Source organism: Pseudomonas sp. Pf153, from assembly GCF_001269775.1.
GTDB classification, from domain to species: Bacteria; Pseudomonadota; Gammaproteobacteria; order Pseudomonadales; family Pseudomonadaceae; genus Aquipseudomonas; species Aquipseudomonas uvaldensis.
Genome location: NZ_LHVL01000006.1, coordinates 401427 through 458002, shown reverse-complemented (window position 1 = coordinate 458002; position 56576 = coordinate 401427). Strand labels below are relative to the sequence as shown.

56 protein-coding genes and 1 riboswitch (1 of these 57 only partly in view) are annotated in these 56576 nt (G+C 61.6%); of the genes, 19 read left to right on the top strand and 37 right to left on the bottom strand.

Annotated elements, in window-relative coordinates; genetic code table 11:
- From AD666_RS02950 to cobO, 11 genes are all read right to left on the bottom strand, one after another.
- On the bottom strand, nt 1-236 hold the 5' portion of the coding sequence (locus AD666_RS02950; protein WP_053147375.1) for a MarR family winged helix-turn-helix transcriptional regulator. The gene continues 169 nt to the left of window position 1, outside the view; the window shows 236 of its 405 coding nt (coding positions 1-236); its start codon is at nt 234-236; its stop codon lies beyond the left edge, outside the window.
- A gap of 81 nt (nt 237-317) precedes the next feature.
- Nucleotides 318-1049 carry an adenosylcobinamide-GDP ribazoletransferase gene (locus tag AD666_RS02945; RefSeq protein ID WP_053147374.1) on the bottom strand — a complete coding sequence of 244 codons (732 nt, stop codon included), beginning with the start codon at nt 1047-1049 and terminating at the stop codon, nt 318-320.
- Between the two features lie 2 nt (nt 1050-1051).
- On the bottom strand, nt 1052-1627 hold the full coding sequence (cobC, locus tag AD666_RS02940; RefSeq protein ID WP_053147372.1) for an alpha-ribazole phosphatase family protein: 576 nt from the start codon (nt 1625-1627) through the stop codon (nt 1052-1054).
- A complete protein-coding gene (cobT, locus tag AD666_RS02935) occupies nt 1624-2679 on the bottom strand; it encodes a nicotinate-nucleotide--dimethylbenzimidazole phosphoribosyltransferase (RefSeq protein WP_053147370.1) in 1056 nt (351 codons plus the stop codon). The genes cobC and cobT overlap by 4 nt, the downstream gene beginning before the upstream one ends.
- Nucleotides 2676-3197, bottom strand: a complete 522-nt coding sequence (gene cobU / locus AD666_RS02930) for a bifunctional adenosylcobinamide kinase/adenosylcobinamide-phosphate guanylyltransferase (RefSeq protein ID WP_053147369.1) — start codon at nt 3195-3197, stop codon at nt 2676-2678. Before cobU ends, cobT begins: the two co-directional genes overlap by 4 nt.
- Before the next feature lie 129 nt (nt 3198-3326).
- Nucleotides 3327-4778: a cobyric acid synthase gene (locus AD666_RS02925; protein ID WP_053147367.1), complete on the bottom strand. Its 1452-nt coding sequence runs from the start codon at nt 4776-4778 to the stop codon at nt 3327-3329.
- The gene (cobD, locus tag AD666_RS02920) at nt 4775-5767 is read right to left on the bottom strand and encodes a threonine-phosphate decarboxylase CobD (RefSeq protein ID WP_053147365.1); all 993 of its coding nucleotides are present in this window, start codon (nt 5765-5767) and stop codon (nt 4775-4777) included. The genes AD666_RS02925 and cobD overlap by 4 nt, the downstream gene beginning before the upstream one ends.
- Nucleotides 5760-6668: an adenosylcobinamide-phosphate synthase CbiB gene (cbiB, locus tag AD666_RS02915; protein WP_053147363.1), complete on the bottom strand. Its 909-nt coding sequence runs from the start codon at nt 6666-6668 to the stop codon at nt 5760-5762. Before cbiB ends, cobD begins: the two co-directional genes overlap by 8 nt.
- Complete coding sequence (bluB, locus tag AD666_RS02910; RefSeq protein ID WP_053147361.1) at nt 6665-7315, bottom strand: 5,6-dimethylbenzimidazole synthase; 651 nt, start codon at nt 7313-7315, stop codon at nt 6665-6667. Before bluB ends, cbiB begins: the two co-directional genes overlap by 4 nt.
- Nucleotides 7312-8634: a cobyrinate a,c-diamide synthase gene (locus AD666_RS02905; protein ID WP_053147455.1), complete on the bottom strand. Its 1323-nt coding sequence runs from the start codon at nt 8632-8634 to the stop codon at nt 7312-7314. Before AD666_RS02905 ends, bluB begins: the two co-directional genes overlap by 4 nt.
- Nucleotides 8635-8645: 11 nt before the next feature.
- On the bottom strand, nt 8646-9272 hold the full coding sequence (gene cobO, locus AD666_RS02900; RefSeq protein ID WP_053147359.1) for a cob(I)yrinic acid a,c-diamide adenosyltransferase: 627 nt from the start codon (nt 9270-9272) through the stop codon (nt 8646-8648).
- Between the two features lie 81 nt (nt 9273-9353).
- Nucleotides 9354-9565, bottom strand: a riboswitch (cobalamin riboswitch).
- 157 nt (nt 9566-9722) lie between these two features.
- Here cobO and AD666_RS02895 point away from each other — a divergent pair.
- Nucleotides 9723-10307: a hypothetical protein gene (locus AD666_RS02895; protein WP_053147357.1), complete on the top strand. Its 585-nt coding sequence runs from the start codon at nt 9723-9725 to the stop codon at nt 10305-10307.
- A gap of 90 nt (nt 10308-10397) precedes the next feature.
- Nucleotides 10398-11708 (top strand): sorbosone dehydrogenase family protein, encoded by a 1311-nt coding sequence (locus tag AD666_RS02890; RefSeq protein ID WP_053147355.1) that lies wholly within the window; start codon nt 10398-10400, stop codon nt 11706-11708.
- A 45-nt stretch (nt 11709-11753) separates the two neighbouring features.
- Here the strand turns inward: AD666_RS02890 and AD666_RS02885 are convergent, their stop codons facing one another.
- From AD666_RS02885 to AD666_RS02865, 5 genes are all read right to left on the bottom strand, one after another.
- Complete coding sequence (locus tag AD666_RS02885) at nt 11754-12287, bottom strand: C40 family peptidase (RefSeq protein ID WP_053147352.1); 534 nt, start codon at nt 12285-12287, stop codon at nt 11754-11756.
- A gap of 166 nt (nt 12288-12453) precedes the next feature.
- A complete protein-coding gene (locus AD666_RS02880) occupies nt 12454-13080 on the bottom strand; it encodes a C40 family peptidase (RefSeq protein ID WP_053147350.1) in 627 nt (208 codons plus the stop codon).
- Between the two features lie 212 nt (nt 13081-13292).
- Nucleotides 13293-13997: a DnaA regulatory inactivator Hda gene (gene hda, locus AD666_RS02875; RefSeq protein WP_053147348.1), complete on the bottom strand. Its 705-nt coding sequence runs from the start codon at nt 13995-13997 to the stop codon at nt 13293-13295.
- Nucleotides 13998-14179: 182 nt separating this feature from the next.
- Nucleotides 14180-15253 (bottom strand): AI-2E family transporter, encoded by a 1074-nt coding sequence (locus AD666_RS02870; RefSeq protein WP_053147346.1) that lies wholly within the window; start codon nt 15251-15253, stop codon nt 14180-14182.
- Nucleotides 15254-15285: 32 nt separating this feature from the next.
- Entirely contained in the window at nt 15286-16344 is a 1059-nt protein-coding gene (locus AD666_RS02865) for a DUF2066 domain-containing protein (protein WP_053147343.1), read from the bottom strand.
- A 364-nt stretch (nt 16345-16708) separates the two neighbouring features.
- Between AD666_RS02865 and purM the strand changes: the two genes are divergently transcribed.
- The 4 genes from purM to AD666_RS02845 all read left to right on the top strand — a co-directional run bounded on the left by purM (nt 16709) and on the right by AD666_RS02845 (nt 19728).
- Nucleotides 16709-17767, top strand: a complete 1059-nt coding sequence (gene purM, locus AD666_RS02860) for a phosphoribosylformylglycinamidine cyclo-ligase (protein ID WP_053147341.1) — start codon at nt 16709-16711, stop codon at nt 17765-17767.
- Between the two features lie 11 nt (nt 17768-17778).
- Nucleotides 17779-18429: a phosphoribosylglycinamide formyltransferase gene (gene purN, locus AD666_RS02855; RefSeq protein ID WP_053147453.1), complete on the top strand. Its 651-nt coding sequence runs from the start codon at nt 17779-17781 to the stop codon at nt 18427-18429.
- A gap of 8 nt (nt 18430-18437) precedes the next feature.
- Entirely contained in the window at nt 18438-19151 is a 714-nt protein-coding gene (locus AD666_RS02850) for a DUF3108 domain-containing protein (protein WP_053147339.1), read from the top strand.
- A gap of 382 nt (nt 19152-19533) precedes the next feature.
- The gene (locus tag AD666_RS02845; RefSeq protein ID WP_053147337.1) at nt 19534-19728 is read left to right on the top strand and encodes a hypothetical protein; all 195 of its coding nucleotides are present in this window, start codon (nt 19534-19536) and stop codon (nt 19726-19728) included.
- A gap of 129 nt (nt 19729-19857) precedes the next feature.
- Here the strand turns inward: AD666_RS02845 and AD666_RS02840 are convergent, their stop codons facing one another.
- The 5 genes from AD666_RS02840 to cysM all read right to left on the bottom strand — a co-directional run bounded on the left by AD666_RS02840 (nt 19858) and on the right by cysM (nt 25956).
- The gene (locus AD666_RS02840; protein WP_053147334.1) at nt 19858-20397 is read right to left on the bottom strand and encodes a DUF2058 domain-containing protein; all 540 of its coding nucleotides are present in this window, start codon (nt 20395-20397) and stop codon (nt 19858-19860) included.
- Nucleotides 20398-20423: 26 nt separating this feature from the next.
- On the bottom strand, nt 20424-21257 hold the full coding sequence (gene mazG, locus AD666_RS02835) for a nucleoside triphosphate pyrophosphohydrolase (protein WP_053147332.1): 834 nt from the start codon (nt 21255-21257) through the stop codon (nt 20424-20426).
- Between the two features lie 78 nt (nt 21258-21335).
- On the bottom strand, nt 21336-23582 hold the full coding sequence (gene relA / locus AD666_RS02830; protein ID WP_053147330.1) for a GTP diphosphokinase: 2247 nt from the start codon (nt 23580-23582) through the stop codon (nt 21336-21338).
- A gap of 101 nt (nt 23583-23683) precedes the next feature.
- Nucleotides 23684-25054, bottom strand: a complete 1371-nt coding sequence (gene rlmD / locus AD666_RS02825; RefSeq protein ID WP_053147328.1) for a 23S rRNA (uracil(1939)-C(5))-methyltransferase RlmD — start codon at nt 25052-25054, stop codon at nt 23684-23686.
- On the bottom strand, nt 25054-25956 hold the full coding sequence (gene cysM, locus AD666_RS02820) for a cysteine synthase CysM (protein WP_053147326.1): 903 nt from the start codon (nt 25954-25956) through the stop codon (nt 25054-25056). The genes rlmD and cysM overlap by 1 nt, the downstream gene beginning before the upstream one ends.
- Before the next feature lie 293 nt (nt 25957-26249).
- On the opposite strand from cysM, the gene AD666_RS02815 reads away from it, so the two are divergent.
- The 4 genes from AD666_RS02815 to AD666_RS02800 all read left to right on the top strand — a co-directional run bounded on the left by AD666_RS02815 (nt 26250) and on the right by AD666_RS02800 (nt 31078).
- Nucleotides 26250-29000: a response regulator gene (locus AD666_RS02815; protein ID WP_053147324.1), complete on the top strand. Its 2751-nt coding sequence runs from the start codon at nt 26250-26252 to the stop codon at nt 28998-29000.
- A 66-nt stretch (nt 29001-29066) separates the two neighbouring features.
- A complete protein-coding gene (locus AD666_RS02810; RefSeq protein WP_053147322.1) occupies nt 29067-30056 on the top strand; it encodes a 2-hydroxyacid dehydrogenase in 990 nt (329 codons plus the stop codon).
- A gap of 183 nt (nt 30057-30239) precedes the next feature.
- Complete coding sequence (locus tag AD666_RS02805; RefSeq protein ID WP_053147320.1) at nt 30240-30674, top strand: hypothetical protein; 435 nt, start codon at nt 30240-30242, stop codon at nt 30672-30674.
- Nucleotides 30674-31078, top strand: a complete 405-nt coding sequence (locus tag AD666_RS02800) for an META domain-containing protein (protein ID WP_053147318.1) — start codon at nt 30674-30676, stop codon at nt 31076-31078. Before AD666_RS02805 ends, AD666_RS02800 begins: the two co-directional genes overlap by 1 nt.
- A 76-nt stretch (nt 31079-31154) precedes the next feature.
- Here the strand turns inward: AD666_RS02800 and AD666_RS02795 are convergent, their stop codons facing one another.
- Nucleotides 31155-31622, bottom strand: a complete 468-nt coding sequence (locus AD666_RS02795) for a TlpA disulfide reductase family protein (RefSeq protein ID WP_053147316.1) — start codon at nt 31620-31622, stop codon at nt 31155-31157.
- Between the two features lie 127 nt (nt 31623-31749).
- On the opposite strand from AD666_RS02795, the gene arsC reads away from it, so the two are divergent.
- Genes arsC through AD666_RS02780 form a run of 3 tightly spaced genes read left to right on the top strand, consistent with a single transcriptional unit; the run spans nt 31750 to nt 33123 of the window.
- Nucleotides 31750-32103, top strand: a complete 354-nt coding sequence (gene arsC, locus AD666_RS02790; protein WP_053147314.1) for an arsenate reductase (glutaredoxin) — start codon at nt 31750-31752, stop codon at nt 32101-32103.
- Nucleotides 32100-32705, top strand: coding sequence for an NAD(P)H:quinone oxidoreductase (wrbA, locus tag AD666_RS02785; RefSeq protein WP_053147312.1), 606 nt, complete (start codon nt 32100-32102; stop codon nt 32703-32705). Before arsC ends, wrbA begins: the two co-directional genes overlap by 4 nt.
- On the top strand, nt 32698-33123 hold the full coding sequence (locus AD666_RS02780) for a DUF2069 domain-containing protein (RefSeq protein WP_053147310.1): 426 nt from the start codon (nt 32698-32700) through the stop codon (nt 33121-33123). The genes wrbA and AD666_RS02780 overlap by 8 nt, the downstream gene beginning before the upstream one ends.
- A 98-nt stretch (nt 33124-33221) precedes the next feature.
- Here the strand turns inward: AD666_RS02780 and AD666_RS02775 are convergent, their stop codons facing one another.
- The gene (locus AD666_RS02775) at nt 33222-33896 is read right to left on the bottom strand and encodes a DNA-3-methyladenine glycosylase I (RefSeq protein ID WP_053147308.1); all 675 of its coding nucleotides are present in this window, start codon (nt 33894-33896) and stop codon (nt 33222-33224) included.
- Between the two features lie 68 nt (nt 33897-33964).
- Nucleotides 33965-34789, bottom strand: a complete 825-nt coding sequence (gene ttcA, locus AD666_RS02770; protein WP_053147306.1) for a tRNA 2-thiocytidine(32) synthetase TtcA — start codon at nt 34787-34789, stop codon at nt 33965-33967.
- Nucleotides 34790-35086: 297 nt separating this feature from the next.
- Here ttcA and AD666_RS02765 point away from each other — a divergent pair, with 297 nt between their 5' ends.
- Both AD666_RS02765 and AD666_RS02760 read left to right on the top strand, forming a co-directional pair.
- A complete protein-coding gene (locus tag AD666_RS02765; RefSeq protein ID WP_039591896.1) occupies nt 35087-35689 on the top strand; it encodes a Yip1 family protein in 603 nt (200 codons plus the stop codon).
- 156 nt (nt 35690-35845) lie between these two features.
- Complete coding sequence (locus tag AD666_RS02760) at nt 35846-36340, top strand: SprT family zinc-dependent metalloprotease (RefSeq protein ID WP_053147304.1); 495 nt, start codon at nt 35846-35848, stop codon at nt 36338-36340.
- Nucleotides 36341-36461: 121 nt separating this feature from the next.
- Here AD666_RS02760 and AD666_RS02755 read toward each other — a convergent pair whose 3' ends face one another.
- Together AD666_RS02755 and AD666_RS02750 are read right to left on the bottom strand one after the other, a co-directional pair.
- Nucleotides 36462-37637 carry a CaiB/BaiF CoA-transferase family protein gene (locus AD666_RS02755; RefSeq protein ID WP_053147302.1) on the bottom strand — a complete coding sequence of 392 codons (1176 nt, stop codon included), beginning with the start codon at nt 37635-37637 and terminating at the stop codon, nt 36462-36464.
- A 278-nt stretch (nt 37638-37915) separates the two neighbouring features.
- On the bottom strand, nt 37916-39268 hold the full coding sequence (locus AD666_RS02750) for a dicarboxylate/amino acid:cation symporter (RefSeq protein ID WP_053147300.1): 1353 nt from the start codon (nt 39266-39268) through the stop codon (nt 37916-37918).
- Between the two features lie 334 nt (nt 39269-39602).
- Here AD666_RS02750 and AD666_RS02745 point away from each other — a divergent pair, with 334 nt between their 5' ends.
- The gene (locus AD666_RS02745; protein ID WP_053147298.1) at nt 39603-40601 is read left to right on the top strand and encodes an AraC family transcriptional regulator; all 999 of its coding nucleotides are present in this window, start codon (nt 39603-39605) and stop codon (nt 40599-40601) included.
- A gap of 45 nt (nt 40602-40646) precedes the next feature.
- Here AD666_RS02745 and AD666_RS02740 read toward each other — a convergent pair whose 3' ends face one another.
- The 3 genes from AD666_RS02740 to AD666_RS02730 all read right to left on the bottom strand — a co-directional run bounded on the left by AD666_RS02740 (nt 40647) and on the right by AD666_RS02730 (nt 43359).
- Nucleotides 40647-41993: an ATP-binding protein gene (locus AD666_RS02740; protein ID WP_053147295.1), complete on the bottom strand. Its 1347-nt coding sequence runs from the start codon at nt 41991-41993 to the stop codon at nt 40647-40649.
- Nucleotides 41990-42667, bottom strand: coding sequence for a response regulator (locus tag AD666_RS02735; protein WP_053147293.1), 678 nt, complete (start codon nt 42665-42667; stop codon nt 41990-41992). The genes AD666_RS02740 and AD666_RS02735 overlap by 4 nt, the downstream gene beginning before the upstream one ends.
- 92 nt (nt 42668-42759) lie before the next feature.
- Nucleotides 42760-43359: an outer membrane beta-barrel protein gene (locus tag AD666_RS02730; protein WP_053147292.1), complete on the bottom strand. Its 600-nt coding sequence runs from the start codon at nt 43357-43359 to the stop codon at nt 42760-42762.
- Nucleotides 43360-43515: 156 nt separating this feature from the next.
- On the opposite strand from AD666_RS02730, the gene AD666_RS02725 reads away from it, so the two are divergent.
- Both AD666_RS02725 and AD666_RS02720 read left to right on the top strand, forming a co-directional pair.
- On the top strand, nt 43516-44307 hold the full coding sequence (locus AD666_RS02725) for a dienelactone hydrolase family protein (RefSeq protein ID WP_053147289.1): 792 nt from the start codon (nt 43516-43518) through the stop codon (nt 44305-44307).
- A 106-nt stretch (nt 44308-44413) separates the two neighbouring features.
- Complete coding sequence (locus AD666_RS02720; RefSeq protein ID WP_218186697.1) at nt 44414-45139, top strand: 4'-phosphopantetheinyl transferase; 726 nt, start codon at nt 44414-44416, stop codon at nt 45137-45139.
- Between the two features lie 49 nt (nt 45140-45188).
- On the opposite strand, the gene AD666_RS02715 is transcribed toward AD666_RS02720, so the two are convergent.
- Both AD666_RS02715 and AD666_RS02710 read right to left on the bottom strand, forming a co-directional pair.
- The gene (locus tag AD666_RS02715; protein WP_053147285.1) at nt 45189-46799 is read right to left on the bottom strand and encodes an ATP-binding protein; all 1611 of its coding nucleotides are present in this window, start codon (nt 46797-46799) and stop codon (nt 45189-45191) included.
- Nucleotides 46796-47518 carry a response regulator transcription factor gene (locus tag AD666_RS02710; RefSeq protein ID WP_053147283.1) on the bottom strand — a complete coding sequence of 241 codons (723 nt, stop codon included), beginning with the start codon at nt 47516-47518 and terminating at the stop codon, nt 46796-46798. Before AD666_RS02710 ends, AD666_RS02715 begins: the two co-directional genes overlap by 4 nt.
- Nucleotides 47519-48273: 755 nt before the next feature.
- Here AD666_RS02710 and AD666_RS02705 point away from each other — a divergent pair.
- Nucleotides 48274-51165 (top strand): ribonucleoside-diphosphate reductase subunit alpha, encoded by a 2892-nt coding sequence (locus AD666_RS02705; protein ID WP_053147281.1) that lies wholly within the window; start codon nt 48274-48276, stop codon nt 51163-51165.
- Between the two features lie 295 nt (nt 51166-51460).
- Here the strand turns inward: AD666_RS02705 and flgE are convergent, their stop codons facing one another.
- From flgE to AD666_RS02675, 6 genes are all read right to left on the bottom strand, one after another.
- On the bottom strand, nt 51461-52759 hold the full coding sequence (gene flgE, locus AD666_RS02700; RefSeq protein WP_053147279.1) for a flagellar hook protein FlgE: 1299 nt from the start codon (nt 52757-52759) through the stop codon (nt 51461-51463).
- A 28-nt stretch (nt 52760-52787) separates the two neighbouring features.
- A complete protein-coding gene (gene flgD, locus AD666_RS02695) occupies nt 52788-53510 on the bottom strand; it encodes a flagellar hook assembly protein FlgD (protein ID WP_053147277.1) in 723 nt (240 codons plus the stop codon).
- Between the two features lie 15 nt (nt 53511-53525).
- Nucleotides 53526-53969 (bottom strand): flagellar basal body rod protein FlgC, encoded by a 444-nt coding sequence (gene flgC / locus AD666_RS02690; protein WP_053147275.1) that lies wholly within the window; start codon nt 53967-53969, stop codon nt 53526-53528.
- A 3-nt stretch (nt 53970-53972) separates the two neighbouring features.
- Nucleotides 53973-54380 carry a flagellar basal body rod protein FlgB gene (flgB, locus tag AD666_RS02685; RefSeq protein WP_053147273.1) on the bottom strand — a complete coding sequence of 136 codons (408 nt, stop codon included), beginning with the start codon at nt 54378-54380 and terminating at the stop codon, nt 53973-53975.
- Nucleotides 54381-54738: 358 nt separating this feature from the next.
- Nucleotides 54739-55566 carry a protein-glutamate O-methyltransferase CheR gene (gene cheR / locus AD666_RS02680; RefSeq protein WP_053147271.1) on the bottom strand — a complete coding sequence of 276 codons (828 nt, stop codon included), beginning with the start codon at nt 55564-55566 and terminating at the stop codon, nt 54739-54741.
- Between the two features lie 53 nt (nt 55567-55619).
- Nucleotides 55620-56546, bottom strand: a complete 927-nt coding sequence (locus AD666_RS02675) for a chemotaxis protein CheV (RefSeq protein ID WP_053147268.1) — start codon at nt 56544-56546, stop codon at nt 55620-55622.
- Nucleotides 56547-56576: the final 30 nt, after the last annotated feature.

Here is a 56576-nt window from a genome sequence, read left to right as displayed (position 1 = left end):
AGGCTGACCAACCCCTCGCCTTCCAGCACCCGCAGATTACGCCCCAGAGTGCTGCGGTCCAGGCCCATGGCCTCGGCCAGGGAGGAAATGCTCGGCTGGTCCAGGCGCGCCAGGTTATTCAGCAGCGAATACTGGGCAACGTTGATCCCGAAGCCATCGAGGGCGCCGTCGTAGTACTTGCTGACGCCCCGGGCGGCACGACGCAGGTTGATGCACAAACATTGGGAAGGAAGCATGATGCGTGTATATACCCGTGAATAGATGAATGCAAATTTAAATGGATTATTTTGGCAAAGTATCCGGCCAGGCAACCAGGCTCAGATCAACGCCAAACCCACCAACACCGCCATTTCAAGCAGCTCCAGCAAGGCCCCGGCCGTATCGCCGGTGCATCCGCCCAAACGACGCAACATCATGTGCCGCAGGCCAACGAACACCCCCGACGCAATGATCAGTGCCGCCGCCCCCGTCCAACCCGCCACTAGAACGCAACCCAGGGCACCGACGAATACCACCTGCCACCCCGCAGACCGTGGCAAGTGGTCCGCGAGCGCCTGCCCCAACCCGCCAGCCCGTACGTAAGGTGTGGTCAGAAACAAGCCCAGCAACGCGCCGCGCCCCAACAGAGGCACGATGACCAACACCAGGGCCTGACCTTGCTCGATCAATGCCAACAGCGCCGCGAATTTGAGCAGCAGCACCAACACCAGTGCAATGACGGCGATCGGGCCGCTGCGGGGATCTTTCATGATCAGCAACGTGCGCTCACGATCGCCAAAGCCGCCGAGCCAGGCATCCGCGCTGTCGGCCAGGCCATCGAGGTGCAGACCGCCGCTGAGCAACACCCACGCCGTCAACAACAGCGCCCCGTGAAGCAACGGTGGCGCGCCCGCCAGCAGGATGTTCAGGCCCCACAGTACAACACCGAACAACAGTCCCACCAACGGATAGAACAGCAACGAACGACCAAGCTGCGCGGGCTCGGGCATGCCGGACAGACGAACCGGCAAGCTGCTGAGAAACTGCAAGGCGATCCAGAACGCCAACATCGTCAGGTCATCTCCACCAGAACCGAACCGGGTGACACGCACAGTGAAAACAGCGCACCATGGGCCACTTCGACGTTGAGCAATTGTTCCCGTGGCAGGCCCCGGGCCCGGGCCAACAGCAAGCGCATCACACCACCATGACTGACCAGCAGGACACGCTGCCCTGCATAGGCCGCATACAGACGGTCCACCGCCGCCAGGACGCGTGCCGAAAACGCCAGCACCGGCTCACCGTCGGGCGGCGTGAACCGGTAAGGATCCGCCCAGAACCGGCCCAGAGCCTCAGCGTCGGTGTCCATCAATGTCGCCGCGCTACGGCCCTCCCAAGCACCGAAGTGCAACTCTTGGAGGTCCTTGTCCAAGTGCACCGGCACGTCGAGTCGCTCACCCAGCTGTTGCGCGAAATGCGCACAACGCTGCAATGGCGAACTCACCAGCCGGTCCCAGGGTCCGCCCCCCGCCACCGCCGCATGCATCTGTTCCCAGCCGCGGGATGTCAGAGCGTCATCGAGACTGCCGCGCAGCCCGCCGCCCAGCTCGGTCTCACCGTGGCGCAAAAGGTCCAGGCGCAAAGTCATGCCGGGCGATCCGCCACCGCCGCCTCGGCAAACGTCGCCATTTGCCCGTGCAGGTCACAGGCCAGGCGCAGCAGCGGCACCGCCAGCGCTGCGCCACTGCCCTCTCCCAAGCGCAGGCCCAAGTCCAGCAGCGGTTCGGCATCGAGGGTTTCCAGCACATGGCGATGCCCAGGCTCGGCACCGCGATGGGCAAACAACAGCCATGGCCGGCAGCCCGGGTTTAGCCGCACCGCCACCAATGCCGCGACGCTGCAGATAAAACCGTCCACCAGCAACGCGACACCTTGCTGAGCACAGGCCAGGCAGGCACCGACCAGCGCCGCGATTTCAAAACCGCCCAGATTGAACAGCGTCTGCAGCGGATCGTTGCGCTGGGCACCATGCAACGCCAGGGCACGCTCGATGACTTGCGCCTTGTGATTGACACCCACCGCGTCCAGCCCCGTACCCGGCCCGACCAGGCGCGCCACCGGGCAATCCAGCAAGGCGCAGGCCAGGGCGCTGGCCGCCGTGGTGTTGCCAATCCCCATTTCCCCACCGATGAACAGCTGCGTTCCGGCCTCGACGGCGCGCATCACACTGTCGCGTCCCGCTTGCAAGGCCTGCTCGCCTTGCTCCGGAGTCATCGCCGGCCCCTGGACGAAGTTCGCGGTGCCGGGCCCGACACGCAGGTGCCTGACACCCGGCAGTTCCAACGACGACACCACTGTGCCCAGGTCCACGACTTCCAGCCGGGCATCCAATTGCCGCGCCAGGACACTGATGGCCGCGCCGCCACTGACGAAGTTGAGCAGCATCTGCCCGGTCACTTCCTGGGGATAGGCCGACACACCTTCAGCCACGACCCCATGATCACCCGCGAAAATCGCGATCCAAAGCAGATCCAGGCGCGGTTTGAGCTGCCCTTGCAGGCCCGCCAGTTGCACCGCTACCGATTCGAGCCGTCCCAGGGAACCGGTGGGCTTGGTCAGTTGCTGCTGGCGGGCCGAAGCCTGTTCCAGGGCCTGGGTGTCGACGGGTTTACAAGGTTCCAGCCACCAGCGGTGATTCATAACGCGCTACCTTTGAGTGTCAGGGGCAGGCCGGCAACGGTCAGCACGACACGCTGACAACGCTCGGCCAGGGCTTGATGCAGCCAACCGGCTTCATCGACGTAACGGCGAGTCAACTCGCCCAGCGGCACGACACCCATCCCGGTCTCGTTGCTGACAAAAATGATTTCACCGGGCAGCGAGGCCACGTCGTCCAACAACGCTTCGCGCTCCGTGTCCAGTTGCTGCGGATCATCGAGCATCAGCAGGTTGGTCAACCAGAGGGTCAGGCAATCCACCAGCAGGCATTGCCCGTGGCCGGCGTTCTCGCGCAGCACCCGCGCCAGGGCCAGCGGCTCCTCCACCAGTGACCAGTGCACCGGCCGTCGTTGACGATGGCAGGCGACCCGTTCGTTCATCTCGCCATCCAGGGGTTGGCTGGTGGCGATGTAGGTCACCGGCAAGCCAGTATCCGCCGCGAGTTTTTCCGCCAGGCGACTCTTGCCGGAACGGGCGCCGCCGAGGATGAGTTGGAGCATGGAGTTCTGCCTTTAAATAGGTGGTGTGGCGGCTGGCCTCATCGCGAGCAGGCTCGCTCCCACAGGAAATTGTGAATGCCGATCCATTGTGGGAGCGAGCCTGCTCGCGATGAGGCCAGCCCATCCACCTCAAATCCCACAGAGCTCACGCAGCAGCCCGGTATCCAAATGCCGCTCCACCAGATCCGCCAACCGCTCGATGTCCCGCTCGCGCAAGCCGTGGTAGTCCACCGCCTGCACATCTTTTAACCCGGCCCAACGCAACAAGGCGCTGCTGGCCGCTGGCGATTCGAACAGACCGTGCAGGTAGGTGCCGAAAATCTGTCCATCCAGACTGCGGGCACCGTCGCAGCGGCCGTCATCCAACTGCACTGCGGGGGTTTCCAGGGCTGGGCCGACGGTGACGCCGGCGTGAATTTCGTAGCCGCTGATCTCGGCATCTTCCAGCATCAGCCGCCCTCGCACGTTACGTAGCTGCTTCTCTTGCTCCAAGGTCGTTTCGAACGCCAACAGCCCCAGCCCGGCGCTGGAGCCCGCTGCCCCTTCGAGCCCCAGGGGATCGTGGACCTGTTGGCCGAGCATCTGCAATCCGCCGCAAATCCCCAGCACCTTGCCGCCATAACGCAAGTGACGCTGAATAGCCGCTTCCCAGCCGTTGGCACGCAAATGGGCCAGGTCGCTGCGCACACTTTTCGAGCCGGGCAGTATGATCAGGTCGGCTGGCGGGATGGCCTGGCCGGGACCAATGAATTGCAAGTCCACTTGCGGATGCAGGCGCAGCGGATCGAAATCGGTGTGGTTGCTGATACGCGGCAGCACCGGCACTACCACCTTGAGCACCTGTTCGGCCTTGTCGGCCTGGCGCTGGTCCAAGCCGTCTTCGGCTTCCAGGTGCAGATCCATCACGTAGGGCAGCACGCCGACCACCGGTTTGCCGGTGCGCGCTTGCAGCCAGTCCAGGCCCGGCTGCAGCAAGGCGATGTCGCCACGAAAGCGATTGATGATGAAACCTCTGACACGCGCCTGCTCGCTGGGCGACAGCAGCTCCAGGGTGCCCACCAGATGAGCGAAGACTCCGCCACGATTGATATCGGCGATCAACAGCACCGGGCAATCCACCGCCTCGGCAAATCCCATGTTGGCGATGTCGCCGGCCCGCAGATTGATCTCCGCCGGCGATCCGGCGCCCTCTACCATCACCACCGGATAGGCCGCGCTCAATCGTTGGTGGGAGGCCAACACCGCTTGCATCGCGATGGCCTTGTAGTCGTGATAAGCGACAGCATTCATGGTGGTGACGGCGCGCCCGTGGATGATGACTTGAGCGCCGGTATCGCTGTTGGGCTTGAGCAGAACCGGATTCATGTCGGTATGGGGCTCGAGGCCGGCGGCCTGGGCCTGCACCGCCTGGGCGCGACCGATTTCACCGCCATCGGCAGTCACCGCACTGTTCAGGGCCATGTTCTGCGGCTTGAACGGCACTACGCTCACGCCCTGGCGACGGATCCAGCGGCACAACGCGGTTACCAGAGTACTTTTGCCCGCATCGGACGTGGTGCCCTGCACCATCAAGGTCGTCATGGCGTGTCCTTGGCGTAAGCCTCGAAAGCCTGTTCGAGGCGCAAAAATTGTGCGTCATCGGCAGGAAGGCCGAAACGCAGACTGCTGTTGTTGGTAAACAGCCGCAGGAGAATGCCGCGATGAGCCATGAAGTCGTGAAGCGCCTGGGCGTCTCCGGTGATCAGCCATTGGAACAATCCGCAACCGCCGTGGGGCTTGAAGCCATGACGTTCCAGCATCAGCGCCAGTCGCAGACTGGTGACTTCGCAGCGCTGCCGCTGCTGGGCGTGGGCGGCAGTGTCCCGCAGACACACTTGGCCCAGGACCCGGGTCGGCCCACTGACCGCCCATGGTCCGACCTGTTCGGCAAGCAACTTGAGCAAGTGCCGCTCGGCCAGAACAAACCCCAGGCGAACCCCGGCCAGACCGAAAAATTTGCCGAACGAGCGCAGCACAATCAGCCCGACCTGATGGGCATGGCCGGCCACGCTCAGTTGCGGCGTGACATCCATGAACGCTTCATCCACCACCAGCCAGCCCCCGCGCTGGGCCAGACGGGCGTGCCAATCGAGCAGACGCTCCGGGGTCAGGCTCAGGCCCGTCGGATTGTTGGGGTTGACCACCACCAGCACGTCGAGGCTGTCGAGGAAGAAATCCACTTCGGCTTCCAGCACTTCGCGCACGATATAGCCATTACGGCGCCAGGCTTCGGCGTGCTCGGCGTAGCACGGAGACAGCACGCCGACCTTGCCGGCCCGGCGCAGGCGCGGCAGGAGTTGGATGGCCATCTGCGAACCCGCCACCGGCAGCACATGCTCAGCGCCGTAGTAATCGCGGGCCGCCTGCTCCAGGCCATCGTCGGTTTCCGGCAGGCGCGCCCAGGCCCGCAGTGGAATCTCCGGGACCTCGAATGGCCAGGGGGCCAGGCCACTGGACAAATCGAGCCAGTCTGCCTCGGCGATTCCATATTGCCAGGCCGCATTGCGCAGGCGCCCACCGTGTTCAAGCATAGAACTCAGCCCCCACGCAGAGAATCAGTAGCCACAACCATACCCCGCGCTGGACCAATTGCCAGCCGCGATCGATGGAATCGGCACTCGCCGGCACGCCCTCGCCCAGAGGTGGGCGCTGATGCAGTTCGCCGTGATAAACCGCCGCGCCACCCAGCTCCACACCCAGCGCCCCCGCACCGGACGCCATGACGGGCCCGGCGTTGGGGCTGTCCCAGGTCGGCCCCTGGCGGCGCCAGCATTGCAGCGCCAGGCGGGTTTTCCCCAGCAGCGCGTAAGTCAATGCCACTAATCGCGCGGGGATGTAATTGAGCACATCGTCGATCTTGGCCGCTGCCCAGCCGAACCGCTCGAAACGCTCGTTGCGATAGCCCCACATGGCATCGAGGGTGTTGCTCAGTCGATACAACACTACGCCGGGCGCACCCGCCACGGCGAACCAGAACAGCGCGGCGAACACCGCATCGCTGCCGTTCTCCAGCACCGATTCGGTGGCGGCACGGGCGACGGCGGTCTCGTCCAGCTCACGGGTCTCGCGACTGACCAGATAACCCACCCGCCGACGCGCTTCATCCAGCTCCCCACAGCGCAACGCCCGGGCCACCGGCTCGACATGCTCACCCAGGCTGCGCAGGCCAAGGGCGCAGTACAACGCCAGGATGTCCACCAGCCAACCCACCAGTGGCGCCCAGGACAAGGCTGTCGCCAACAAGGTCAACGGCACCACGGCGATGATCCACGCCGTCACCCCATGGCTGCGCCAGCCACGCCCACCGGAGTTGAAACGTTGTTCGATACGATCGGCAAACCGACCGAACGCCACCAGTGGATGCCCGCGCCGGGGTTCGCCCAGCAGCGCATCCAGCGCCACGGCGGCAGCACTGAGCAATGCCACGCTCATGGGCGAATTCCCCAACGGTTTTCATAAAGCAGTTCATGCAGCGGACGCGGCTGTGCCCAGCCTTCCAGGGCGAGCATAGGAGCCGGGTAAAAGCCCTCGACCGGTCCCAGGCACAGGATCGCCAGCGGCTTCGCGCCGGCAGTCAGGCCCAGCAGGTCAGCCAGGGCCAAGGGTTCGAACAGCGATACCCAGCCCATCCCCAGCCCCTCGGCGCGGGCCGCCAGCCACAGATTCTGGATGGCGCAGGAGAGCGAGGCCAGATCCATTTCCGGCAAGGTCCGGCGACCGAAGATGTGCCGCTCCCGGCCGTCCATCAACGCCGCCACCAGAACTTCGGCACAGTCGTTGATGCCTTCGACCTTGAGCTTCATGAACTCATCGCTGCGCTCGCCCAAGGCCTCGGCCGTCCGGATGCGCTCCTGCTCCACCAGTTGCTGGATATCGCCGCGAAGGGCGCGGTCGCTGATGCGGATGAACCGCCACGGTTGCATCAGGCCCACGCTGGGAGCCTGGTGCGCGGCTTCCAGCAAGCGACGCAGCAAGACCGGCTCGACCGTGCCACCGATGAAATGACGCATGTCGCGCCGTTCGGCGATGGCGCGATAGACAGCTTCGCGTTCGGCTGGGGAGAAAGCGGTGTCTGTCATGGCCTGCTCGCGATAGCGGCCTCAGGATCGGGTGCGAACAACGCGGCAACCGCCCTCGGATTGGACGGGAAGTAAAAATGCACGTAGGAAGCCGTCATCCGCCCATGCCGGAAAACCGCCTCCGCCCCGCGCCCGCCATTGGGGCTATGGCCGCGGGCAATCGGCGCGAGTTCAGTACGGGTCAATGAATGATGATAGGTATGCCCTCGCAGAAGGCCTTCCGGCAGTTCCACCGCTTGCAGGGCCAAGGCGGCCAGGCGTTTTTGCATCTGCGCATCACCCGGCAGCAGGCCCAGTAGCTCAGCGCAGGTCCCTTCGACATCGGTCAGCGAATCCAGCAGGTAGAGCATGCCGCCACATTCGGCCAGCAGGGGTTTTCCCGCTTCGTGATGAGCACGGATCGCCGTCAGCATCGGCGTGTTTTGGGCCAAGGCAACGTGGTGCAACTCAGGGTAGCCGCCAGGCAGGTAAAGACTGTCTGCTTCGGGCAGCGCCGTGTCATGAATCGGCGAGAAGAAGCTCAGTTGCGCGCCCATGGCCCGCAGCAGGTCGAGGCTCGCGCCATAGGTGAAAGCGAACGCTTCGTCCCGGGCCACGGCAATGCGCACGCCCTCGAGCCACGGTTGCGCAACGACCACCTCAGGTGCGACGAACGTTACGGCGGGCGGCAGGGTCACTTCGCAACTGCTTGCCAACGCCTCGGCGGCGGCGTCGAGGCGCAGGTCCAAATCGTTCAACTCACGGGCCTGGACCAACCCGAGGTGGCGACTGGGTAATTCGATGCCGGTTTCGCGGGACAGCGCGCCATACCAGCGCAGACCTTCGGTCAGGCTGCCTTCGAGCAGTTGTGCATGGCGTAAAGTGCCGACCCGATTCGCCAGGACCCCAGCAAACGGCAAGTCCGGCTGATACCGAGCCAGTCCCAGCGCCAGCGCACCAAACGTTTGGGCCATCGCCGTCCCGTCGATCACCGCCAGCACCGGCACACCGAAATGCCGCGCCAGATCGGCACTGGAGGGCGTACCGTCGAACAACCCCATGACGCCTTCGATCAGGATCAGGTCCGCTTCGGCGGCGGCTTCCCACAACAACCGCCGGCTTTCCTGCTCGCCGACCATCCACATGTCCAACTGGTACACCGGCGCACCGCTGGCACGCTCAAGGATCATCGGATCGAGAAAATCAGGACCGCACTTGAAGACACGCACGTTGCGCCCCTGGTTGCGATGCAACCGGGCCAGGGCGGCGGTGACGGTGGTCTTGCCCTGTCCCGAGGCCGGGGCGGCGATCAAAACCGCCGGGCACTGGCGACTGCTCATGCAAGGGTTGATCACAGTTCGACGCCTTTCTGCGCCTTGATGCCGGCCTGGAAGGCATGTTTGATCATGCCCATCTCAGTCACGGTGTCCGCCAGTTCGATCATCTGCGGCTTGGCGCCACGACCGGTCACCACCACGTGTTGCATGGGCGGACGGGCCTGTAAGTCGCCCAGCACCTGATCCAGATCCAGGTAACCGTGCTTGAGGGCGATGTTCAGTTCATCGAGCACCACCAGCCCAACGGAAGGGTCGCTCAGCAATTGGCGCGACACCGCCCAGGCCGCCTCGGCAGCGGCGATGTCGCGTTGGCGGTCCTGGGTTTCCCAGGTGAAGCCCTCGCCCATGACATGAAAACGCACCTGTTCCGGGAAGCGACGGAAGAACAGTTCCTCACCGGTGCTGTTGCGGCCCTTGATGAACTGCACCACCCCACACTGCATACCGTGCCCCATGGCCCTGGCCAACATGCCGAAGGCCGAACTGCTCTTGCCCTTGCCGTTGCCGGTCAGCACCAGCAGCAGGCCGCACTCGTTCGGTGAGTTGGCGATACGCTCATCGATCACGGCTTTCTTGCGCAGCATGCGCGCCAGATGGCGCTCGTCGCGCTCGGACGCATCGGTGGTGGGGGAACCGGTCATGGGGGAAGCCTCCGTTGGGGACAGGATAACGGCGGGCGGGCACGAAAACAGACGGCAACAAGCCTGGCATCGCCCACCGTGATGCCGTTGGATGTATCAGGCCGGTCTCCGGGCTCATGAGCGGCGCGATGCCGAGCTGCGCGCCTTCCCATGTCCGCGGACACAGTGGCCTAGGCGCAGCGTTGACTCATTTACCGTTGCGGGGGCAGCGCCGGGTTCGCATTGGCTCACCGGCTTCCCTGTTTCACTTTGTCGGCTTGCGGCCACAAAGCACCTGAAACAAGCCGCGAAGGTTAGAGGGTTGGGGTTGGAGCGTCAATTAAAGCTGCCGCAGGCTCAACGCCACTTATTGGCCCGAATCAATAAAGTGACGCCAATCTTGTGCCACGCTACAGCAAGTGATATCAAATGGGCATCACGACCCGATATCAATAACAAGAGGGCAAAAGCATGCAAGGCATGATCATCAGCAATCCGAAACTGGAATTCCTGCGCCCGGTCCTGGAGCGCTGGTTCGACTGCATCGACCGGTATAACGCCGTGCGTGGCGATAACGACACCCCTTACTGGTTCGATGAAAAAGCCAATTTGGGATTGCTCTCGGCGGCCGCCTGGATGGCCGAGATGGTCACGCTTCAGCACACCCCGACCCGCAAGCAGAATGAAGAAGGCGAGCGCAACGTCAGCGCCGACTTGTTCATCGCCAGCACCGATGAGCGCGCCTTCATCCAGGCCACCCAGCGTTGGCCGAAGGTCAAGAGCCTCAACCTGACCCAGCCCCTGAGCGAGGCCGCCAGCGATGCCAAACGCATCAGCTATGCCAGCGACCTGAAGCTGGGTTGTTTGTTCGTGGCGCCGCAGAAAGCCCAGCAAAGCACCACGCCCGAAGAGTTGCAGGACATGGTCGATGAACTGCAGAAGGAAAACACCTGCGCCGTGGCCTGGTACTTCCCCTATGCCTATCGCAAGTTGCGCAACGAAGCCGGCCACTACCACCCGGGCATCGCCGTGCTGTTCAAACAGGCCCACGGCTGATGCCATAAGGTCCTGGCATAACCACAGGTTGAACCATCCCCGGTCTACGCTTCTCTATGAATAACCACATGCATTCATAGGGAAGCCAGCATGCTCAAGCCACCTCATCTCCTGACCATCGCCCTCGCCGCAGGGCTTGTCGCTTGTGGCGAGTCTTCCACGCTGCAAGTCTCCGATGGCACCGGCCCATCGCCAAAACTGCCCGAACCGAACAAGACCCTGATCCCCACCGTGAACATCGCCGAAGCCGTCGGCTGGCCGGAAGGCGCCAAGCCAACGCCGGCCCAGGGCCTGCAAGTGGCGGCATTCGCCGAAGGGCTGGACCATCCACGCTGGCTCTATGTGCTGCCCAACGGTGACGTGCTGGTGGCGGAAACCAATGCCCCACCCAAGCCGGACGACGCCAAGGGCATTCGTGGCTGGGTGATGAAGAAGGTCATGGGCCGCGCGGGCGCGGGCGTGCCGAGCCCCAATCGCATCACGTTACTGCGTGATGCCAATCACGATGGCGTCGCCGAAACCCGCACGGTGTTCCTGGAAAATCTCAATTCGCCGTTCGGCATGACGCTGGTAGGCAGCGACTTGTATGTAGCCGACACCGATCGGCTGATCCGTTTCCCCTATAAGGAAGGCGATACGCAAATCAAGGCGCAACCCACCAAGGTCGTCGACTTGCCGGGCGGCACGCTCAACCATCACTGGACCAAAAACGTCATCGCCAGCCGCGACGGCAGCAAGCTGTACGTCACCACCGGCTCGAACAGCAACGTCGCGGAGAACGGTATGGAGGCCGAAGAGGGGCGCGCGGCCATTTGGGAGGTGGACCGCGCCAGCGGTAGTCACCGCATCTTCGCCTCGGGCCTGCGCAACCCCAACGGCCTGGCTTGGGAACCGCGCAGCGGAGCGTTATGGACGGCGGTAAACGAACGGGATGAGATCGGCAGCGACCTGGTGCCGGATTACATCACCTCGGTCAAGGACGGTGCCTTCTACGGCTGGCCATACAGCTACTACGGGCAACACGTCGACGCACGGGTAGAACCTCAAAACCCGGAAATGGTGGCCAAAGCCATCGCCCCGGACTATGCCGTCGGCCCACACACCGCGTCGCTGGGCCTGACCTTCGCCGAAGGCAGCAGACTGCCCGCACCGTTTACCGAAGGAGCATTCGTCGGACAACACGGCTCATGGAACCGTAAGCCCCACAGTGGCTATAAAGTGATTTTCGTGCCGTTCAACGGTGGCAAGCCGACGGGTCAACCAGTCGATGTGCTGACCGGCTTCCTGAACGCTGACGAAAAAGCCCAGGGCCGCCCGGTGGGCGTGGTGATCGATAAGCAAGGTGGGTTGCTGGTAGCCGATGACGTGGGGAACAAGGTTTGGCGGGTGTCGGGAAAATAGTCCCCTGTGGCGCGGGGGAGTCACTCCCTCGCCACAACCCATGCATCAGGGATTACGCGCCAGGTGTTCCGGCTGCAGAACGCGCTTGGCACTGAGGTAGGCTTTTTGCCAATAGGCCTTGGACAAACTGTCGAGTTTGACCGTACCACCGGTAGCCGGCGCATGGACGAAACGGCCTTCTCCGACATAAATGCCGGCGTGGCTCACCTGGGAGCCGCCGTTGGTGGCGAAGAAAATCAGGTCCCCGCTCTGCAATGCGTCCTTGCCGACGTCCGGGGCTCGCATGCCGATCATTTCACGGGTCGAGCGCGGCAGGGAAATACCGGCTGCGTCGCGGTAGACGTAACCGATCAAGCCACTGCAATCGAATCCCGAGTCGGGCGTGTTGCCGCCCCAGCGATAAGGTGTACCCACCAGGCCCAGCGCTCTGAAGAGCACATCTTCGGCGGCCGGGGATATGGGCTGCGAAGGAGCAAATACGACCGGGGCCCGTACGGGTGCAGGGGCTGGAGCACGACTTGAACACGCGCCCAGCAGCGTGACGAGGAGCAGGAGAGCGAAGCGGGCCGGCGTCGACATAGGCGAAACAATCCTGATCGGGATTCGGCGTTTTCCACCGAAGGCATGAAAACAAGTCCGCCCGCGTAGTACGCAGGCGGATTGCCATCAATCAATGATCAAGGATTCTAGCGGCTATGAGGCAAACTTCAAGCAAGACTTTAAGTTTGCCTTATAAACTGTGCGCTTACTTGCGAGCAGTGACCACCGTCGGAGCCATGGCAAGGGCGCGCTTGGCTTCGATGAAGGTCTTGCTCCAGTAGCTGTCGCCGAGGCTGTCGATACGCACGCCACCGCTGCGACGACTGCTGGAATGGATGAACTGGTTGTCGCCCAGGTAAATGCCAGCATGGCTGACACGTCCACGACGCCCGTTGGTGCTGAAGAACAGCAGGTCACCCGGCTCCAGTTGATTGCGGGCTACCAGTGGGGCGTCGACGTTGATCATTTCACGCGTGGAGCGCGGCAGGTTCATGCCGGCTTCCTCGCGGAACAGATAACCGATGAAACCGCTGCAATCGAAGCCAGCCTCGGAGGTGCCGCCAAAACGGTAGCGCGTACCGATCAGAGACATGCCGCGCTCCAGGATGCTGTCGGCCAGCACGGGAAGCTGATAAGGCTTGTTGCTGGCGAAGGCCGCCAGCTCTTTGTCGGAAGCCACTTCTTCCTGGAACGCAACGGAGGAAGACTGGGCGGTAACGGAATTCTTGACCTGGGGTTGCTGTACTTGCTGGGTCACTGGAGAGTGGGCAGCGCAACCGAACAACAGGGTAACGAGTGCGAGAGGCACGAGGGGTGCGAAGCGATTTAGCATGGGCACGACCGTGGCTGTAGTTGTAAAGATGGCGAGACTATGCCCTCTATCGACATCATTTGCAAATTCAATCGATAAAAATGTGACTTCCAGGTTTTGCCGCCACATCTAAGCGCTTAAGCCCATTTTGAATGACGCGTGGCCTGCAACCCAGCAGCGCCGCGGATTTCGCCCTGCGCAAAGCAGGCCAAGAGCCACTAGTCGGACAGGTTCTACCAGCCCAGGGTTTCTTTCAAAAATGGAATGGTCAGCTTGCGCTGGGCCTGAAGAGAGGCCTGGTCGAGACGTTCGAGCAATTCGAACAATGCACTCATGCTGCGAGTGCCACGAGTGAGGATAAAGTGTCCGACCTCATCGGTCAGGTGCAGTCCGCGCCGGGAGGCACGCAGTTGCAAGGCGCGGAGTTTGTCTTCGTCGGAAAGCGGCCGCATCTGGAAGATCAACGCCAGGGTGAGACGGGACTTGAGGTCCGCCAGCTTCACGGGTAGCTCCCGTGGCGACGTCGATGCGGCAATCAGCAAGCGCCGACCGCTATCGCGCAACCGATTGAACAGATGGAACAGCGCTTCTTCCCAGTCGGCCTTGCCGGCCACTGCCTGGAGATCGTCCAGGCAGACCAGCTCGTATTGCTCCAGGTTGTCGAGGATCTCGACACCACGATCCAGCAACTCGGCCAATGGCAAGTACACCGCTGGCTCACCCAACTGCTCGAACCTCAGGCAAGCCGCCTGCAACAGATGCGTACGCCCTACCCCATCCTTGCCCCAGAGGTAAATCAGACTCTCGGTCCAGCCGGCGTCGGCTTCGCATAGCCGCTCGACATAGCCGAGTGCAGCGGCATTGGCGCCTGGGTAGTAGTTGACGAAGGTGGCGTCATCACGCAGACGCACACCTAGGGGCAGCTGAATCGGTTTCATGCTGGCTGGACAGTTCCTGGGAACCGTTAGTGGCCTCTGTGTAAAGTTCGCAAAGTTTATACTCGTGAAGCGGGCCGCACAATGCGCCGGTCTGCGAGCAAAATCAAAGGTTTGCAACGGCAACGAGGCGCGGTGACGGTTTCGCTGACACCGGGGCGACCGCTCTCGTCGCTCATCCTGCCCTACAGATCGGGCTCTTCGACACCACTGTAGAGGTCCGAATCCTTGTACAGGTCACGCGCATGGCGCACCAGCACCATGATGACGGCCGCCACCGGCAGCGCCAGCAAAATCCCGGTAAAACCGAACAACTCGCCACCCGCCAAAATCGCGAAGATCACCGCCACGGGATGCAGGCCAATGCGATCCCCCACCAGCAACGGAGTCAACACCATGCCCTCGAGGGCCTGGCCGACCATGAATACCGCCACAATGCCGATCATGGGATAGAGATCCCCGCCGAACTGGAACAACCCGGCAATCAACGCCGCGCCAATACCGATCACGAACCCCATATACGGCACGATGGCCGCCAGCCCCGCGATCATGCCGATCAACAGGCCCAACTCCAGCCCCACCAACATCAGCCCCGCCGCGTAGATGAAACCCAGCGCCACCATCACCAGCAACTGCCCGCGCACGAACGCACCCAGTACCTCGTGACACTCGCCAGTGAGGGTCATGATCCGCTCCTCACGATGACGTGGCAGCAGAATGCGGATCTTGGCCATCATCAGGTCCCAGTCACGCAGCAGATAAAAGCTCACCACGGGGATCAACACAAGATTCGCCAGCCAGCCGATCAGCGCCAGGCTGGAAGCGGTGGCCTGGCTCAGCACCACGCCGACGATGTCGGTGGTCTGGCCCATGTGCTCACTGATGGCAGCCTTGACCCTGTCGAATTTCCAGAAGCCGTCGGCCAGGCCCAGCTTGGACTGCACCCATGGCACCGCCGTGTGCTGCAGCCAGTCGAGCATCTGCGGCGCCAGCTCGTACAGGCGCAGCAGTTGCTTGGCCAGCATGGGGATCAATACCAGCAACAGTGCGCCAATGATCAGGGTGAACAAGGCAAACACCGCCACCACACCCCAGGTTCGAGACAAGCCGAGTTTTTCCAGGCGATCCACCACTGGATCGAACAGGTAAGCCAACAGCAGCGCGACCAGGAACGGCGTCAGGATCGGATGCAACAAATAGATAAACGCGAACAGCAGGGCGACCCCACCCAACCAGAACCAACGCCGCGTATCGCCCATGAACCACTCCTGGCTATATAGAAGAAAGAAATTTACCAGCGAAACCGCAGGTTGGCCGTCGGCGCGGGGGCCGGCGCTGCGACTGGAACCGAACCGTCCGCGGCCGGTTGCGGCGCGGGTACCGGCGCGACAGCCTCTCCAGCCGGAATTTCCTGGAGTTTCGCCAGGGCCAGTTGCGCCTTCAGTTGCTCTGCGCTGCCGTTGACCCGATAGACGATCCGGTCCCCTTCCACACGCTGCAACTGCCCGCCGAACGGCTCGAGCAAACGCCCGAGCGCAGCATAACGCTCGAAATTCATGCCCTGCACTTCCAGCAACTGTTCAGTGGCCACTCCTGGCTTGGCGACGAAACGCGGAGCCAGACGCTGACTCACCGCCAGCATCACCGCGTCGGCCAACGCAGCTGCATCGGCGCCCTGGACGCTGCCCTGTTCGCGCTGATCTCCCAGCCACAGCCGCCATGTCCCGCGCCATTGGCCGCCCTCCTCCTTGGCATGGACCGCCAGCAAGGCATCGGCGCCATAACGCTCCGACACATCGCGCAACGGTGCCGGATCGGTGCCTTCCAGATTCGGGGCAGTGGCGACGATCTGCTCGCTCAAGTCCGCCAACGGCAGCTGCAACGGCAAGCCGCGATGCTGGGCGGCGCGGCGCAGCGGTGTGGCGCTGGCCTGGCCATCACCCACCAGGCTTGACCCTTCCGTCGAATCGTTCAGCCACCAGCCAAGGATCGAAGGACGATTCGCGCCCCACAGCGACAGCCCCGCCGAACGCAAGGCGCGATCGGTACTCGCCGGATCGAAATCCACCTTGAGGCTCTCGGGAGGGCCGGCGTCATAGCCATATTGAAGAATGATCTGCTGCGGATCCTTGCGGATCGCCTCCAAGCCAGGATTCTGCACGGCCTTGGCGTCGCCGGTCAGGCGTAGCACCAGCGTGTCCAGGGCGCGTAGCGTCGCCTGATTACGCTCGTCGGGCGACTGGCTGCTGACAGGCTCATACACTTGATAAAGGCCATTGAGGGTTTCGGCATGGCTCGCCAGGCTGATCAACGACAGGCAGCCCACAGACAAGAATTTGAACAGACGCATGGAGGATTCCCGAGCATGGATGGCTGGAACAGGCCGAGTGAAGAAAACGAGCATGGATGTGACCACCGCTTGCGGCAAAACACTCACGCACCGATGGAAGTTTTGCACGGTCGTCACAATAGCCGGTTACGACTACACCTTATACAGCCGCGCCGCGCAGCACCAATAGAAGAAATCTCGGTTTTTTCCATGGATATGGCCCTGCCCGTCGGCGCGAGGATGGCCGCTGCCCGACAAGCCTGATAAAATCGCGCGCCTTCGCAGACCGGCAACGGCTGGGCACCCGGAATCATCCGCACAACGGTTGTTCACGGCCCCGGCGACCGGTCGTTACCCAGAAATCCCCCCTTTAAAGGCCTGGATCATGAGCAAGCAACCCTCCCTGAGCTACAAGGACGCCGGTGTAGACATCGACGCCGGTGAAGCATTGGTCGAACGCATCAAGAGCGTCGCCAAGCGCACTGCGCGCCCTGAAGTCATGGGCGGCCTGGGCGGTTTCGGCGCCCTCTGCGAGATCCCGGCCGGCTACAAACAACCCGTGCTGGTCTCGGGCACCGACGGCGTGGGCACCAAGCTGCGCCTGGCCCTGAACCTGAACAAGCACGACAGCATCGGTATCGACCTGGTGGCCATGTGCGTGAACGACCTGGTCGTCTGCGGCGCCGAGCCACTGTTCTTCCTCGATTACTACGCCACCGGCAAACTGAACGTCGACACTGCCGCCCAGGTCGTGACCGGCATCGGCGCCGGCTGCGAGCTGTCCGGCTGCTCCCTGGTCGGTGGTGAAACCGCCGAGATGCCAGGCATGTACGAAGGCGAAGACTACGACCTGGCCGGTTTCTGTGTCGGCGTCGTGGAAAAAGCCGAGATCATCGACGGTTCGAAAGTCGCCACTGGCGATGCCCTGCTGGCACTGCCCTCCTCCGGTCCTCACTCCAACGGCTACTCGCTGATCCGCAAGATCATCGAAGTGTCCGGCGCCGACATCGAAAACACCCAGCTCGACGGCAAGCCGTTGACCGACCTGCTGATGGCCCCGACCCGCATCTACGTCAAGCCGCTGCTCAAGCTGATCAAGGAAACGGGCGCCGTCAAGGCCATGGCTCACATCACCGGCGGCGGCCTGCTGGACAACATTCCACGCGTGCTGCCAAAAGGCGCCCAGGCGGTAGTCGACGTGGCGAGCTGGACCCGTCCGGCGGTATTCGACTGGCTGCAGGAGAAGGGCAACGTCAATGAAACCGAAATGCACCGCGTACTGAACTGCGGCGTGGGCATGGTCATCTGCGTGGCCCAGGAGCACGTCGAGACCGCCTTGAACGTGTTGCGTGAAGCCGGCGAACAACCTTGGGTCATCGGCCAGATCGCTGCTGCGGCCGAAGGCGCTGCCCAGGTCGAGCTGAAAAACCTTAAGGCTCACTGATGCAAGAACGGATGTCTGCAACCTGTGACGTCGTGGTGCTGTTGTCCGGCACCGGCAGTAACTTGCAGGCCCTGATCGACAGCACGCGGACCGGAGACAGCCCGGTCCGTATCCGCGCGGTGATCTCCAACCGCGCCGATGCCTACGGCCTGCAACGTGCCAGGGATGCGGGTATCGACACCCGCGTTCTGGATCACAAGGCATACGAGGGGCGCGAAGCCTTCGACGCCGCGCTGATCGAACAGATCGACGCCTTCAGCCCCCACCTGGTAGTCCTTGCCGGCTTCATGCGCATCCTCAGTGCCGGCTTCGTGCGTCACTACCAGGGGCGCCTGTTCAATATCCACCCTTCGCTGCTGCCCAAATACAAAGGGTTACACACTCACCAGCGCGTACTGGAGGCCGGAGACACGGAGCATGGCTGCTCGGTGCACTTCGTCACCGAGGAACTCGATGGCGGACCACTGGTCGTACAGGCAGTAATACCGGTAGAGTTGCACGACACGCCGCAAAGCCTGGCACAACGGGTCCACGCCCGGGAACACCAGATCTACCCGATGGCCGTGCGTTGGTTTGCCGAAGGAAGGCTGACCCTCGACGATCGTGGTGCCTCGCTGGACGGCCAGTTACTCGCCGCCAGCGGCCATTTGATTCGATACTAGGAGATTTTATGCGTCGCGCCCTGCTCTTCGCCTGCGCCCTGCTTGCCCTGCCTCTGGCACAGGCTGCGGAGCTTCAACCCTTCTCCGCCAGCTACACCGCCGACTGGAAGCAGTTGCCCATGAGCGGCACCGCCGAACGAAGCCTGACCAAGGAGGCCAACGGCACCTGGAAGCTGAGCTTCAAGGCATCGATGATGATTGCCGGCCTGACGGAAGAAAGCACCTTGACCCTGGACAAGGACACCCTGCTGCCACAGTCCTACCACTTCGAGCGCAGCGGCCTGGGCAAGGCCAAGAAGGCCGACCTGGACTTCGACTGGAGCACGAAGATGGTCACCGGCACCGATCGCGGCGACGCGGTGAAGCTGCCGCTGAACCGTGGCATGGTGGATAAATCCACTTACCAGTTGGCCCTCCAGCACGATGTGGCCGCTGGCAAGAAGAGCATGAGTTACCAGGTGGTCGATGATGGCGAAGTCGACACCTACGATTTCCGTGTATTGGGCGCCGAGAAGGTCGAAACCAAGGCAGGCCAGATCGACGCGATCAAAGTCGAGCGTGTACGCGATCCGACCCAAAGCAAACGCATCACCGTGCTCTGGTTCGCCAAGGATTGGGACTACCTGCTGGTGCGCCTGCAGCAGGTCGAAACCGACGGCAAGGAGTACAACATCATGCTCCAGGACGGCACGGTCAACGGCAAGACCGTGAAAGGCAGCTGATCAACACGTAACACCAGGAAGCCCCGCCAATGCGGGGCTTCTTTTTGCCCGTCATTTCATGCACAACACCTGCCCCTGTGGGAGCGGGCTTGCTCGCGAAGGCGGTGTGTCAATCACTACCTGACTGCCTGACGCACCGCATTCGCGAGCAAGCCCGCTCCCACAAGAGGTCTGCGTGCTTTAAGGAATACCGTGCAACATGAAACCTTTTTCATGAGCCATTCCTGCGACCGAATGCCGCGCACCGTCGGGCCTGTAGCACCGCTGCGCTTTCCATGAAAACTTCTTAACCGACCGAAGCATTTACTTAGCAGGCTACGCAAACCTATAACAAAGCCCTGCACACGCCTTGCTGCAGATGACAAAGATTGGAGTTTGCAAGATGACTGTGAAAGTAAATGAACGCGATGATGCCCACATGTCCCACGAAGCCATTGCCGCCGGGATCCGGATCTGGGATGTGATTCAGCAGGACCTGTTGGTGGGTATGTTCCATTCCGAGACGGATGCGAACCGCTATAAGGCCGAGCTGGAGCGGCAGGAAAGACAGCGCTCGGGTGAAGCGGTAGAATCCTGAAGATGGAAACACTTGTGGGAGCGGGCTTGCTCGCGAAGGCGGATGACCAGCCAACATTCAGTCGACTGACACACCGTCTTCGCGAGCAAGCCCGCTCCCACAGGTTTCGCGTTTACCTTACCGTCCTGTTTACCACATCAGATCATCAGGAATCTGATACGCCGCATACGGATCGTCGGCATCCACTTCTTCGGTCTGGGTGTTGAGCTGGACGATGCGCTTGGGATCGCGCTCCTGGATCTTCAGCGCGGCCTCGCGCGGGATCACTTCGTAACCACCGGCATGGTGGACAATCGCCAGCGAACCGCTGCTCAGCTTGTTGCGCATCAGGGTATTGACCGAAATACGCTTGACCTTCTTGTCGTCGACGAAGTTGTAGTAATCGTCGGTGGTCAGTTTCGGCAGGCGCGAAACCTCGATCAGCTGCTTGATCTGGGCTGCACGCGCCTTCTGCTCGGCCTTTTCCTGCTGCTGGCGGTTGAGCTCCTGGTCGCGCTTGAGCTTCTCGGCCATGGCTTCCTGGGCGGCGCGTTGCTGGGAGTCGTCCAGTTCGATCTGGCCTTTATGGGCCAGACGCTGTTGTTTCTGCTTCTCTTTGCCGACCTGCTTGACCTGCTTTTGGTTGACCAGCCCTGCTTTGAGCAACTGGTCGCGAAGGGAAAGGCTCATGATGCTTACTCACTTAGGCAACGGCCTCAGCCGCAGCTGGGCAAATTCTTTTCCTGACGTTTGGCTTCGCCCCACAAGGCGTCCAACTCTTCGAGGGTGCAATCTTCCATGGGACGGTGGGTGTCGCGCAATGCCTGTTCGATAAATCGGAAGCGTCGCTCGAACTTCCCATTGGCGCCGCGCAGGGCGGTTTCCGGGTCGACCTTGAGGTGCCGGGCCAGATTGACGACCGAAAACAGCAGATCACCGATTTCCCCGGCCACCGCAGCCTGATCGTTTTCCGACATGGCTTCGAGCACTTCGTCCAGCTCCTCACGAACCTTATCGAAGACCGGCAACGGGCCCGGCCAGTCAAAACCGACCTGGCCCGCACGCTTTTGCAATTTCGCCGAACGGGACAGCGCCGGCAGGGCCGCTGGCACATCATCGAGCAATGACAACTGCTCGGGGGCCGAAGCCTTCTCGGCCCGTTCCTCGGCCTTGATTTCTTCCCAGCGCTGCTTGACCTGTTCTTCGCTCAGGCGCGGCATGTCCAGGGGAGCGTAAAGGTCCCCGGTGGGAAACACATGGGGATGACGACGGATAAGCTTGCGGGTGATGCTGTCGACCACACCGGCGAATTCGAAGCGGTTTTCCTCCCGGGCCAGTTGGCTGTAATACACCACCTGGAACAACAAATCGCCCAACTCACCCTGCAAGTGATCGAAGTCGCCGCGCTCGATGGCATCGGCTACTTCATAGGCTTCTTCCAGGGTATGGGGGACGATGGTTGCGTAGGTTTGCTTGATGTCCCACGGGCAGCCGTAATGCGGATCGCGCAGGCGGCTCATCAGGTGGAGCAGGTCTTGGAGGCTGTACATAAATCATCCCATCACAGAAAAACCTTGTGGGAGCAAGCTTTGCTCCCACAAGCTCACTCCCACATTTTCGGACTGCGCTTACCCCGGCGTCCGGTTACGCCGGGTCTCGATGATGTTGGGCAACTGGGAAATCCGTCCCAGCAACCGCCCCAACGCATCCAACCCCGGAATCTCGATGGTCAAGGACATCAACGCAGTGTTGTCTTCCTTGTTCGAGCGGGTATTGACCGCCAGCACGTTGATTCGCTCGTTGAGCAGCACCTGGGACACGTCACGCAGCAATCCGGAGCGGTCATAGGCACGGATGATAATGTCCACCGGATAGGTGAGCACCGGCACCGGCCCCCAACTGACCTGGATGATCCGTTCCGGCTCACGACCGGCCAGTTGCAGCACCGAGGCACAGTCCTGACGGTGAATGCTCACGCCACGGCCCTGGGTGATGTAACCGACGATGGCATCCCCCGGCAATGGCTGGCAGCAACCGGCCATCTGGGTCATGAGGTTGCCGACACCCTGGATCTGGATATCGCCGCGTTTGCCCGGCTTGTAGCCGGCGGCCTTGCGCGGAATCAGCTCCAGTTGCTCGTTGCCGCGCTCCGGCTCCACCAGTTGCTGGGCCAGGTTGACCAGTTGCGCCAGACGCAGATCGCCAGCACCGAGGGCGGCGAACATGTCTTCGGCGGTTTTCATATTGGCCTTTTCGGCCAACTTGTCGAAATCCACCTGCGGCAGGCCCAGACGACTCAGCTCGCGTTCCAGCAGGGTCTTGCCGGCGGCGACGTTCTGGTCACGCGCCTGCAGCTTGAACCAATGGACAATTTTCGCCCGCGCCCGTGACGTGGTGATATAGCCCAGGTTCGGGTTCAGCCAGTCGCGGCTCGGCGTGCCGTGCTTGCTGGTGATGATCTCGACCTGTTCACCGGTCTGCAAGCTGTAGTTGAGCGGCACGATCCGCCCGTTGATCTTGGCGCCACGGCAGTTATGGCCGATCTCGGTATGGACCCGATAGGCGAAGTCCAGCGGTGTCGCGCCCTTGGGCAAGTCGATGGCATGCCCGTCGGGGGTGAAGATATAGACCCGGTCCGGCTCGATATCCACCCGCAGCTGTTCCGCCAGGCCGCCGATATCACCCAGTTCCTCATGCCATTCGAGGACCTGGCGCAGCCAGGAGATTTTTTCTTCGTAGTGGTTGGAGCCGGACTTGACGTCGGTGCCTTTGTATTTCCAGTGCGCGCAGACACCCAGCTCGGCTTCCTCATGCATGGCGTGGGTGCGGATCTGCACTTCCAACACCTTGCCCTCGGGGCCGATCACCGCAGTGTGCAGCGAGCGGTAGCCGTTTTCCTTGGGGTTGGCGATGTAATCGTCGAACTCCTTGGGAATGTGTCGCCACAGGGTATGGACGATCCCCAGCGCGGTGTAGCAGTCGCGCATTTCCGGGACCAGTACGCGAACGGCCCGCACGTCGTAGATCTGGCTGAACTCCAGGCCCTTGCGCTGCATTTTGCGCCAGATCGAATAGATGTGCTTGGCCCGGCCGCTGATATCGGCTTCCACGCCGGTGGCCTGCAATTCTTCACGCAACTGGGTCATCACGTCGGTGATGAAACGCTCACGATCCAGGCGTCGCTCATGCAACAGCTTGGCGATCTGCTTGTACTGGTCGGGTTCCAGGTAACGGAAGGACAAGTCCTCCAGCTCCCACTTGATGTGACCGATACCGAGACGGTGGGCCAGGGGCGCATAGATGTCGAATACCTCCCGGGCGACGCGATTGCGTTTTTCGTCGTCAGCGGACTTCACCGCACGGATCGCACAGGTCCGCTCGGCCAGCTTGATCAACGCGACGCGCACGTCGTCGACCATGGCCACGAGCATCTTGCGCAGGTTTTCCACCTGGCCCTGAGTGCCCAGGACCATGGAGTGGCGCGGGCTCAGACTGGCGCTGATGGCGGCCATGCGCAGCACGCCGTCGATCAGTTTGGCGACGACGGCACCGAAGCGCTGACTGACCACCGGGAGCGGGATCTGACCCTCACGCACACCGCGGTAGAGCACCGCGGCCACGAGGGAATCCTGGTCAAGCTTGAGGTCGGCGAGGATCTCGGCAATCTCCAGGCCCGTATGAAAACTCGAGGTGCCTTCGGACCAGAGGTTCTTCGCCGCATTGTGTTGCTGTTCCGCCTCGCGAGCGAACTCGCAAGCTTCCTTCAAGGCTTCGCGATCCAACGCCATGTCGATGCTGACCGCGTGATCGAGCCAAGCCTCGAGATTGATACTGCCGTCAGTGTTGATCGGCTGGTGTGCTCTCACCTGTACCATCTTTACTTACCTTCCCTATGACGCAGATTCAATGCGTCAACATCGCTGACCTTCGTTGTCCGTGCTTCCGCCCAGGACTGTAGCGGATTGGCACGAACGGGTCAGTCGGACAAGCCATCCTGGCTCGCTTCAAATAACGCCATGGCCTCGACATGCGCCGTCTGAGGAAACATATCGAGAATCCCGGCACGTTTTAACCGGTAGCCCTGCTTGATCAATTCGACCGTGTCCCGGGCCAAAGTTGCCGGGTTGCACGATACATATACCAACCGCCCGGCACCCAGGGATGCCAGCTTGCGCACCACCTCGAAAGCACCGTCACGGGGTGGGTCCAAGAGTACCGCAGAAAAGCCCTCGCCGATCCATTCGGCCCCCGCCAGGGGCTGGGATAAATCGGCCTGAAAAAAGGCGGTGTTATGCAAATTGTTGCTGAGCGCATTCGTCGCCGCCCGGTCCACCATAGTCTGCACACCTTCGACGGCGACTACTTGACGCACCTGCCTGGCGAGCGGCAGGGCGAAGTTGCCCAGGCCACAGAACAGATCCAGGACTCGCTCGTCAGGTTGAGGAGCAAGCCATTGCAGGGCCTGGGCAATCATCGCCTCGTTGATGCCGGCGTTCACCTGGATGAAATCCCCCGGTCGATAGGCCAGCTCCAGGTCCCAGGTATCCAGGCGATAACCCAGGGTCTGGCCGGGCTCCACCGGTTGCGGCTCTCCCTCGCCATGAAGCCATAACTGGGCCTCATGGAACGCGCAGAAATCCTTGAGGATCGTCAGGTCGGCCTCCGATAGCGGTGCCATGTGCCTTAGCAACACCGCCAGGGACGAGCCGGCGAACAATTCCACATGGCCCAGCGCCTGGGGTTTGCTCAGGCGCCTGAGCATATCCGGCAGACGACTCATGATCGGTTGCAAGGGCTGTACCAGCACGGGGCAATCGCCAATGGCGACGATGTCCTGACTGCCGGCGGCACGGAAACCCACCTCGAGCTTCTTCGCTTTCTGATCCCAGCGCACGGCCACTCGGGCGCGACGTCGATAAGCGAACTCCGGCCCGCTCAGCGGCGCGGCCCATTCCTGAGGTTCGATACCGGCCACCCGCGACAACTGCTCGGCGAGCATGCGCTGTTTCAGGGCGAGCTGTTCGTCGTGGGGCAAATGCTGGACGCTGCAACCACCGCATTGGCCGGCATGGGCGCAAGGTGCCGGGCGGCGCAGGTCACTGGCCTGAAATACGCGCTCGGCGCGCGCTTCGACTACTTTGCCATGGGCGCCGAGCACCCGTGCCTCGACTTCCTCGCCGGCCAAGGCGCCGATAACGAACCAGGTACGGCCATCGACAAAGCCAATGCCCCGGCCATCGTTGGCCAGACGTTCGATGCTCAAGCGCTGCTTTTTGCCAGTGGGCACCTGGGGGGCCCGGCTTCCGCCGCTGGGCTGGAAGCGCAGGCCTCTTTCATGCCTGGCCATCAGTTGGGCGCGTCGAAAATGCCGGTGGACAGGTAACGGTCACCCCGGTCGCAGATGATCGCGACGATCACCGCGTTTTCAACTTCCTTGGACAAGCGCAGCATGCCCGCCACGGCACCGCCCGAAGACACGCCGCAGAAAATACCCTCTTCCCGGGCCAGCCGACGGGTCACGTCCTCGGCCTCACTCTGGGCCATGTCGATAATGCGGTCCACGCGCTCGGCCTGGTAGATCTTCGGCAGATATTCCTCGGGCCAGCGACGAATGCCCGGAATGGCCGAGCCCTCCATCGGCTGCAGACCGATGATCTGCACGCCCGGGTTCTGTTCCTTGAGGTAGCGCGAGGTTCCCATGATGGTACCGGTAGTGCCCATCGAACTGACGAAATGGGTAATGGTGCCGCCGGTCTGGCGCCAGATCTCGGGGCCGGTGCTGGTGTAGTGGGCCTCGGGGTTGTCGCCGTTGGCGAATTGATCCAGCACCTTGCCACGCCCTTCGGCCTGCATGCGCTCGGCCAGGTCCCGGGCGCCTTCCATGCCCTCGTCCTTGGACACCAGGATCAATTCGGCACCGTAGGCGGTCATCGCTGCCTTGCGTTCGGCGCTGGAATTGTCGGGCATGATCAGGATCATCTTGTAGCCCTTGATGGCCGCCGCCATGGCCAAGGCGATTCCGGTGTTGCCGGACGTCGCCTCGATCAGGGTATCGCCGGGCCGGATCTGTCCACGCAGTTCACCCCGGGTGATCATCGACAGCGCCGGCCGATCCTTGACCGAACCCGCCGGGTTGTTCCCTTCGAGCTTGAGCAAAAGCGTGTTGCTGGTGGCGCCAGGCAGGCGCTGCAAACGGACCAGCGGGGTGTTGCCGACGCAATCGGCGATGGTGGGGTACTGCAATGTCATGGCGTATTCGCAATCCGGGCTGCGGGGGCGCCTATCATACCGGCAAACGTTGCCAGGCCATATCACGCAAAGTGTGGTGGTTATGGCTTATGGGAATAAGCGAGCCAAGGTGGTGACGAGTGAGCTTGCTTGCGCCTGCCTGCGTAGCGGTTCCAAAGCTTGAGCAGGTAAAGGCACCGCAACCGCGACGTGAATTTTACGAAGATTGCCCATCCGCAAATCGCTACACTGCGCAGGTATTGCATGCCGGATGCGTGCAAGTTCGATCTGACCGCTGGATGCAGGAGACAAGTGTGCTCAAGAAACTGGGAATCAAAGGCCGCGTACTGCTGCTGACCCTTCTGCCGACCAGCCTGATGGCGCTGGTCCTGGGCGGCTATTTCACCTGGATGCAGCAATCTGACCTGCACGCCCAGTTGCTGCAACGCGGCGAAATGATTGCAGAACAGCTTGCACCACTGGTCGCCCCGGCCATGAGCCGCCAGGACACCGACCTGCTGGAGCGCATCGCCACACAGTCCCTGGAGCAGACGGACGTGCGCGCCGTGACGTTCCTCGCGCCCGATCGTACGCCGTTGGCCCATGCGGGCCCGACCATGCTCAACCGGGCCCCGGAGGGCAACAGCGCCCAATTGCTGCAACGCACCGGCAACGACGCCACGCGCTATCTGCTGCCGGTCTTCGGCAAGCACCGCAACCTGGCCGGCGAACTGATACCCGAAGAAGCCGACCGCCTGCTGGGCTGGGTCGAGCTGGAACTGTCCCACAGCGGCATGTTGCTACGCGGTTACCGCAGCCTGTTCGCCAGTCTGTTGTTGATTGCCGCCGGCCTGGGCCTCACCGCGCTGCTGGCCCTGCGCATGGGCCGCACCATCAATCGGCCGTTGAGCCAGATCAAGCAAGCCGTGACGCAACTCAAGGACGGCCACCTGGAAACCCGCCTGCCACCCTTGGGCAGCCAGGAGCTGGATGAGCTGGCGTCGGGCATCAACCGCATGGCCAGCACCCTGCAGAACGCCCAGGAAGAATTGCAACACAGCATCGACCAGGCCACCGAAGACGTGCGCCAGAACCTTGAAACCATCGAGATCCAAAACATCGAGCTGGACCTGGCCCGCAAGGAAGCCCTGGAGGCGAGCCGGATCAAGTCCGAATTCCTGGCGAACATGAGCCATGAGATCCGTACGCCGCTCAACGGCATCCTGGGCTTCACCCACCTGCTGCAGAAAAGCGAGCTGACCCCGCGCCAGCTCGACTACCTGGGCACTATCGAGAAATCCGCCGACAGCCTGCTGGGCATCATCAACGAGATCCTCGACTTCTCGAAGATCGAAGCCGGCAAGCTGGTGCTCGACAGCATTCCCTTCAACCTGCGGGACCTGTTGCAAGACACCCTGACCATCCTCGCGCCTGCCGCCCACGCCAAACAACTCGAGCTGGTGAGCCTGGTCTATCGCGACACCCCGCTGTCGCTGGTGGGCGACCCGCTGCGCCTCAAGCAGATCCTCACCAACCTGGTGAGCAACGCCATCAAGTTCACCCGCGAGGGCACCATCGTCGCCCGTGCCATGCTCGAAGATGAGCTCGAAGACAGCGTGCAGCTGCGTATCAGCATCCAGGACACCGGCATCGGCCTGTCGAGCCAGGACGTTCGGGCGCTGTTCCAGGCGTTCAGCCAGGCTGACAACTCACTGTCCCGGCAACCGGGCGGCACCGGGTTGGGCCTGGTGATTTCCAAGCGCCTGGTGGAACAGATGGGCGGCGAGATCGGCGTCGATAGCACACCGGGCGAAGGCTCGGAATTCTGGATCAGCCTGCGCTTGCCCAAGACCCGTGATGACGCGGAAGACCTGCCCGGCCCGCCGTTGCTGAACCGCCGCGTGGCCCTGCTGGAAAACCATGAACTGGCCCGCCAGGCCTTGCAGCACCAGTTGGAAGACTGCGGTCTGCAAGTCACACCGTTCAACACGCTGGAAAGCCTGACCAACGGTGTGACCATCGCTCACCAGACCGACCAGGCCATCGATCTGGCGGTGCTGGGCATCACCAGCAACGACATGCCCCCTGAGCGCCTCAACCAGCATGTCTGGGATCTTGAACACCTGGGCTGCAAGGTCCTGGTACTGTGCCCTACCACCGAACAGACGCTGTATCACCTTTCAGTACCCAACCCCCACAGCCAACTGCAGGCCAAGCCGGCCTGTACCCGCAAGTTGCGCCGGTCTCTGTCCGATCTGATCAATCCACGTCCACCCCGCAACGAACCCAGCGAACCGGTGGCCAGCCGTGCGCCCAAAGTGCTGTGCGTGGACGACAACCCGGCCAACCTGCTGCTGGTACAAACCCTGCTGGAGGACATGGGTGCCAAGGTGCTGGCGGTGGAAAGTGGCTATGCAGCGGTCAAGGCCGTGCAAAAGGAAACCTTCGATCTGGTCCTGATGGACGTCCAGATGCCCGGCATGGACGGGCGACAGAGCACCGAGGCGATCCGCCAATGGGAAAGCGAGCGGCACTGCACGCCACTGCCGATCGTCGCCCTCACCGCCCATGCCATGGCCAACGAGAAACGTGCCTTGCTGCAAAGCGGCATGGACGACTACCTGACCAAACCCATCAGCGAGCGCCAGCTGGCTCAGGTGGTGCTCAAATGGACCGGCCTGGCCCTGCGCAACCAGACGCCGGAGCGAAGCAACGAAGCCCCGGGCAGCGGTGAACTGCTGGTGCTCGATCACGAAGAAGGCCTGCGTCTTGCCGCCGGCAAAGCCGATCTGGCGGCGGACATGCTGGCCATGTTACTGGCCTCCCTGGAAGCGGATCGCGAAGCGATTCGCCAGGCCAGCGAAGCCAACGACCACAACGCCCTGATCGAGCGGGTCCACCGCCTGCATGGCGCGACACGTTACTGCGGCGTACCTCAATTGCGTGCCGCCTGCCAGCGCAGCGAAACCCTGCTCAAGCAACAGGATCCGAAAGCCGCTGCCGCCCTGGAAGACCTGGACCATGCCATTGATCGTCTGGCCAGCGAGGCGCGCGTGAGTGCCTGACCCAGGGCAATAATCATCGGGACGATTGCGCTTAAGCTGATGCCATTCCAGCGCCAGGAGGCCGCCATGCGGGTGATTTTTTTCAGCAGCCAGACCTACGACCGCGTCAGCTTCACCAACGCCCCGCTACCGGCGGGCATTGAATTGCAGTTCCAGCCGGCGCGCCTGAACCTGGACACCGTGGCCCTGGCCGAGCGCCACGAGGTGGTCTGTGCGTTCATCAACGATGACCTCAGCGCCCCGGTACTGGAACAACTGGCGGCCGGCGGCACCCGGCTGATCGCCCTGCGCTCGGCCGGCTACAACCATGTCGACCTGCCCGCCGCCAAACGCCTGGGCTTGAGCGTCGTCCGGGTGCCCGCCTACTCGCCCCATGCCGTGGCCGAACATGCGGTGGCCTTGATCCTGACGCTCAATCGCTGCCTGCACCGCGCCTACAACCGCACCCGAGACGGCAACTTCAGCCTTCATGGCCTGACCGGATTCGATCTGGTGGGCAAGACAGTCGGCGTCGTCGGCACCGGACAGATCGGCGCGACCTTCGCACGGATCATGACCGGGTTCGGCTGTCAGTTGCTGGCTTACGATCCTTATCCCAACCCTGAGGTGGAAGCCTTGGGCGCACGCTACCTGCCCCTGGCCGACCTGTTGGCGCGAGCGCAGATCATCAGCCTGCACTGTCCCCTGAACGAGCAGAGCCGACATCTGATAAACGCCCGGTCGCTGGCAGCCATGCAGCGCGGTGCCATGCTGATCAATACGGGGCGCGGCGGTCTGGTGGACACTCCGGCCTTGATCGACGCCCTTAAAAGCGGTCAGTTGGGCTACCTGGGGCTGGACGTCTACGAGGAAGAAGCCCAGCTGTTTTTCGAAGATCGCTCCGACCTGCCCCTGCAGGACGACGTACTGGCACGGCTACTGACCTTCCCTAATGTGGTCATCACCGCCCACCAGGCGTTTCTGACCCGCGAAGCCCTGGCTGCCATCGCCACGACCACCCTGGACAATATCGCTGCCTGGGCGGCCGGCACGCCGCGGAACCTGGTAGACAACTGAACCTTCGTCCCCCTGTGAGAGCGAGCCTGCTCGCGATAGCAATCTGTCAGTTGACATAAATGTGACTGATCCACCGCTATCGCGAGCAGGCCCACTCCCACAGTGGATTTCGTCGCCTGGACGGCATCCGGCCCTTCCCCAACCTTGGCGCGTGCTAGCATATCGCGCCAACCTGGAGGACCCATGGCCGAACACGATTTCCGCTACACCTTGATGAACCCCCACCACACCTTGACCGAAGTCCGCGCCCTGGCGCCGGGCCGCTACCAGGTGACCGGCAACGGCGGTTCGATCCAGACCAACGACGTGCTGCTCGTCACGCTCAAGGGCAGCAAAGACTTGTCCATGCGTCTGACCGTCGACAGCGTACGCCACCTGCTCAAGCCGATGGGGCAATGGACCGCCGTGACCACCGGCCCGGTGTTCGGCGAACTGGCGATCCATACCTGGCAAGTCAATTGCGACCGTTGCGCCAGAGAGCTGAAATTTGAGTTCGCCGTCGACGCCAAGCTTGGCAGCAAGGCTCAGAAGCCTGCTGCCAATGCGCGCATCGCCGAGCTGGGCTGGGCCACGGTGGGTGAAAAACACATCTGCCCCGATTGCCAGGATGCCGCTTGATGAAATGCTTGACCCTGTCCGCGTTGATCGGCATGAGCCTGATGGGCTGCGCCGCTGAACCTGTGCAGTTGCAACAGAACCGCAGCTATATTCTGGAATGGATTGGCGAACGACCGTTGATGGATTACAGCCACCTGACCATTACGCTGGGCGAAGACGGCCGGGCCTATGGCAACGCAGGCTGCAATCATTGGTTCGCGCCGTATACCCTGGAAGGCCACCGCTTGAGCTTCGGCAAGATCGGCAGCACCCGCAAGCTCTGCGGGCCGGCCGTGATGGAACAGGAAACACGCTTTTTGCAGGCGCTGGAAAAGGTCGAACGCTGGGACGTTTCGCCCATCGAGCAGATGCGTTTCTGGCCCGCCCAGGGTAAACCGTTGCGGTGGTGGCTGGAGGAAGGCTGAGCCTGCCTGAAAAAAGCTGTGGGAGCACTGTTGCCGTGGGAGCAAGCCTGCTCCCCCAACCTTGCTCCCCATCCTGCTATTTGAGCGCCTGCAACGCCTCCAGCTTGGCCATCACCCCCGCCGCAGTCTGCTCCCCCAACAACTGCTCACGCATCTTGCCCTGGTTATCGATGATGTAGGTCACCGGCAGTCCTTCGCTGCGGGGCAGGTCGAATATTTCGGCCGGGTCCCGCGCCAGCACGGTAAAACGAATGCCCATTTTTTCGCTGACGCTCTTGAGCTCTTGGCCCTGCACCTGATCGAAGTTGACGCCGAACACACCGACATTGCGTCCTTTGAGTTGTTCGGCCAAGGTGTTGAATTCAGGGATCTCGGTGCGACAAGGCGCGCACCACTCGGCCCAGTAGTTGATCACCAGCCACTGCTTGTCCAGCCGTTGCGAGGCGACAGCCTGGCCGTTCTGATCCACCCCATAGTCATTGCCACAACCGGCGAGCATCAAAATGCCCATGCATACCAGTGCCGCCGTCAATCGCCTTGCCATGTGCCTGTCCTTGTATTGAATATGAACGCCTGCGCGGCCCATCATCTGCAAAGGCACCCGTGCGGGGTGCCTGGGGCGTCGCGGCACAGTAGAATAGCCGCCACCTTACGCAAGATGCGACCCACTCATGACCGACCTGACGCTTTATCACAACCCGCGCTGCTCGAAATCCCGTGGTGCGTTGGAACTGCTGGAGGCCCGAGGCCTGACACCCACCGTGGTCCATTACCTGGACACCCCGCTCGACACCGCGCAATTGGAGCGCCTGCTGGGCAAGCTCGGTATCCCCGCCCGACAACTGCTGCGCACCGGCGAAGAACAATACAAAGCCTTGAACCTGGCCGACGCCAACCTCACCGAGGCCCAGTTGATCGCCGCCATGGCCGCTCACCCGAAACTCATCGAACGGCCCATTCTCGAAGTGGGTGACAAGGCGGTGATCGGACGCCCGCCGGAGAAGATTCTGGAGATCCTGCCGTGAGCGCACCGTACATCCTGGTGTTGTATTACAGCCGCGGTGGCGCCACCAATGAAATGGCCCGGCAGATTGCCCGCGGCGTCGAACAGGCCGGGCTGGAGGCCAGGCTGCGCACGGTGCCAGCCGTCTCCACCGAGTGCGAAGCGGTGTCCGCGGACATTCCCGAGCAAGGCCCGCTGTACGCTACTCTCGATGATCTGAAGAACTGCGCCGGCCTGGCCCTGGGCAGCCCGACCCGCTTCGGCAACATGGCCGCGCCGCTCAAGTATTTCCTCGATGGCACCAGCAACCTGTGGCTGACCGGTGCATTGGTCGGCAAGCCGGCTGGCGTATTCACCTCCACCGCAAGCCTGCACGGAGGCCAGGAAACCACCCTGTTGTCGATGATGCTGCCACTGCTGCACCACGGCATGCTGATCACCGGCCTGCCCTACAGCGAATCGGCCTTGATCGACACCCAGGGCGGCGGCACGCCGTACGGACCGAGCCATCACGCCGGGGCCGACGGTAAAAGCGGCTTGAACGAACACGAAGTGACGCTGTGCCGGGCCCTGGGTCTGCGCCTGGCGAAAACCGCACAAGCGTTGGAGAACGGTCGTGGCTAAGAAGCCGAAAGTGCTGCCGCCCATCCGCTGGCTGGAGCCTCGGGTGCGCATAGCCCGCGTCATGAGCCTGCTGTGCTTTTCCGGCCTGGTGGGGTTGCTGTGCGTCTATTACCTGCTGATCGCCGACCTGCACGGCGCAAGGCCCTGGGTGATCCTGTTGATCGAACTGGTGCCGCTGTTGATCCTGGCGCCTGGGATGATCATCGGCAGTGCCCGTGGGCATTCCTGGATGTGCTTCGTGGTGAACCTGTACTTCATCAAGGGCGCTCTGGCCGCTTATGACCCGAACCGCCAATGGTTCGGCGTGCTGGAAATGGCGGCAAGCGTGGCGGTGTTCTGCTCGGCCCTGTTGTATGTGCGGTGGCGGTTTCAGTTGAACCGCAGGCTTGCTGGCGAAGGTGAGATTTCCTGCGCCTGATAGACCGCTTTCGCGAGCAAGCCCGCTCCCACATTGGAATGTGGCGTTCACAGATCCGGTGTGGGAGCGGGCTTGCTCGCGAAGAAGACGACGCGGTACTAGTGGTTCACGGTATAAGCCAGCATCATCGAAATCTGCGACATCGGCCTTCCACCACTCTCTTCATGCCAACGGTTGAAAGCGTCCTGCACGGTCGCCAGGTCTCGCAGGCTGGTGGGGACTTTGTCGATGATGTCCTGGGCATTGAGCGCGGCCACCACGTCATAGCTGGGCACGAAGGTGTCCTTGCCCATCATCCGTAAAAAGCGCGGCGCCGAGAGGCCACCCAGTTGATGACCTTTCTTCTTCAGATAGGTCCACAGGCCGACGATATCGGTCACCGGCCAATCGGCAATCAACGCACCAAAGCTGCCCTTTTCGTGGGCCACGTCCAGGATCAACTGCGCGTTGCGCGGCACGCTCTTGAGCTTGCCCAGGTGCCGGATGATCCGCGGGTCCTGCATCAGCCGCTCCAGATGCTCCGCGCTCATCAACACGACTTTTTCCGGGTCGAACTTGAAGAACACCTCTTCGAACGCCGGCCATTTGGCGTCCACCAGGCTGTGCTTGAGCCCGGCGCGGAACACCCGTAGCGCCATGGTCGAGAGGTAGCGGTCATCGCCGATCTTGCGCAGTTGTGCCGGCGTCTTGGGAACCGGCAGGTGGGCTTCCAGTTCAGCCGCCGAACCGAAGCGGTTCAGACAATACTCGTGCAGCCACTTGTAATCGCGCATGCCCTCTCCTGGGGTCGGAAATGAAAACGGCGCCCGCGAGCGCCGTGAATACAGGGGGTGTGCCCTCGTCAGAGGTTCACCACGTTGACGAACCGCGGCGTGGCGCTTTCGTCGATACGAAGGTTGGCGAAGTCAAACAGGTTGCGGTCCGCCAGCTGCGACGGAACCACGTTCTGCAAGCCACGGAAAATACTCTCGGTCCGGCCCGGGGTCTTGCGTTCCCACTCCTGGAGCATTTCCTTGACCACCTGGCGCTGCAGGTTCTCCTGGGAGCCACACAGGTTGCAGGGAATGATCGGGAATTGCTTGAAGTCCGAATAGGCCTGGATGTCTTTCTCGCTGCAGTAGGCCAGCGGACGAATCACCACGTTGCGCCCATCGTCGGCACGCAGCTTGGGCGGCATGGCTTTGAGCGTGCCGTTATAGAACATGTTCAGGAAGAAAGTCTCGACGATGTCGTCCCGATGATGCCCCAGGGCCATCTTGGTCGCGCCGATCTCATCCGCGAAGGTATAGAGCGTACCGCGACGCAAGCGGGAGCACAGTGAACAGGTGGTCTTGCCTTCCGGGATCAACTCCTTGACCACCGAATAGGTGTCTTTCTCGACAATATGGTATTCCACGCCCAATGATTCGAGATAAGCCGGCAGCACGTGTTCGGGGAAGCCGGGCTGCTTCTGGTCCATGTTCACCGCGACGATGTCGAACCTGATCGGCGCAACCTTCTGCAAATGCATCAGCACGTCGAGCATGGTGTAGCTGTCCTTGCCACCGGACAGGCAGACCATGACCTTGTCGCCGTCTTCGATCATGTTGAAATCGGCGACTGCCTCACCGGCCTGGCGGCGCAGGCGCTTTTGCAGTTTGTTCTGGTTGACCGTAAGAGTGCCCATGACGCGAAATCCGTGAGGTGTGACGAAAGGCCGGCATTTTACGCAAAAACGCGCAATGTGGCACCGTCCCCTCGCCACAGGCACTTTGCATGACCCTCGCAGTGTGCACAGACCCATCGGCGATTAACGCTCTGCTCCACAGCGCGATTTGCTCTAAGCCCCCCATCCCCCTCGGGTCGAGTCCTTTCTATACTGCGACATAAGGTCGCACACACTTACAGACCTTAACTTACTTGGCCAGTTGGCCCGTAGGCGCTCCGTTGGGGGGCGATGGCAATAACAAAGGAGTGACTGACTATGATCCATCACGTCGTGGGGCTCTTTACCCACCCTGATCAAGAATGGAAAGAAATCCGTGGCGATCAGGAGGAAAGCATCAGCCACATGTACCTCACCCATACGCTGATCCTGGCGGCCATCCCCGCCGTATCGGCGTTTATCGGCACCACGCAGGTGGGATGGGTCATCGGCAATCGCCCACCGGTGATGCTCACCCAGGAAAGCGCGCTGTGGATGACCATCATGTCGTACCTTGCCATGCTGGGTGGCGTAGCGGTGATGGGGGCATTCATTCACTGGATGGCCCGTACCTATGATGCCAATCCGAGCCTGGCCCGTTGCGTCGCGTTCGCCACTTACACCGCGACACCGCTATTCATCGGTGGCCTGGCAGCGCTCTACCCGCACATGTGGCTGGGGATGATCGTCGGCACGGCGGCCATCTGCTACACGGTCTATCTGCTGTATGTAGGCTTGCCCACGTTCATGAACATTCCTCAGGACGAAGGGTTCCTGTTTTCCAGTTCGGTGCTCGCCGTCGGCCTGGTGGTGCTGGTCGCCATCATGGCGTTCACGGTGATCGTCTGGGGGCTGGGCGTCGGCCCGGTCTACACCAACTGACACCAAGGCTCGCCTATAAAAACAGGATCTGCCAATACAGGCCGCCGCAAGGCGGCCTTCCTGTGTGTGCAACGGCCGAAACGACCACTGGGCGCCCAGGCGATTCGCAACGGCCGGCGCTTGCGGCATACTCGGGATTCTGGAGACCCGTAAAGCATGCTCGAGCAACTCAATACCCGTGTCGAAGAGTGTTACCAACAAGCCGAATCCTTTTTCAAACGTCCTTTCAAACGCCCCGTGGTCAGCTTCAAGTTGCGCGGTCAGAAAGCCGGTGTCGCGCATTTGCATGAAAACCTGCTGCGCTTCAACCCGCAGCTGTACCGCGAAAACGCCGAAGACTTCCTCAAGCAGACCGTCGCCCACGAAGTCGCCCACCTGATCGCCCATCAGTTATTTGGCGAACGTATCCAGCCCCATGGCGAGGAATGGCAACTGATCATGCGCGGGGTGTACGAACTGCCGCCCAACCGTTGCCACACCTACGAAGTCAAACGCCGCAGCGTGACTCGTTACATCTACAAATGCCCCTGCGACGCCAACGACTTTCCGTTCTCGGCCCAACGCCACAGCTTGGTCCGCCAGGGGCGACGGTACTTGTGCCGCAGCTGTCGGGGGACGTTGGTATTCAGTGGGGAGACGCGGGTGGAATAGCTTGTTTTTTTGGGGGCTGGGCCGGCCCCATCGCGAGCAGGCTCGCTCCCACCGGGGATTTCTGAACGCCATAGATCCAGTGTGAGGGCGAGTCTGTTCGCGATGACGCCCTGAAAAAACACTACAAAATCACCTTGTCACCGCGCAATCGAGCAATCCTCTCAACACTAAACCCCAACTCCCCCAACACCTGATCCGTATGCGCTCCCAGCTCCACGCCTATGTGCCGGGGTTCGGGCAGCCCCTCCGAGAACTTCAACGGACAGGCCATCTGCGCCTGGCTCGAACCATCGCCTCGGGGCACTTGGGTGACCACTTCCCTGGCCTGCAACTGCGGATGCGCAAGGGCCTCCGCCAGGCTCAGCACCGGTTCGACGCAGGCATCGACTGCGGCGAACAACTCACACAGCTCGGCCAAATCGCGTTTTTCGAACTCGGCTTGCAATGCCTGTTTGAGCAGATATTGCTGCGCGGGATCGAGCCCATGGACCGCCAGTTCCGACCGTCCAAGTGCCTCGCACAGCGCCTGCATAAAGGCTGGCTCCAGGCTGCCCACTGACATCCAGCGGCCATCCCGGGTCCGGTAATAGTCGTAGAAGCTGCCGCCGTTGAGCATCTGGTTTTCCCGGGCCGGCAACACATCGCAGGCCAGGTAACCGGCGCCGGCCAGCGCGTTCAGGCTGAAGGCACAATCGGCCATGCTCACATCCAGGTGCTGGCCCTGCCCGCTGTGTTGCCGCGCGATCACCGCCGCCAACAGCCCGATGACCCCGTGCAGCGAACCACCGGCAATGTCTGCCGCCTGGATGCTCAACGGCAGCGGGCCGCTGTCGGCACGCCCCGTGTAGCTGGAAAGCCCCGTCAGGGCGAGGTAATTGATGTCGTGTCCGGCACGCTCCCGGTAGGGACCGGTCTGGCCGTAGCCGGTAATCGACACGTAGATCAGCCGCGGATTGATTGCTTTCAGGGCCTCATACCCCAGGCCCAGCCGCTCCATCACACCGGGGCGAAACTGTTCCAGGAGAATGTCGTGCTCGCCGAGCAGCCGCTTGATGATTTCCAGTGCCGCCGGCTGCTTGAGGTCCAGCGCCAGGCTGCGCTTGTTGCGGTTGAGGTAGGCATGACTGGCGGAGACGCCCTGATCATGGGGCGGCATTATCCGTAAGAGATCCGGACGGGTCGGCGACTCGATACGCAACACCTCGGCGCCCATGTCCGCCAACAACAAGGAGGCGAATGGGCCGGGCAACAGCGTCGAGAAGTCGAGCACCTTGAGCGATGCCAATGGGCCTTGCATGGACGATCTCCGCTGGATGATCAGCAAAGACTAGGCAGGGGTGGGTGAAGGCGCAATTACCGCAAATGTCGCCGGGAATGACCATTGCGCTCAGGCAAGTAAAGGCTCGGTAGCGAGAAGTGACGGTGGGAGCAAGGCTTGCCCGCGATGAAGTTGATGCGGTCTCATTCAAAATCGCAGCGCCTGTATCGCGAGCAAGCTTTGCTCCCACAGCGCGGGGAAGATCGATCGCCAATAAAAAACCCGCCGAAGCGGGTTTTTTCATTGCAGCTTGAAGATTACTTCACAACGCCTGGAGCCGAGGATTCAGCCGCCGCGATCTGCGCCGCCGCGATCTGCTCATCATCTTCACGTACATCGGAGATGCCGCGGCCACCGGAAGCCAGTTCGGCGTGCAGCTGGTCTTCGTCCAGCTCCTTGACCCACTTGGCAACCACGACGGTGGCGACTGCGTTGCCCACCAGGTTGGTCAAAGCGCGGGCTTCGGACATGAAGCGGTCGATACCCAGGATCAGCGCCAGACCGGCTACTGGCAGATGGCCTACCGCCGACAGGGTAGCCGCCAGCACGATGAAGCCACTGCCGGTCACGCCCGCAGCACCTTTGGACGACAGCAGCAGCACCAGCAGCAGGGTGATCTGGTGAGTGAGGTCCATCTGGGTGTCGGTGGCCTGGGCAATGAACACCGCCGCCATGGTCAGGTAGATCGAAGTACCGTCGAGGTTGAACGAGTAGCCGGTCGGAATCACCAGACCTACGACCGACTTCTTGGCACCCAGACGCTCCATCTTGATCAGCATGCGAGGCAGTGCCGATTCCGACGAGGAAGTGCCCAGCACGATCAGCAGCTCTTCACGGATGTAGCGCACCAGCTTGATGATGCTGAAACCATGGGCGCGGCAAATGGCACCCAGCACCACCAGTACGAACACGATGCAGGTGATGTAGAAGCAGATCATCAGCTGACCCAGCTGCACCAGCGAACCGACACCGTAGGCACCGATGGTGAACGCCATGGCACCGAAAGCACCGATGGGAGCCAGTTTCATGATCATGTTGATGATGATGAACATCACGTGGGCGAAGCGATCGATGAAGTCCAGCACCGGCTTGCCGTAGGCGCCCAGGCGATGCAGGGCAAAACCGAAGAGTACCGAGAACATCAGCACTTGCAGGATGTCACCGTTGGCAAACGCGCCGACGATGGTGTTCGGGATCACGTTGAGGATGAAAGCAACGATGCTCTGATCTTTACCGGCCGAGATGAAACCGGCGATCTTGCTGGTGTCCAGAGTCGTTACATCGATGTGCATGCCATTACCCGGTTGCACAACGTTGACCACGACCAGACCGATCAACAGGGCGATGGTGGAGACGATTTCGAAGTACAGCAACGCGTAGCCGCCGGTCTTGCCGACCGACTTCATGTTCTGCATGCCGCCGATACCGCTGACGACCGTACAGAAGATGATGGGGGCGATGACCATTTTGATCAGTTTGATGAACCCGTCACCGAACGGCTTGAGGGCCACACCGGTCTGTGGGTAGAAGTGGCCGAGCAAAATACCGATGGCAATGGCTACGATCACCTGGAAATACAGGGATTTGTACAGTGGCTGACGAGTCGTCATGGCAAACCTTCCTCAAGCGTCCCGTGTGACGACATCCACCTGTCATCAACGAAACCTCACCTTTGCGAACCCTCCTGCACTGGAGGGATTTGTTTTTGGCGGCTGCACGCAGCAGACCTACGTACTGCATCGCAAAGCCCGTGCCATTTTTGCGAAAACCCCTACAGCCTGCATGGCAGACGGGTTCCATAAATATTCAAAAGATAAACAGCCCTTCACAAGATGGCGGATTTCCGCCTCACGCTCCATTCGCATCCCGGAATTTGGCGGATATCCGCCTTGTCGAGCCGGGGCGCCCTGCTACCATCGGTCGCCTAACACACGGATGGATGCCATGCGCCAACGCACGATCGCCAGCCATTTCGCCCGCGCAGCACTGGGCGGCGCCCGTCGACAAGGGTTCGACTATTTACCCGTCCTGCAACAGTCCGGCATCAGCCTCGAACTGCTGGATGAGCCGCGGGCACGTATTGCGCCAGAGCAGTTCGCCCGCCTGTTGCAGGCGCTCTGGCTGGCTATGGACGATGAATACCTGGGCTTCGGCAAGGCCCGCAGCAAACCCGGGACCTTTGCCATGATGTGCCATGCGCTGATCCACTGCCGCAACCTGGCCAGTGCCTTGCAGCGCGGCCTGTTGTTCTACAGTCTGTTCCCCGACGGGCCGGACCTGGCGCTGGTGAACGAAGGGGAACGCGTGCGCCTTGTGCTGGACGAGTCGACGCTGTGGGACCCGGATCATTTCCTCACCGAAAGCCTGCTGGTGACCTGGCATCGCCTGGGCAGTTGGCTGATCGGTCAGCGGATCGGCCTGGAACAAGCGACCTTCGGCTATCCCAAGCCCGCCCATGGGGCCGAGTACGATTTGCTGTTCCCCTGCCCACTGGTGTTCGGGGCCCCACACACCAGCCTGTTGTTTCACAGCCGTTACCTGGACATGCCGCTGCTCCAGGACGAAAGAACCCTCAAACGCTTTCTGGAACGCTCTCCCGCCGACCTGCTGTCGCGCCCCGACGACGGGCACAGCCTGAGCAGCCAATTGCGCCGCCTGCTCAGCCGCGACACCCTTCGCTGGCCGGATCTGGACACTGTCGCCCATCATCTGCACATCAGTCCCCAGACGCTGCGACGGCATCTGCGGGAGGAAGGTACCAGCTTCCAGGAACTCAAGGATCAGCTGCGGCGGGATATCGCCATCTACCATTTAGGGCGGGCGGATCTGTCCTTGCAGCAGATTGCCGAGCAACTGGGGTTCTCCGAACCATCGGCGTTTCATCGGGCGTTCAAGAAATGGACGGGGGTGACGCCGGGGGCCTATCGGGAGCAGGAAAATTAAACAGGGCCGCCCTCCTGCGGCGTCTGTACCCAGCGGAACATCCGATCATGCCATCGGAAAATGAATCCGGAACGCCGCCCCGCCCAGTTCCGAATCTCCCAGGGTCAATGTAGCGCCATAGCTCTCGATAATGTCCTTGACCACCGCCAGACCGATCCCCTGCCCGGGATGCTGGCGATCCAGCCGCTCGCCACGTTGCAGGATCCGCGCGCGTTGATCCGGCGGTACGCCCGGCCCGTCATCCTCGACGCACAGTTCGATGCCGCCCTGGATCTGGTGCACGCTGACTCGTATTTCCCCCAGGCACAGCCGATAGGCGTTTTCCAACAGGTTGCCCAGCATCTCCAGCAAGGCCCCCTGCTCAATCGGCACATGACATTGCTCCGGCAAGTCGAAGACAACGTTGACCCGCTTATCGCGATAAACCTTGTCCAAGGTGTCGCAAAGGCTCTGCAGCACTGGACGCAAGCGCACCTGATGGCGCACCAGCCCGCTCTTGCGCAAGCTGGCACGTTGCAACTGGTAACCGATCTGCTGGCTCATGCGCTCGATCTGGGTCTGAAGCACCCAAGCCTGCCCACGCTCCTCGGGGCGCCGGGCCAGGTCCTCGCTGACGCCCTGCAGCACCGCCAGTGGCGTCTTCAGGCTGTGGGCCAAGTCATCGAGGGAGTCACGATAACGACTGCGCTGCTCGCGTTCGCTGTGCAACAAGCGGTTGAGAGAGCCGGTCAGGCGCAGCAGTTCCCGAGGGTGTTCGGTACTGAGGCTTTCCCGGGCCCCGCTTTCGATTTCATCCAGCTCCTGGCTCAAGCGTCGCAAGGCCCGAAGGCCCCAGGTCAGGCCGATCCACAATAGCGCCAGCAATACCAGCAATGCGGCACCGAAGCCCAGGTAAAGATTGTCCCGCAACCCCTGCAGGGTGATTTCGTAGTCACGAACCGGTTGCAGGGTAACGATACTGAATGCCGCGTTCTGGCCACCGAGCAGCTTGATCTCGACGTCATAGACGAAAAACTCCTGGCCATCCTTTTCGCGGATGCGCGCGAACTGATTGCCCTGGCCGTCGTAGCGCGGGGTGTAGTTGATGTTTTCTTCCCGGGTGGCCTTCGACCGCCAGACCAGCCGCCCATCGCGGTCATAGATGTAGCCCAGCAGGCGCGCATCGGCGAGGTTGAAGCGCTCGTCCGGCAGTTGCTCGGGCATCTTCAATCGATTGTTTTCCACCCGGGCGGCAGAAATCAGCGTGGTCACGTCCGACGCCAGACGTTGTTCGATGGACTCTTGCAAGGCCAGGCTGAACGCGCCTTGCATGGCCGGCAGCAACGCCAGCATGAACAGCACCGCCAGAGTCATGGCGGCCAGCATCAAGCGCAGCCGAAGCGAACGAATCACTGGCAGCGCTCGTTGAACAGGTAGCCCAGACCGCGCACGGTGTCGATTGGCTTGAATCCAGCCGGCGCTTCCAGCTTGCGCCGCAGGCGCCCTACCAGCACTTCGATGACATTGGGATCGCGCTCGTCGTCATCGGGATAAAGCTGCTCCATCAAGCGGTCCTTGGCCACCACCTGCTGGTGATGGCGCATCAGGTATTCCAGGATGCGGTACTCATAGGCGGTCAAGGCCAACGGCTCCTCGCCCAGTGACGCCTGCTTGCGATTGAGGTCGAGCAACAGCGGGCCGGCGGTGATGGTCGACTGGGTAAAACCACTGGAGCGACGCAACAGCGCGTTCAATCGCGCCTCCAGTTCCTCGAACTGAAACGGCTTGACCACATAGTCATCGGCCCCGGCGGCCAGGCCTTCGACCTTGTCCTGCCAGTTGCCGCGAGCCGTGAGGATCAGGATCGGGAATGCCTTGTCCTGGGCGCGCAGCCGGCGGATCAGCTCCAGCCCACTGATACCCGGCAGCCCGAGGTCGATCACCGCCAGGTCATGATTGAATTCACGGACCTGATACAAGGCCTCCTCGGCGTTGACCACGGCCTGCACTACGTGGCCGCTGTCGGTCAGTCGGGTCTGCAGGTGGTGACGCAACAACGCTTCGTCTTCGACGACCAGTAATTTCATGGAGCCTCTCTCCCCAGGCAGATTCAAACGGCACTGCGCACCTCAACGAAGGCGCCGGATCGTGTTCAACCGATCCGGCATCCATCACCCGCTTAGAACATATAGCTGGCGGACAGGTACGTCTGGGCGCTGCTGGTCAGGTCCAGCGAGCCCACCTTGTCGCCACCGTGCGGGCTCATCTCGGTGCTGGCATTACTACGCAGGTAACGGTAACCCAATTCCACCGCCGTGTTTTTCGATACCTGTTGCAGGACGCCCGCCTGCAAGCCTACTGCGTAGCCAATGTCGCTGTCGCGGCTGAAACCGGGAGAATCCTGGGTCAGCTTGGTCAGGCCCGCCGTACCGCCGCCGAACAGCTTGGTACTGCCGGTGACCGGGTAGAACACATCGTAGCTGCCCAGCAGGTTTTCCTGGCGCAATTTGATGCCGTTGTGGGTGCCCGAGACATTGTCATAGGTGGCGTAGTAACGACCCTGGTCGTTCTGCTTGCCCAGGCGCAGGCCATAGGTGGTGTCCTTGCCGATCACGCCGTCGGCGTTCGGATTGTTCAGGGCCTGGTCCAGGGCACTGGACTTCTTGACCTTGTCGCTGGTCTGGCCGAGGGTCAGGCTGGCGAAGTTATCGTCGGCATGGGCCATGGCGCTGGCGCCCAGAACGGTGAAAGCCAACAGCAGTTTTTTCATCCGGATCATATTCAGGTTCCTCTGGAACGTGGTGTGTGGTGAAGTCGACGCCACGTTAACCAACGGTCCCTGAACACCCCTTGAACGTTCTCTGAACCAGTGCTGAACGAATCGGCTAGAGTGTCCACTCTCAGTCGTGCAAACCACTTTTCATGGAGATCCGTCATGCGCAGGTTATTTGCTGTCTTACTTCTGGCTTTCAGCGGGGCGAGCCACGCCGCCATCCAGACCCAGGAGATTCCCTACACCAGTGCCGACGGCACGAAGCTGATCGGTTACTACGCTTACGATGACGCCATCAAGGGCCCGCGCCCAGGGGTGGTGGTAGTGCACGAATGGTGGGGGCTGAACGACTACGCCAAGCGCCGGGCTCGCGATCTGGCAGGCCTGGGCTACAGCGCCCTGGCCATCGACATGTATGGCGAAGGCAAGAATACCGAGCATCCCAAGGACGCCATGGCCTTCATGCAAGCGGCGCTCAAGGACGCCAAGGCGGCCAGCGCGCGGTTCCAGGCCGGGCTCGACCTGCTCAAGAAACAGCCCCAGACCGATCCGGACAAACTCGCCGCCATCGGCTATTGCTTCGGTGGCAAGGTGGTGCTGGATGCAGCGCGCCAGGGCGTGCCACTGGCCGGCGTGGTGAGTTTCCATGGCGCGCTGGTGACCAATACTCCGGCCAGCCCCGGCAGCGTCAAGGCCAAGGTGCTGGTCGAACATGGCGCACTGGACAGCATGGTCACCGAAGACAACGTCACCGCCTTCAAGACCGAAATGGACAAGGCCGGCGCCGACTACAAGTTCGTCAGCCTGGAAGGCGCCAAGCACGGTTTCAGCAACCCGGATGCCGACCGCCTGAGCCACGGTGAACATGGCGGGCCGGACATCGGCTATAACAAGGCGGCCGATGACAAGTCCTGGGCGGATATGCAGGCGTTCTTCAAGAAAATCTTTGGCTGAGGTTGTAGCCTGCCCGCTGTGGGAGCTAGCCTTGCTCCCACAGCCACAAACCTGTACCGGATTTGCCCTCTACCCAGCGTCAGGCCAACCCGGCAAAATGCCCGGCATGAACCGACTCCCCGCCCTTCCCGCCTGCTGCTCGCCTCTGGATGAACATTGGCTGCTGCCCGACGTCTTGCCTCATACGATTCTGCTCAGCACCTGCTTTGATCCATTGTTGCTGACCGCGGATGACTTCCTGCGCAGTGCCATCGAACCACCCGCGAGTATCCAGCGTTCGGTCGCCAAGCGGCAGGCCGAATTCCTTGCCGGACGGATCTGCGCCCGGGCCGCCCTGCACCGGCTGGACGGTCAGGGTTGCGTACCGGCCATCGGCGAAGACCGCGCCCCGGTGTGGCCAGCCCACATCAGCGGCTCGATCACCCACAGCACCGGGCGGGCCGCCGCCATTGTCGCGCACAAGGATCACTGGCGAGGGCTGGGAATGGACCTGGAAAACCTGCTCGACCCGGAACGGGCCGAGCGTCTGGCGGGTGAAATCCTCACACCGGCGGAATTGCTGCGCATGGCCACTACCCGACAGGATGACCGGGCGCTGCTGGTCACCTTGACCTTTTCAGTGAAGGAAAGCCTGTTCAAGGCGCTGTATCCGATCGTCGGCCAGCGTTTCTACTTCGAACATGCCGAGGTACTGGAATGGAGCCACGATGGTCAGGTGCGGCTGCGGTTGCTGACCGATCTATCGAGCGAGTGGCGCCACGGCAGTGAACTGCAGGGGCAGTTCGGGGTGAAGGATGGACAATTGTTGAGTCTGGTGGGGGTCAGGGCCTGAGTCTTGTAGTGCTCTTTAGTGCCTCATCGCGAGCAGGCAACTACATGACTCAAGACCGGTCCTGATGCCTCGGCCAACTCAAGCTGAAACAGGCCCCCCCCAGGCTTTTGCTCTTGCCGACCAACGCCCGGCCGTCATGCCAGTGGATGATCCGTCGCACGATCGACAGCCCCAGTCCATGACCGCCCGAAGCACGGGCACGGCTATCGTCCAGCCGCAGGAAGGGCTTGAATACCCGCTCCCATGCTGCCTCCGGCACGCCAGGCCCATCGTCCTCGACGTCCACTCGACAACGCAACTGTCCCACCTGATAACTCACCGTCACTCGTGACCGGGCGTGGCGCATGGCGTTGCTCACCAGGTTCTGCAAGGCGCGATGCAAAAAGCGCGGCTCTGCCTCGACCCAGGCATCGTCGCAATCGGCGGCCGAAAGACAGAGACCGCGCTCCACCGTGACGCCCGGCCTGAGCGGGCCCAGCTCCTCGATCACTTGATTGACCAGCGCATCGAGGTCCACTCGCTGGAAATTCAGCGCCGGGGAGCCCTGCTCCAGCCGTGCATAGGTCAGCATTTCGTCCACCAACCGATCCAGGTCCTCGATGTCGTGGTCCATCCCCGCCAGGTATTTTTCACGAGTCTGGGCGGTGGTGGCGCTGCCGATCATTTCCAGGCCGAAGCGCAGGCGCGCCACCGGTGTGCGCAGCTCATGGGACACCGCACGCACCAGCTCGCGCTGGATCGCCAGCAATTGTTGCAGGTGCTCGGCCATGCCGTTGAACGCCGCGGCCAATCGCCCAACCGAGTCGGCGCCACGGGTCGGTACGCGGGTTTCCAGACTGCCCTGGGCGATCTGGGTGGCAGCCGACTCCAGACCCCGCAGGCGCCGCTCCAACTGGCGCACCAACAGGTAAACGATCAAACCGATCAGGCTCAACCCCAGCACCGCGATCAATACCAGCCATTGCGGCGGATAAGGGTTCATCTGGTACAGCGGGCCGATCTCCAGCACCCACGGCGTACCGACCAGGCCGGCGAACACCCGGATCGAATCGCCGTCCTTGCCCAGGGCCATCACGGTATCGCCCTCGGAAACGCGGCGGCGCTGGTCTTCGTCCATGTCCACCTGATCGACGGTCATCAGTCGAAGGTCGAAACCAAAGCCCTTGTCCTGCTTGAGCTGGGCGAGCCGTGCGGGTTGTTCGGACACGGGGTAGCGCACCAGTTCGTCGGCCAGCAGATAAATAGTGGCACGGGCCAACTGTTCGCTGATCTGCCGGACCTCGCCCATCAGCATCAATTTCTCGCCGTCGCTGACCAGTCGATAGACCTTCGCCGCGTGAGGGCCGGTCTGCTCCACCAACGCCTGCCCGCGCAATACGCGGGTGCGCTGGCCAAGGTCCAGATCGGTCTGGGCGAACGTGCGCAACGCCAGGGGAATCCCCAGCAGTCGCTCCCACAACAACAGCGCACGGCGGCGTTCGGTATCGTTCATTGGCCGCAGGTTATCGGCCATCAGGGAAAACGTGCCGTGGGCCAGGCGTTCGCGATACTGCTCGCCACGGGTCTGGTTGAGCAGATGCAGCGCCAGCACACCGAGGACTGCCACCAGCACCAGTGCAGCGCACATGCCGCCATAGATGCGCAGAAAGATCGAATTCACGGCGTCGGGTCTACGCAAGCTTCGGGAACGAACAGGTAGCCTTTGCTGCGAATGGTCTTGATCAACCGTGGATGGTCCGGGTCATCGCCGATCTTGGGACGAATGCGGGAGATCCGAACGTCGATGGAACGGTCCTGGCCGTCATAGCCGATGCCGCGCAAGGCAGTGAAGATTTCCTCTCGGGACAGGATGCGTCCGGCATTGGAAACCAGTAGCCACAACAGATCGAACTCGGCGCTGGTCAGTTCGATGCCGCTGCCCTGCAACCAGGCCTCGCGCAAGGCGTTGTCCACTACCAACGGGCCAAATTGCAGGCGCCGTGGCTTTTGCGGGTTGGGCTCGGCTGGCTCGCTGCGCCGCAACAAAGCCTGGATGCGCGCCAGCAATACCCGAGGACGCACCGGCTTGCAGACATAATCGTCCGCTCCCAGATCCAGACCCTGGATCTGATCGGTGTCATCGGTGCGGGCCGTGAGCATCAGAATCGGCCCGTCGTACTGCTCGCGCACCTTGCGGCAGATGCTCAGACCGTCTTCGCCGGGCAGCATCAGGTCGAGGATCACCAGGTCCGGCTGCTCGGCGATGATCCGCTGGGCCGCCACCGCACCGTCGCCTTCAAGGGCGACACGCAGCCCGTTGCTTTCCAGATAGTCACGGGTCAGCTCGGCCAGACGCTGGTCATCCTCGACGATCAATACCTGCCAGGCTTCTTGTTCCACTGGGGGCCTCTTAAGGTCAGTATCTGATAAGGAAAGACGCACTGCTCCCACATTAGGTTGGGTGCTGCCGCACCTCTTTCTGTCATGTTAAAAGAGGATAAGCATGCCAACGCACGGGCCGATTGTATAAACGGCGCGTGCCTGGAAAACAAGCGGACAAATGCGTTCGGTCGAGCAGGATTTGTGTGGTAATGTCCGCGCCCGCAAAAATCGACAGGCCTGTTTTCAGGGCCTCGAAAACGATGAAAAAAAGCCCGCTCCAGCAAGGTCGCGGCCTACAGCGCAGTTCCCGGTTTCGCACACAAATTACGCACAGGCTTATCCACAGGTAGTACGTTGCATTCCTCCCCCAAAACGCATTATCTTGTAGCCCGCTGCGAAAAAAACCCTACATGTAGGGGTTGAAGCCAAAAACCAAACACAAGTCGGACAGAGAATTCAAGCGCTTTTCGTGCCTCTTTCCACTTGAAACATCGTGTTTTCCCAAGACCAGACCGCCCCCTGCGGATGGCCACTGTTTCAACGGTCGAAACGACCGAAACGGTACGGGTGTTGCAGTCCATTACTGCCCCCCCTGTAACCCGGTTTCGAGCCCAGGCTCGCAACCCAGAACTTCGGATGGAAGCGGCCCCTGGGCCCTGCTTCCTACTGTCCCGAAGTTGTTATGCCCGACATCAGTCGGTTGTAGTGCTTCAGGACGGAACGGTGGGCACCGTAAAGGTGCCCAAACAAACATAGAGAACGTGGAGACACCCATGCACACCGACACAACTCGCGAGAACCCGCAGGGCACCGCGCCGCTGGCCGCCGATTCGACCCCGGATCTGGCCGCCACCGCGCCCGGCCAACTGCGTGTGATCAAGCGTAACGGCACTGTCGTTCCTTACACCGATGACAAGATCACCGTCGCCATCACCAAAGCGTTTCTTGCAGTTGAGGGCGGCACCGCTGCCGCCTCGTCGCGCATCCACGACACCGTGGCCCGCCTGACCGAACAGGTCACCGCGACCTTCAAGCGTCGCATGCCGTCGGGCGGCACCATCCACATCGAAGAAATCCAGGACCAGGTCGAACTGGCCCTGATGCGTGCCGGCGAGCAGAAAGTGGCCCGCGACTACGTGATCTACCGTGATTCGCGCGCCAAGGAGCGTGCCACCCGCGCCCCGGCCGACGCACCGGTACAGGCTCACCCATCGATCCGCATCGCCCGCGCCGACGGCAGCCTGGCGCCGCTGGACATGGGTCGCCTGAACACCATCGTCACCGAGGCCTGCGAGGGCCTGGAAGAAGTCGACGGCGAGCTGATCCAGCGCGAAACCCTGAAGAACCTCTATGACGGCGTCGCACTCAAGGACGTCAACACCGCTCTGGTGATGACCGCGCGGACCCTGGTGGAACGCGAGCCGAACTACTCCTTCGTCACCGCCCGCCTGCTGATGGACACCCTGCGTGCCGAAGGCCTGGGCTTCCTGGGTGTCGCCGAGAGCGCGACCCACCACGAAATGGCCGACCTGTACGCCAAGGCCCTGCCGGCCTACGTCGCCAAGGGTATCGAATACGAATTGCTGAACCCGGTCCTGGCGTCCTTCGACCTGGAAAAACTCGGCAAGGCCATCGATCACGAGCGCGACCAGCAGTTCACCTACCTGGGCCTGCAGACCCTGTACGACCGTTACTTCATTCACAAGGACGGCGTGCGCTTCGAACTGCCGCAGATCTTCTTCATGCGCGTAGCCATGGGCCTGGCCATCGAAGAGAAGCAGAAAGAAGACCGAGCCATCGAGTTCTACAACCTGCTGTCGTCCTTCGACTACATGGCGTCGACCCCGACCCTGTTCAACGCCGGTACCCTGCGTCCACAGTTGTCGAGCTGCTACCTGACCACCGTTCCGGACGACTTGTCGGGCATCTACGGCGCCATCCACGACAACGCCATGCTGTCGAAATTCGCTGGCGGCCTGGGCAACGACTGGACCCCGGTTCGCGCATTGGGCTCGTACATCAAGGGCACCAACGGCAAGTCCCAGGGCGTCGTGCCATTCCTCAAGGTGGTCAACGACACCGCCGTGGCGGTCAACCAGGGCGGCAAGCGCAAGGGCGCGGTCTGTGCCTACCTGGAAACCTGGCACATGGACATCGAAGAGTTCATCGAGCTGCGCAAGAACACCGGTGACGATCGTCGTCGTACCCACGACATGAACACCGCCAACTGGATCCCGGACCTGTTCATGAAGCGCGTCTTCGACGACGGCAAGTGGACCCTGTTCTCGCCATCCGAAGTGCCGGACCTGCACGACCTGACCGGCAAGGCCTTCGAAGAGCGCTACGAGTATTACGAAGCCCTGACCGAGTACAACAAGATCAAGTTGTTCAAGGTCGTCCAGGCCAAGGACCTGTGGCGCAAGATGCTCTCGATGCTGTTCGAGACCGGCCACCCATGGCTGACCTTCAAGGACCCGTGCAACCTGCGCAGCCCGCAGCAGCACGTAGGCGTGGTTCACAGCTCGAACCTGTGCACCGAGATCACCCTGAACACCAACAAGGACGAGATCGCTGTCTGCAACCTGGGCTCGATCAACCTGCCGAACCACATCGTCGACGGCAAGCTGGACACCGCCAAGCTGCAACGCACCGTGAACACGGCCGTGCGCATGCTCGACAACGTGATCGACATCAACTACTACTCGGTGCCACAGGCGAAGAACTCCAACTTCAAGCACCGTCCGGTCGGCCTGGGCATCATGGGCTTCCAGGACGCGCTGTACCTGCAGCACATCCCGTACGGTTCGGACGCTGCCGTCGAGTTCGCCGACAAGTCCATGGAAGCGGTCAGCTACTACGCGATCCAGGCTTCCTGCGACCTGGCCGACGAGCGCGGTGCCTACGAGACGTTCCAGGGCTCGCTGTGGTCCAAGGGCATCCTGCCGCTGGATTCGCAACAGATCCTGATCGAGTCCCGTGGCGAGAAATACATCGACGTCGACCTGACCGAAAGCCTGGACTGGGCCCCGGTTCGTGCCCGCGTACAGAAAGGCATACGCAACTCCAACATCATGGCCATCGCACCGACCGCCACCATCGCCAACATTACCGGCGTGTCGCAGTCGATCGAACCGACCTACCAGAACCTCTATGTGAAATCGAACCTGTCGGGCGAGTTCACCGTGATCAACCCGTACCTGGTCCGCGACCTCAAGGCCCGCGGCCTGTGGGACTCGGTCATGATCAACGACCTGAAGTACTACGACGGTTCGGTGCAACAGATCGAACGCATCCCGCAGGAGCTCAAGGAGCTCTACGCCACCGCGTTCGAAGTGGAGGCCCGTTGGATCGTCGACGCCGCCAGCCGTCGCCAGAAGTGGATCGACCAGGCTCAGTCGCTGAACCTGTACATCGCCGGCGCTTCGGGCAAGAAACTGGACGTGACTTACCGCATGGCCTGGTACCGTGGTCTGAAGACCACCTACTACCTCCGCGCCCTGGCCGCCACCAGCACCGAGAAGTCCACCATCAACACCGGCAAGCTGAACGCGGTTTCCGCTGGCGGCAACCACGGTGACGACTCGGTCCTGGCCGCTCCGGCAGGACCTGCGCCAGTGCCAAAGGCCTGCGCCATCGACGAGCCGGATTGCGAAGCTTGCCAATAAGCTGAGCGGGTGGGCGCTGATAGGCGCCTGGTGAAAAGAAGCCCCCGATAGACTGCTGGTTTATCGGGGGTTTTCTTTTGCCTGGAGAAAGTTGGCGCCTGTGCTGGCCTCATCGCGGGCAAGCCTTGCTCCCACAGGGTCTCGGGATGGTCATGGATCCTGCTCTCGTCCTCAATCCTCTGTGGGAGCAAGGCTTGCCCGCGATGAGGCCGCAACTGACAGCACAAAAACACGCCCATGAAAAAGCCCCTCTCTTGAGGGGCTTCTTGTACATCGTTTCAAGCAACCATCGACATCAAGTCATCTGAATGATGGTCTGCATGATGGTGCTCTGGGTGGAGATGGTCTTGGCGTTCGCCTGATAGTTGCTCTGCGCCTTGATCAGTTCGACCAGTTCGTTGGTCAGGTTGACGTTGGACTCTTCCAGAGCGTTGGACACGATCGAACCCAGGGTGCCGGTGGTCGGGGCGTCGTAGGCCGGGATGCCCGAGGAGAAGGTTTCCTTCCAGCTGGTGCCGCCTACCGGTTGCAGACCTTGCTCGTTGGTGAAGCTGGCGAGCGCGAGCTGGCCAATCGGCTTGGTCTGGTTGTTGCTGAAGTTGGCCAGCAATACACCGCTGCCATCGATGGTCAGGTTGGTGATCTGACCGGTGGCGTAACCGTTCTGGACCGGGAGCGACCGCGCGGTGTCGGCGTTGAATTGGGTGGTGTTGGCCATGGAGATCGTGATGGTTGGCGCGCTTGCAGCGCCATTTGGGGCCCATACGCCATTGGTCACGGTGCCTGGCACCCAACCGGTCAAGACCAGATCGCTGTTGATCGTCGCCGGAGGCGTGCTGACCTGAAGCAGCTTGCCACTGGAGTCGAAAGTCATGGTCGAAGGGACTGGCGCGGTGGCGCCGGTCGTGGTCGGCACGCTGCCGTTGAGGTTACGACCATCGATCAAGGTATAGACATTCCAGGTGTTGCTACCTGTCTTGACCATGTATTGGTCCATGGCATGCTGGTTGCCCTGGGTGTCGTAGATCGGGGTAGAGAACTGCTTGGTGTACGTTGCCGTGTCGGTCGGATTGAACGCCGCGGTGATCGGCGTCGCCGTCGAGTTCAGGTTGATGGTCGACGAAACCAGGCTGGTAGCGGTCGGCGGCAGGTTGGAGGTGTCGATGCGCAGGTCGGTCAGGATGCCGTTCTGGATCTTGCCGTTGGCATCCACGCCATAGCCCTGCAGCTTCGCAGTGCCATCGCTGTTGGTAATGTAGCCTTCCTTGTCGGTCTTGAAGGTACCGGCACGGGTGTAGCTCAGCGAACCGTCGTTGCTCAGGACAAAGAAGCCCTGACCCTGGATGCCCATGTCCAGCACGTTGCCGGTGTTGTTGACGTCGCCCTGGCCGAACTGCTGGGAAACGTTGGCCAGCCGTACGCCGTTACCGACGGTCTTGCTGCCCGAGCCCAGTTTGGTGGCCGAGTAGACGTCTTCGAATTCCGCGCGGGACGATTTGAAACCGGTGGTCGCGACGTTGGCGATGTTGTTGCCGGTCACGTCCAGCTGTTTGTTGGCTGCATAGAGACCGCTAAGGCCGATGTTGAAAGACATGTTGACTCCTTTTGCCGGTTAGTCGGCTCTACATACCAATAGTTTGTACTTTGGACAGGGCAATGCTGCCCAGACCGGCCAGGTTGAGCATCAGCTCACCGCCCGTCTGGCTGATGGTCACGCTGCTGACGGTGGCCGGCAGGTTGGTGATCAGCGACGTGGCCTTGCCATCGATGGTGGTCGAGGCCGAGAAGGTGTACGTGCCCGATTCGACCGTCGTGCCAGCGTCGTTCTTGCCGTCCCAGATGAACGCCGAGTTGCCTGCCTTCTGGCTGCCCAGGTCGATGGTGCGGACGGTCTTGCCGTCCTTGTCCATGATCTTGACGGTGAGAGAGGACACTGCCGACGGCACCACCACCGTGCCGTTAAGGCTCTTGGAAGTATCGACCACGGCCTTGTCGCCGGGCGCGATGACCGAGCGTCCCACCAGAGACGAAGCCTGCAGGGCCTGCGACGAGTTGTAGTTGCCGGCAATGCCGCTCACGGTTTCGTTGAGCGTGGTGATACCTTCCAGGCTGCTGAACTGCGCCAACTGAGCCACGAATTCGCCGTTGTCCTGAGGCTCCAGCGGGTTCTGGTTTTTCAGCTGGGTGACGAGCAATTGCAGGAACGCATCCTTACCCAGCTCCTTGTTGCCGGTCGCCGCCTTGGTCGCACCGCCGAGGCCATCGGTGGTGGCGTTGGTCTTGACCGAGGAGTTGGCCAGAATCTCGTTGAGGCTCAAACCGCTGGTAGTGTTGGTGACGCTCATGTGACTCGCCCCTTATCACTGACCGAGGGTCAGGACCTTCTGCATCATGGTTTTGGCGGTGTTCATCATTTCGACGTTGGTCTGGAACGAACGACTGGCGGAAATCATGTCGGCCATTTCCTCGACGACGTTGACGTTCGGGTAATAGACATAGCCCTTGGCGTCGGCCGCCGGATGGTTCGGCTCATAACGTGCTTCAAGGTTGCTCTGGTCTTCGACCACGCCCAACACTTGTACGCCCTGCCCGGCCGCATCCTGCTCCTGGAACAGCGAATCGCTGCCGCCGGACTGGCCGCCCTGGAACATGGTGGCAAACACCGGGTGACGAGCGCGGTAGGTCTGGTCGATGCTCGACGAAACGGTCTCGGCGTTGGCGATGTTACTGGCGACGGTGTTCAGGCGAGTGGTCTGGGCACTCATGGCACTGCCGGCGATGTTGAATACGCTCGCGATCGACATGAATTATTCTCCGCGCAGGGCCGATACCAGCCCTTTGAACTTGCTGTTGAGCAGGGTGAAGCTGGCCTGGAAGTTCACGGAGTTCTCCGCGTAGTTGGACTGTTCCAGTTGAGCGTCCACAGTGTTCTGGTCGATCGAAGGTTGCATCGGCGTGCGATACATCAGCGATTCGTCGCCGTTGCCCAGGCCTTCGGCCTCGATATGACGGTTGTTGGTCATGTTCAGGGCAAAGTGGCCATTCTTGGTCTTCTCGCTCTGCTCGGCGAGCACCTTGGAGAAATCCAGGTCACGCGCTTTGTAGTTCGGGGTGTCGGCGTTGGCAATGTTATTGGCCAGGACTTCGGCACGCTGGGCGCGGAAGCTCAGAGCCTTTTCGTGGATACCGAGCGCTTTATCGAAGCTGATGCTCATGTCGGAAACCTTTGGGTGACCAGAATGTACGTACGAATGGATATAGCAAGCGTCGTGCCACTTTCCAAAACCCCGTAAATCGGGGCTTTGCGGGGAGCGGCAAGGTGGCAATGCCAGAAAAGCGGCAATCGGTTTCCGCTCACCTGCCGCTTTTCTGCCGCTTTTCAAGGTCGGCAAAGGACATTGTGGGAGCTGGCCTGCTCGCGAAAGCGGTGTGTCAGTCGCAATCAATGTCTCTATTAGATCGCCTTCGCGAGCAAGCCCGCTCCCACAAGGGGATGGCGGTGACTTGGTAGAGAATCGGACACAAAAAACGGGAGCCTGTGAGGACTCCCGTTTTTTTGACAACACCGGCAAATCACTTCGCCTGGTAGATGATGCCTGGGCTGCACTGGACCATCTGGTAATGATCCGGCAAGCCGTTCAGCGCCTCGGAAGCACCGAGGAACAGATAGCCGCCCGGCTTCAAGGTGCCGTGGATGCGCAACAGGATGTCTTTCTTCACCTCGGCGGAGAAGTAGATCAGCACGTTGCGGCAGAACACCACGTCGAACTTGCCCAGGCTGGCATAGCTGTCGAGCAGATTGAACGAGCGAAACTCCACCCGGTTCTTGATCGGCGCCTTGACCACCCAGCGTCCCGGCCCTTTCGTGTCGAAGTAGCGTTGCAAGCGATCCGGCGACAGGCCACGGCCGATGGCCAGGCTGTCGTACTCGCCCGTCTTGCAGTTATTGAGCATGGTCCCGGACAGGTCGGTGGCGACAATTTGCACGCCACCCTTGAGCTGGCCGATGTTGGTTCGCTCGAACTCGTCAATGGACATCGAAATGGAATAAGGCTCCTGCCCCGACGAACAGGCCGCCGACCAGATCCGCAGGCGTTGGCCGGGGCTCGCCTTGATGGCTGCTGGCAAGACCTTGTTCTTCAACACCTCGAAAGGATAGGTATCGCGAAACCACAGGGTTTCGTTGGTGGTCATGGCGTCCACCACCATTTCGCGCAACCCGCTGCGCGGCTGGGTCTGGATACGCTGCACCAGCTCACCCAACGACTTGAGGCCCTGTTGCTCCATCAATTTGTTGAGACGGCTAGACACCAAGTATTGCTTGTTTTCACCAAGCAGGATGCCACAGGCTTTTTCCAGGAAGACCCGGAACTGTTCGAAATCCAAATTACCCGTAGACAAGATACCGCCTCTTTCATCGTGTTGATTTGCCGGGCGCACAATGCGCCCGACCTTTATTCTGCTGCCTTGATCCTGTCGACGACCCGGGAAGCCAGGTCATCGGGCCGGAACTTGGCCAGAAAATCGTCAGCGCCGACTTTCTTGACCATCGCCTGGTTGAAAACCCCGGATAAAGAGGTATGCAGAATGATATGCAGCTTCTGCATGCGCGGATCGCCGCGGATTTCCGACGTCAGCGTATACCCATCCATCTCGGGCATCTCGATGTCGGAAATCATCATCAGGAACTCTTCTTCCGGCTTCTTGCCCTCATCGACCAGGTTGCGCAGGTAATCCAGCGCCTGCCGCCCATCGTTCAACGCCACCACCTCGACACCGACCGTTTGCAGACACCGGGTCACCTGCTTGCGTGCCACCGAAGAGTCATCGACGGTCAACACACGCATCGAAACCGCCTTGTGCTGGGTTTCGGCATCCACCACGCCCACGGAAATGGTTTCCGGAGTCGGGGCCACCTCGGCGAGAATTTTCTCCACGTCGATGATTTCCACCAACTGATTGTCGACCCGCGTCACCGCCGTCAGGTAGTGATCGCGGCCGGTGCCCTTGGGTGGCGGATGGATCTCTTCCCAGTTCATGTTGACGATGCGTTCCACCGAGCGCACCAGGAAGCCCTGGGTCTTGGTGTTGTACTCGGTGATGATCACAAACGGATTGCTCTGATCCAGCAGCCCACCGGAACCGGTGGCCATCGCCAGATCGAGAATCGGGATGGTCGCTCCGCGTATATTCGCCACTCCGCACACGACGGGACTGGATTTGGGCATCAATGTCAGCTTGGGGCATTGCAGCACCTCACGGACCTTGAACACGTTAATCCCATACAACTGTTGGCCATCGAGACGGAACAACAACAGCTCCAGGCGATTCTGACCGACCAGCTGCGTGCGCTGGTTTACCGAATCCATCACTCCCGCCATGCCCTGACTCCTACCTAACGCTAATGTGTC

Coding starts and splice junctions, on each gene's coding strand:
- AD666_RS02890 (WP_053147355.1), top strand. CDS start 10,398: ATGCTCAAGCCACCTCATCTCCTGACCATCGCCCTCGCCGCAGGGCTT.
- cobO (WP_053147359.1), bottom strand. CDS start 9,272: ATGACCGGTTCCCCCACCACCGATGCGTCCGAGCGCGACGAGCGCCAT.
- AD666_RS02805 (WP_053147320.1), top strand. CDS start 30,240: ATGGCCGAACACGATTTCCGCTACACCTTGATGAACCCCCACCACACC.
- arsC (WP_053147314.1), top strand. CDS start 31,750: ATGACCGACCTGACGCTTTATCACAACCCGCGCTGCTCGAAATCCCGT.
- cobU (WP_053147369.1), bottom strand. CDS start 3,197: ATGCTCCAACTCATCCTCGGCGGCGCCCGTTCCGGCAAGAGTCGCCTG.
- flgC (WP_053147275.1), bottom strand. CDS start 53,969: ATGTCGATCGCGAGCGTATTCAACATCGCCGGCAGTGCCATGAGTGCC.
- ttcA (WP_053147306.1), bottom strand. CDS start 34,789: ATGGGCACTCTTACGGTCAACCAGAACAAACTGCAAAAGCGCCTGCGC.
- AD666_RS02810 (WP_053147322.1), top strand. CDS start 29,067: ATGCGGGTGATTTTTTTCAGCAGCCAGACCTACGACCGCGTCAGCTTC.
- AD666_RS02725 (WP_053147289.1), top strand. CDS start 43,516: ATGCGCAGGTTATTTGCTGTCTTACTTCTGGCTTTCAGCGGGGCGAGC.
- AD666_RS02735 (WP_053147293.1), bottom strand. CDS start 42,667: ATGAAATTACTGGTCGTCGAAGACGAAGCGTTGTTGCGTCACCACCTG.
- mazG (WP_053147332.1), bottom strand. CDS start 21,257: ATGTACAGCCTCCAAGACCTGCTCCACCTGATGAGCCGCCTGCGCGAT.
- cobT (WP_053147370.1), bottom strand. CDS start 2,679: ATGAATCACCGCTGGTGGCTGGAACCTTGTAAACCCGTCGACACCCAG.
- AD666_RS02840 (WP_053147334.1), bottom strand. CDS start 20,397: ATGAGCCTTTCCCTTCGCGACCAGTTGCTCAAAGCAGGGCTGGTCAAC.
- purM (WP_053147341.1), top strand. CDS start 16,709: ATGAGCAAGCAACCCTCCCTGAGCTACAAGGACGCCGGTGTAGACATC.
- AD666_RS02745 (WP_053147298.1), top strand. CDS start 39,603: ATGCGCCAACGCACGATCGCCAGCCATTTCGCCCGCGCAGCACTGGGC.
- AD666_RS02720 (WP_218186697.1), top strand. CDS start 44,414: ATGAACCGACTCCCCGCCCTTCCCGCCTGCTGCTCGCCTCTGGATGAA.
- AD666_RS02895 (WP_053147357.1), top strand. CDS start 9,723: ATGCAAGGCATGATCATCAGCAATCCGAAACTGGAATTCCTGCGCCCG.
- cobC (WP_053147372.1), bottom strand. CDS start 1,627: ATGACTTTGCGCCTGGACCTTTTGCGCCACGGTGAGACCGAGCTGGGC.
- bluB (WP_053147361.1), bottom strand. CDS start 7,315: ATGACAGACACCGCTTTCTCCCCAGCCGAACGCGAAGCTGTCTATCGC.
- AD666_RS02755 (WP_053147302.1), bottom strand. CDS start 37,637: ATGCAAGGCCCATTGGCATCGCTCAAGGTGCTCGACTTCTCGACGCTG.
- relA (WP_053147330.1), bottom strand. CDS start 23,582: ATGGTACAGGTGAGAGCACACCAGCCGATCAACACTGACGGCAGTATC.
- rlmD (WP_053147328.1), bottom strand. CDS start 25,054: ATGGCCAGGCATGAAAGAGGCCTGCGCTTCCAGCCCAGCGGCGGAAGC.
- flgB (WP_053147273.1), bottom strand. CDS start 54,380: ATGAGCATCAGCTTCGATAAAGCGCTCGGTATCCACGAAAAGGCTCTG.
- AD666_RS02925 (WP_053147367.1), bottom strand. CDS start 4,778: ATGACGACCTTGATGGTGCAGGGCACCACGTCCGATGCGGGCAAAAGT.
- AD666_RS02775 (WP_053147308.1), bottom strand. CDS start 33,896: ATGCGCGATTACAAGTGGCTGCACGAGTATTGTCTGAACCGCTTCGGT.
- AD666_RS02765 (WP_039591896.1), top strand. CDS start 35,087: ATGATCCATCACGTCGTGGGGCTCTTTACCCACCCTGATCAAGAATGG.
- AD666_RS02905 (WP_053147455.1), bottom strand. CDS start 8,634: ATGAGCAGTCGCCAGTGCCCGGCGGTTTTGATCGCCGCCCCGGCCTCG.
- AD666_RS02850 (WP_053147339.1), top strand. CDS start 18,438: ATGCGTCGCGCCCTGCTCTTCGCCTGCGCCCTGCTTGCCCTGCCTCTG.
- cbiB (WP_053147363.1), bottom strand. CDS start 6,668: ATGAGCGTGGCATTGCTCAGTGCTGCCGCCGTGGCGCTGGATGCGCTG.
- AD666_RS02760 (WP_053147304.1), top strand. CDS start 35,846: ATGCTCGAGCAACTCAATACCCGTGTCGAAGAGTGTTACCAACAAGCC.
- AD666_RS02730 (WP_053147292.1), bottom strand. CDS start 43,359: ATGATCCGGATGAAAAAACTGCTGTTGGCTTTCACCGTTCTGGGCGCC.
- cysM (WP_053147326.1), bottom strand. CDS start 25,956: ATGACATTGCAGTACCCCACCATCGCCGATTGCGTCGGCAACACCCCG.
- hda (WP_053147348.1), bottom strand. CDS start 13,997: ATGAAACCGATTCAGCTGCCCCTAGGTGTGCGTCTGCGTGATGACGCC.
- AD666_RS02705 (WP_053147281.1), top strand. CDS start 48,274: ATGCACACCGACACAACTCGCGAGAACCCGCAGGGCACCGCGCCGCTG.
- purN (WP_053147453.1), top strand. CDS start 17,779: ATGTCTGCAACCTGTGACGTCGTGGTGCTGTTGTCCGGCACCGGCAGT.
- AD666_RS02880 (WP_053147350.1), bottom strand. CDS start 13,080: ATGCTAAATCGCTTCGCACCCCTCGTGCCTCTCGCACTCGTTACCCTG.
- AD666_RS02845 (WP_053147337.1), top strand. CDS start 19,534: ATGACTGTGAAAGTAAATGAACGCGATGATGCCCACATGTCCCACGAA.
- AD666_RS02885 (WP_053147352.1), bottom strand. CDS start 12,287: ATGTCGACGCCGGCCCGCTTCGCTCTCCTGCTCCTCGTCACGCTGCTG.
- AD666_RS02750 (WP_053147300.1), bottom strand. CDS start 39,268: ATGACGACTCGTCAGCCACTGTACAAATCCCTGTATTTCCAGGTGATC.
- AD666_RS02945 (WP_053147374.1), bottom strand. CDS start 1,049: ATGTTGGCGTTCTGGATCGCCTTGCAGTTTCTCAGCAGCTTGCCGGTT.
- AD666_RS02800 (WP_053147318.1), top strand. CDS start 30,674: ATGAAATGCTTGACCCTGTCCGCGTTGATCGGCATGAGCCTGATGGGC.
- flgD (WP_053147277.1), bottom strand. CDS start 53,510: ATGAGCGTCACCAACACTACCAGCGGTTTGAGCCTCAACGAGATTCTG.
- AD666_RS02795 (WP_053147316.1), bottom strand. CDS start 31,622: ATGGCAAGGCGATTGACGGCGGCACTGGTATGCATGGGCATTTTGATG.
- cobD (WP_053147365.1), bottom strand. CDS start 5,767: ATGCTTGAACACGGTGGGCGCCTGCGCAATGCGGCCTGGCAATATGGA.
- flgE (WP_053147279.1), bottom strand. CDS start 52,759: ATGTCTTTCAACATCGGCCTTAGCGGTCTCTATGCAGCCAACAAACAG.
- AD666_RS02870 (WP_053147346.1), bottom strand. CDS start 15,253: ATGGGCGATACGCGGCGTTGGTTCTGGTTGGGTGGGGTCGCCCTGCTG.
- AD666_RS02675 (WP_053147268.1), bottom strand. CDS start 56,546: ATGGCGGGAGTGATGGATTCGGTAAACCAGCGCACGCAGCTGGTCGGT.
- AD666_RS02865 (WP_053147343.1), bottom strand. CDS start 16,344: ATGCGTCTGTTCAAATTCTTGTCTGTGGGCTGCCTGTCGTTGATCAGC.